This is a genomic window from Acaryochloris sp. IP29b_bin.148 (genome assembly GCF_028285565.1).
Taxonomy (GTDB): Bacteria; Cyanobacteriota; Cyanobacteriia; order Thermosynechococcales; family Thermosynechococcaceae; genus Acaryochloris.
Map to the genome: position 1 here is coordinate 1 of NZ_JANQOY010000208.1, position 57,671 is coordinate 57,671.

At 47.9% G+C, this 57,671-nt stretch carries 52 protein-coding genes and 1 pseudogene (1 of these 53 running past the window's edge); 31 read left to right on the top strand and 22 right to left on the bottom strand.

Annotated elements, in window-relative coordinates; genetic code table 11:
• Positions 1-73: 73 nt before the first annotated feature.
• Positions 74-280, bottom strand: a complete 207-nt coding sequence (locus Q0986_RS23040; protein WP_366918628.1) for a DUF1830 domain-containing protein — start codon at positions 278-280, stop codon at positions 74-76.
• A gap of 232 nt (positions 281-512) precedes the next feature.
• Between Q0986_RS23040 and Q0986_RS18595 the strand changes: the two genes are divergently transcribed.
• Positions 513-692 carry a hypothetical protein gene (locus Q0986_RS18595; RefSeq protein WP_299414134.1) on the top strand — a complete coding sequence of 60 codons (180 nt, stop codon included), beginning with the start codon at positions 513-515 and terminating at the stop codon, positions 690-692.
• A 264-nt stretch (positions 693-956) separates the two neighbouring features.
• Here the strand turns inward: Q0986_RS18595 and Q0986_RS18600 are convergent, their stop codons facing one another.
• The 4 genes from Q0986_RS18600 to fghA all read right to left on the bottom strand — a co-directional run bounded on the left by Q0986_RS18600 (position 957) and on the right by fghA (position 4,112).
• Positions 957-1,166, bottom strand: coding sequence for a hypothetical protein (locus Q0986_RS18600; RefSeq protein ID WP_299414137.1), 210 nt, complete (start codon positions 1,164-1,166; stop codon positions 957-959).
• 520 nt (positions 1,167-1,686) lie between these two features.
• Positions 1,687-1,926, bottom strand: coding sequence for a hypothetical protein (locus Q0986_RS18605; protein ID WP_299414140.1), 240 nt, complete (start codon positions 1,924-1,926; stop codon positions 1,687-1,689).
• Positions 1,927-2,184: 258 nt separating this feature from the next.
• Complete coding sequence (locus tag Q0986_RS18610) at positions 2,185-2,856, bottom strand: hypothetical protein (protein WP_299414143.1); 672 nt, start codon at positions 2,854-2,856, stop codon at positions 2,185-2,187.
• A gap of 410 nt (positions 2,857-3,266) precedes the next feature.
• Entirely contained in the window at positions 3,267-4,112 is an 846-nt protein-coding gene (gene fghA, locus Q0986_RS18615) for an S-formylglutathione hydrolase (protein ID WP_299414146.1), read from the bottom strand.
• A gap of 414 nt (positions 4,113-4,526) precedes the next feature.
• Between fghA and Q0986_RS18620 the strand changes: the two genes are divergently transcribed.
• The 4 genes from Q0986_RS18620 to Q0986_RS18635 all read left to right on the top strand — a co-directional run bounded on the left by Q0986_RS18620 (position 4,527) and on the right by Q0986_RS18635 (position 8,423).
• Positions 4,527-5,417 (top strand): AraC family transcriptional regulator, encoded by an 891-nt coding sequence (locus Q0986_RS18620; RefSeq protein ID WP_299414149.1) that lies wholly within the window; start codon positions 4,527-4,529, stop codon positions 5,415-5,417.
• A gap of 480 nt (positions 5,418-5,897) precedes the next feature.
• Complete coding sequence (locus Q0986_RS18625; RefSeq protein WP_299414151.1) at positions 5,898-6,419, top strand: hypothetical protein; 522 nt, start codon at positions 5,898-5,900, stop codon at positions 6,417-6,419.
• A gap of 81 nt (positions 6,420-6,500) precedes the next feature.
• The gene (locus Q0986_RS18630; protein WP_299414154.1) at positions 6,501-7,385 is read left to right on the top strand and encodes a DUF3050 domain-containing protein; all 885 of its coding nucleotides are present in this window, start codon (positions 6,501-6,503) and stop codon (positions 7,383-7,385) included.
• Positions 7,386-7,463: 78 nt separating this feature from the next.
• A complete protein-coding gene (locus Q0986_RS18635) occupies positions 7,464-8,423 on the top strand; it encodes a glycosyltransferase (RefSeq protein ID WP_299414157.1) in 960 nt (319 codons plus the stop codon).
• 166 nt (positions 8,424-8,589) lie between these two features.
• Here Q0986_RS18635 and Q0986_RS18640 read toward each other — a convergent pair whose 3' ends face one another.
• On the bottom strand, positions 8,590-9,132 hold the full coding sequence (locus tag Q0986_RS18640) for a DUF4334 domain-containing protein (RefSeq protein ID WP_299414160.1): 543 nt from the start codon (positions 9,130-9,132) through the stop codon (positions 8,590-8,592).
• Positions 9,133-9,594: 462 nt separating this feature from the next.
• Here Q0986_RS18640 and Q0986_RS18645 point away from each other — a divergent pair, with 462 nt between their 5' ends.
• The 7 genes and pseudogenes from Q0986_RS18645 to recJ all read left to right on the top strand — a co-directional run bounded on the left by Q0986_RS18645 (position 9,595) and on the right by recJ (position 17,022).
• Positions 9,595-10,335, top strand: coding sequence for a glycosyltransferase (locus Q0986_RS18645; RefSeq protein WP_299414163.1), 741 nt, complete (start codon positions 9,595-9,597; stop codon positions 10,333-10,335).
• A 286-nt stretch (positions 10,336-10,621) separates the two neighbouring features.
• Positions 10,622-11,923, top strand: a complete 1,302-nt coding sequence (locus Q0986_RS18650) for a cytochrome P450 (RefSeq protein WP_299414166.1) — start codon at positions 10,622-10,624, stop codon at positions 11,921-11,923.
• A 72-nt stretch (positions 11,924-11,995) separates the two neighbouring features.
• A pseudogene (locus tag Q0986_RS23045) lies at positions 11,996-12,421 on the top strand (VanZ family protein); the annotation flags it as partial.
• A 48-nt stretch (positions 12,422-12,469) separates the two neighbouring features.
• Complete coding sequence (locus Q0986_RS18655; RefSeq protein ID WP_299414167.1) at positions 12,470-13,552, top strand: hypothetical protein; 1,083 nt, start codon at positions 12,470-12,472, stop codon at positions 13,550-13,552.
• A 77-nt stretch (positions 13,553-13,629) separates the two neighbouring features.
• Positions 13,630-14,370 carry a helix-turn-helix transcriptional regulator gene (locus Q0986_RS18660; protein WP_299414170.1) on the top strand — a complete coding sequence of 247 codons (741 nt, stop codon included), beginning with the start codon at positions 13,630-13,632 and terminating at the stop codon, positions 14,368-14,370.
• A 188-nt stretch (positions 14,371-14,558) separates the two neighbouring features.
• Positions 14,559-14,726, top strand: coding sequence for a hypothetical protein (locus Q0986_RS18665; protein WP_299414173.1), 168 nt, complete (start codon positions 14,559-14,561; stop codon positions 14,724-14,726).
• Positions 14,716-17,022: a single-stranded-DNA-specific exonuclease RecJ gene (recJ, locus tag Q0986_RS18670; RefSeq protein ID WP_299414176.1), complete on the top strand. Its 2,307-nt coding sequence runs from the start codon at positions 14,716-14,718 to the stop codon at positions 17,020-17,022. Before Q0986_RS18665 ends, recJ begins: the two co-directional genes overlap by 11 nt.
• 331 nt (positions 17,023-17,353) lie before the next feature.
• Here recJ and Q0986_RS18675 read toward each other — a convergent pair whose 3' ends face one another.
• The 5 genes from Q0986_RS18675 to Q0986_RS18695 all read right to left on the bottom strand — a co-directional run bounded on the left by Q0986_RS18675 (position 17,354) and on the right by Q0986_RS18695 (position 22,038).
• Positions 17,354-17,650: a hypothetical protein gene (locus Q0986_RS18675; RefSeq protein ID WP_299414179.1), complete on the bottom strand. Its 297-nt coding sequence runs from the start codon at positions 17,648-17,650 to the stop codon at positions 17,354-17,356.
• Between the two features lie 11 nt (positions 17,651-17,661).
• Entirely contained in the window at positions 17,662-17,901 is a 240-nt protein-coding gene (locus tag Q0986_RS18680) for a hypothetical protein (protein ID WP_299414182.1), read from the bottom strand.
• A gap of 264 nt (positions 17,902-18,165) precedes the next feature.
• Positions 18,166-20,175 (bottom strand): molecular chaperone HtpG, encoded by a 2,010-nt coding sequence (gene htpG / locus Q0986_RS18685; RefSeq protein ID WP_299414185.1) that lies wholly within the window; start codon positions 20,173-20,175, stop codon positions 18,166-18,168.
• Between the two features lie 484 nt (positions 20,176-20,659).
• On the bottom strand, positions 20,660-21,346 hold the full coding sequence (locus Q0986_RS18690; RefSeq protein ID WP_299414187.1) for a hypothetical protein: 687 nt from the start codon (positions 21,344-21,346) through the stop codon (positions 20,660-20,662).
• A 5-nt stretch (positions 21,347-21,351) separates the two neighbouring features.
• Positions 21,352-22,038: a hypothetical protein gene (locus Q0986_RS18695; RefSeq protein WP_299414190.1), complete on the bottom strand. Its 687-nt coding sequence runs from the start codon at positions 22,036-22,038 to the stop codon at positions 21,352-21,354.
• 518 nt (positions 22,039-22,556) lie between these two features.
• On the opposite strand from Q0986_RS18695, the gene Q0986_RS18700 reads away from it, so the two are divergent.
• The 10 genes from Q0986_RS18700 to Q0986_RS18745 all read left to right on the top strand — a co-directional run bounded on the left by Q0986_RS18700 (position 22,557) and on the right by Q0986_RS18745 (position 33,260).
• Positions 22,557-22,886 carry a PadR family transcriptional regulator gene (locus tag Q0986_RS18700; RefSeq protein WP_299414193.1) on the top strand — a complete coding sequence of 110 codons (330 nt, stop codon included), beginning with the start codon at positions 22,557-22,559 and terminating at the stop codon, positions 22,884-22,886.
• Positions 22,887-22,888: 2 nt separating this feature from the next.
• Positions 22,889-23,791: a cytochrome b N-terminal domain-containing protein gene (locus Q0986_RS18705; protein WP_299414195.1), complete on the top strand. Its 903-nt coding sequence runs from the start codon at positions 22,889-22,891 to the stop codon at positions 23,789-23,791.
• A 294-nt stretch (positions 23,792-24,085) separates the two neighbouring features.
• Positions 24,086-24,829: a cysteine dioxygenase family protein gene (locus tag Q0986_RS18710; protein ID WP_299414198.1), complete on the top strand. Its 744-nt coding sequence runs from the start codon at positions 24,086-24,088 to the stop codon at positions 24,827-24,829.
• A 54-nt stretch (positions 24,830-24,883) separates the two neighbouring features.
• A complete protein-coding gene (locus tag Q0986_RS18715) occupies positions 24,884-25,837 on the top strand; it encodes a DMT family transporter (RefSeq protein WP_299414201.1) in 954 nt (317 codons plus the stop codon).
• Positions 25,838-25,852: 15 nt separating this feature from the next.
• Positions 25,853-26,857, top strand: a complete 1,005-nt coding sequence (locus Q0986_RS18720; RefSeq protein ID WP_299414205.1) for a YheC/YheD family protein — start codon at positions 25,853-25,855, stop codon at positions 26,855-26,857.
• A 500-nt stretch (positions 26,858-27,357) separates the two neighbouring features.
• On the top strand, positions 27,358-28,971 hold the full coding sequence (pntA, locus tag Q0986_RS18725) for a Re/Si-specific NAD(P)(+) transhydrogenase subunit alpha (protein WP_299414209.1): 1,614 nt from the start codon (positions 27,358-27,360) through the stop codon (positions 28,969-28,971).
• 73 nt (positions 28,972-29,044) lie between these two features.
• Positions 29,045-30,469, top strand: coding sequence for a Re/Si-specific NAD(P)(+) transhydrogenase subunit beta (gene pntB / locus Q0986_RS18730; protein ID WP_299414211.1), 1,425 nt, complete (start codon positions 29,045-29,047; stop codon positions 30,467-30,469).
• A 310-nt stretch (positions 30,470-30,779) separates the two neighbouring features.
• Positions 30,780-31,334: a neutral zinc metallopeptidase gene (locus Q0986_RS18735; protein ID WP_299414310.1), complete on the top strand. Its 555-nt coding sequence runs from the start codon at positions 30,780-30,782 to the stop codon at positions 31,332-31,334.
• Positions 31,335-31,369: 35 nt separating this feature from the next.
• The gene (gene larB / locus Q0986_RS18740; RefSeq protein WP_299414214.1) at positions 31,370-32,155 is read left to right on the top strand and encodes a nickel pincer cofactor biosynthesis protein LarB; all 786 of its coding nucleotides are present in this window, start codon (positions 31,370-31,372) and stop codon (positions 32,153-32,155) included.
• Between the two features lie 283 nt (positions 32,156-32,438).
• Positions 32,439-33,260, top strand: a complete 822-nt coding sequence (locus Q0986_RS18745) for a hypothetical protein (protein ID WP_299414217.1) — start codon at positions 32,439-32,441, stop codon at positions 33,258-33,260.
• Positions 33,261-33,320: 60 nt separating this feature from the next.
• Here the strand turns inward: Q0986_RS18745 and queF are convergent, their stop codons facing one another.
• Positions 33,321-33,719, bottom strand: coding sequence for a preQ(1) synthase (gene queF / locus Q0986_RS18750; protein WP_299414314.1), 399 nt, complete (start codon positions 33,717-33,719; stop codon positions 33,321-33,323).
• A 153-nt stretch (positions 33,720-33,872) separates the two neighbouring features.
• Between queF and Q0986_RS18755 the strand changes: the two genes are divergently transcribed.
• Positions 33,873-35,093, top strand: a complete 1,221-nt coding sequence (locus tag Q0986_RS18755) for an HhoA/HhoB/HtrA family serine endopeptidase (protein ID WP_299414318.1) — start codon at positions 33,873-33,875, stop codon at positions 35,091-35,093.
• Positions 35,083-36,483: a phospholipid carrier-dependent glycosyltransferase gene (locus Q0986_RS18760; RefSeq protein WP_299414220.1), complete on the top strand. Its 1,401-nt coding sequence runs from the start codon at positions 35,083-35,085 to the stop codon at positions 36,481-36,483. Before Q0986_RS18755 ends, Q0986_RS18760 begins: the two co-directional genes overlap by 11 nt.
• Positions 36,484-36,515: 32 nt before the next feature.
• On the opposite strand, the gene Q0986_RS18765 is transcribed toward Q0986_RS18760, so the two are convergent.
• From Q0986_RS18765 to Q0986_RS18780, 4 genes are all read right to left on the bottom strand, one after another.
• The gene (locus tag Q0986_RS18765; RefSeq protein ID WP_299414223.1) at positions 36,516-37,331 is read right to left on the bottom strand and encodes a helix-turn-helix domain-containing protein; all 816 of its coding nucleotides are present in this window, start codon (positions 37,329-37,331) and stop codon (positions 36,516-36,518) included.
• Positions 37,312-38,121 carry a pseudouridine synthase gene (locus Q0986_RS18770; protein WP_299414227.1) on the bottom strand — a complete coding sequence of 270 codons (810 nt, stop codon included), beginning with the start codon at positions 38,119-38,121 and terminating at the stop codon, positions 37,312-37,314. The genes Q0986_RS18765 and Q0986_RS18770 overlap by 20 nt, the downstream gene beginning before the upstream one ends.
• Before the next feature lie 140 nt (positions 38,122-38,261).
• Positions 38,262-38,945, bottom strand: coding sequence for a phosphoribosylglycinamide formyltransferase (gene purN, locus Q0986_RS18775; protein ID WP_299414229.1), 684 nt, complete (start codon positions 38,943-38,945; stop codon positions 38,262-38,264).
• Between the two features lie 200 nt (positions 38,946-39,145).
• Positions 39,146-39,709, bottom strand: coding sequence for a hypothetical protein (locus Q0986_RS18780; RefSeq protein WP_299414232.1), 564 nt, complete (start codon positions 39,707-39,709; stop codon positions 39,146-39,148).
• Between the two features lie 794 nt (positions 39,710-40,503).
• On the opposite strand from Q0986_RS18780, the gene Q0986_RS18785 reads away from it, so the two are divergent.
• Positions 40,504-43,173, top strand: coding sequence for a DUF2272 domain-containing protein (locus Q0986_RS18785; protein ID WP_299414237.1), 2,670 nt, complete (start codon positions 40,504-40,506; stop codon positions 43,171-43,173).
• A 124-nt stretch (positions 43,174-43,297) separates the two neighbouring features.
• On the opposite strand, the gene ylqF is transcribed toward Q0986_RS18785, so the two are convergent.
• Positions 43,298-44,161, bottom strand: a complete 864-nt coding sequence (gene ylqF, locus Q0986_RS18790; RefSeq protein ID WP_299414239.1) for a ribosome biogenesis GTPase YlqF — start codon at positions 44,159-44,161, stop codon at positions 43,298-43,300.
• Positions 44,161-47,505, bottom strand: coding sequence for a valine--tRNA ligase (locus tag Q0986_RS18800; RefSeq protein WP_366918629.1), 3,345 nt, complete (start codon positions 47,503-47,505; stop codon positions 44,161-44,163). Before Q0986_RS18800 ends, ylqF begins: the two co-directional genes overlap by 1 nt.
• A 285-nt stretch (positions 47,506-47,790) precedes the next feature.
• Between Q0986_RS18800 and Q0986_RS18805 the strand changes: the two genes are divergently transcribed.
• The 3 genes from Q0986_RS18805 to Q0986_RS18815 all read left to right on the top strand — a co-directional run bounded on the left by Q0986_RS18805 (position 47,791) and on the right by Q0986_RS18815 (position 50,418).
• Positions 47,791-48,066 carry an RNA-binding protein gene (locus Q0986_RS18805; protein ID WP_299414242.1) on the top strand — a complete coding sequence of 92 codons (276 nt, stop codon included), beginning with the start codon at positions 47,791-47,793 and terminating at the stop codon, positions 48,064-48,066.
• Between the two features lie 170 nt (positions 48,067-48,236).
• Positions 48,237-48,431 (top strand): 30S ribosomal protein S21, encoded by a 195-nt coding sequence (gene rpsU, locus Q0986_RS18810; protein WP_299414245.1) that lies wholly within the window; start codon positions 48,237-48,239, stop codon positions 48,429-48,431.
• 388 nt (positions 48,432-48,819) lie between these two features.
• Positions 48,820-50,418 (top strand): Hsp70 family protein, encoded by a 1,599-nt coding sequence (locus Q0986_RS18815; RefSeq protein ID WP_299414248.1) that lies wholly within the window; start codon positions 48,820-48,822, stop codon positions 50,416-50,418.
• 574 nt (positions 50,419-50,992) lie between these two features.
• Here the strand turns inward: Q0986_RS18815 and Q0986_RS18820 are convergent.
• A complete protein-coding gene (locus Q0986_RS18820) occupies positions 50,993-52,783 on the bottom strand; it encodes a M61 family metallopeptidase (protein ID WP_366918630.1) in 1,791 nt (596 codons plus the stop codon).
• Positions 52,784-53,457: 674 nt separating this feature from the next.
• On the opposite strand from Q0986_RS18820, the gene Q0986_RS18825 reads away from it, so the two are divergent.
• Complete coding sequence (locus Q0986_RS18825; protein WP_299414253.1) at positions 53,458-53,685, top strand: DUF2949 domain-containing protein; 228 nt, start codon at positions 53,458-53,460, stop codon at positions 53,683-53,685.
• 51 nt (positions 53,686-53,736) lie between these two features.
• Here the strand turns inward: Q0986_RS18825 and Q0986_RS18830 are convergent, their stop codons facing one another.
• The 3 genes from Q0986_RS18830 to Q0986_RS18840 are packed head-to-tail and all read right to left on the bottom strand — an operon-like array spanning position 53,737 to position 56,397.
• Entirely contained in the window at positions 53,737-54,894 is a 1,158-nt protein-coding gene (locus tag Q0986_RS18830; RefSeq protein ID WP_299414256.1) for an alanine--glyoxylate aminotransferase family protein, read from the bottom strand.
• Between the two features lie 18 nt (positions 54,895-54,912).
• Positions 54,913-56,091: an N-acetylglucosamine-6-phosphate deacetylase gene (gene nagA / locus Q0986_RS18835; RefSeq protein ID WP_299414260.1), complete on the bottom strand. Its 1,179-nt coding sequence runs from the start codon at positions 56,089-56,091 to the stop codon at positions 54,913-54,915.
• Positions 56,092-56,103: 12 nt separating this feature from the next.
• Positions 56,104-56,397: a hypothetical protein gene (locus Q0986_RS18840; RefSeq protein ID WP_299414263.1), complete on the bottom strand. Its 294-nt coding sequence runs from the start codon at positions 56,395-56,397 to the stop codon at positions 56,104-56,106.
• Between the two features lie 250 nt (positions 56,398-56,647).
• On the opposite strand from Q0986_RS18840, the gene purE reads away from it, so the two are divergent.
• Complete coding sequence (purE, locus tag Q0986_RS18845; protein WP_299414326.1) at positions 56,648-57,142, top strand: 5-(carboxyamino)imidazole ribonucleotide mutase; 495 nt, start codon at positions 56,648-56,650, stop codon at positions 57,140-57,142.
• Positions 57,143-57,205: 63 nt separating this feature from the next.
• Positions 57,206-57,671: the beginning of an alanine racemase gene (gene alr, locus Q0986_RS18850; RefSeq protein ID WP_299414266.1), read on the top strand. The gene runs 695 nt beyond the window's last position; 466 of the gene's 1,161 nt are visible here — the first part of the coding sequence; it begins with the start codon at positions 57,206-57,208; its stop codon lies beyond the right edge, outside the window.

The window sequence follows — 57,671 nt, forward strand, 5'->3', positions numbered from 1 at the left end:
TAAGCTGATAGACATGGCTGAGGTAAAGCGGTACGACATACTGCAAATATATGCCCCAGCCTTTTCTCATGCTCTATTTCTTCGTCGAACTCACGTTAAATAATAAATGCTCCTGGGGAAATACGACTCGCTCATAGGACCAATTCGGAATATTGGTAATCCGAGCAATCTGCAACTGCTTAGAGCAATTGTGATAGCTGCAGAAAACATGTTCTGATTGTCTAGATTCAAGAATAGGATTCATATAGTTATGCCTCAAACCAGCCTCTAAACAGAACATCTAAAGGCTGGCGGGAGAAAGTATTAAAAATAGATTTTAAAGACTGGCCAGCAGTTTCTATGAGTAAAGAGAGCTAACCCTTTACTGAGAGCATCTAGTCAACACCTAGATGCAGCTCCTAAACATAAAGACAATGTTAACTTATTTATACTTTCTTAACTAAATATTTATAATATTTTTAGGTTTGGTGATCTACTGATATCGACTCCACAACCATCTAAACGAGGGCATCATGAATTCTTCTGGCCTTTCACCTGAAGCAGCCACAGCCGTTTTTAAGATCCACTTAGATGAACTTCGCCGAGCGATGGATCTGGGTGAGCTTCCAGTGCAGTGGAATTGCGGCTATCCTTTGCTGTCTTATACTGACTTGCTGAATTATCAATTAAGGAAAGGATTGAAGACCGCTTAACCCCTTCCATCCTGATTGTGGGAATCTTTATCTTTCTCACTGTAGAACCATTGGACCTCTTGACATGCAGGCTAAACCTATTGCGCCGTTCTCTAATTTGGCTTTGCTCTACTGGATAGTTCTGACTAGCATTCCAAGATTGTTGATCAGCTTTTATTCGCCAGCGCTGTTACCCAGAGGAGGTATTGTGTCACTTCTTTGTGCCAGCCCTGCGCCTTCTTGGAGCGAATGCTCCTAAGATTCAAAGCGACCCAGCTTTAATAGTTAGCTGGCAACGGCCATATCGCGAATCAGAGTTAAGCGGCTTTGAATGTAAGCTTTAACCGTTTCTAGTTCATCATGGGTTAGTTCTTGGCGCTCCGCTAACCGTTGACTTAGCCAATCAACCAGGGCAGAATCGCTTAATCCTAACAGTTGATGATGTGGAATGGTATCAACCAACTTCCAAACTTGATTTAGAAGAGCTGGAGACATTGTTCTTAGCTTGGTGTGTTAAGGGGTGAATTGAATCTTGTGAGCAACATTTTTATAGTGAGTGTACTTTCTCATGGGCAATGAAGTGAAGGCTCCATTGTCCGGAGCAAAATACTTCTCTTGATCCAGCCTAGAGGTTTTAAGAGAACTCTCAAGTAGTTGTCATATTTATTTCGAAATGCCAGGGTTCTAAGCTCAGATTTCTAGATTGACAAGCTATAGTCTCAAAGATACAAGCAGGTCAAAGCTATTGCTATATAGAGGATTCAGCTTTCCCTGGCTAGTACCATGAGCGAGTCAAGCTTTACCTTCTCTTCTCAGAAATGAAACACAAGTTTTCAAGAAGACAGCTAGTGAAACATTTCAACTCAAGACTTTTATGTAAACCGCGTTCTTTATCTCTATGTTGAGAGCATGCCTTTTGGGCCAATGACGCAGGTATATCGTTTTCCCTCTGAAGATAAAAAACTTTTGGACATCTCCCCATCATCATTAGAGATGTCCAAAAGGAGCGTTTCACTCATACCGCTAAAGAACAAGATGGGGGCTGGCTTGATTCAGTCATTTCTCGAATCAGCAGCAGGTGGGATTCAAGGTATCGCTCAATGCCTTTGCGGTCTTCTTTCTTTAATCGAAAACGATGCTCTAATTGTTCTAGCAACCATGAAACTAAACGAACATCATCCCATCTCATCAGAGCATGGGTAGGAAGTTCTTCAATTAATTGCCAGAGGCCGTGGAGCAGGGAAGGAGACAACACAATGAAATACCAAACGAGCTACATATGCATAAATTCATTCATTCGAAGATTGCTTAATTTTTTCTTTAGATTTATGCCAACTTGATCCTACCCCTGGCTATGGTGACTAGTGGTTAAAGACACACATCTTTACACAGTTCAGGAATGTACTGCATGAAAACTAACCGTCTCATGGAAATAGGACGGCGCAGCTTTACCTAGAAAGCTGCAGAGCCTCTGCATTGTTGGTGACTATAAACACCTCTAGACGTTTGACATCTATGAGTTCTGCTTTGAGGGAGTCACAATAGCCTGGGGAAGACTGTAGGCACTCGGCCATAGCACCAAACGGCACCAGACGTTTCGTTCCGGATCATACAATCGAGAACCGACATCTTCTAGATCATCTTCATCTCGATAGTCCTCTTCATATTCATCTTCTGTGATGGACCAGTGAGCATAAACATAGTCTTCATCCAGCCTGTCTAAAGATCCCAAATACACTCTGATGCGATAGGTATCAGGTGCAATATAGATGGGCTTCGCACTGTCATGATCCATCAGGCCGTGAATATATAATTCACCGTGCGATAAATCAAAACTAACTTCGGCAACGTAAAACCAGTCGTTCAATCGATTCGGATCTACATCCTGAGGCGGGGTATCCCAGAGTTCTAGACAAACTGGAAAGTCAACTTCATCACAGGCCACATACAAACCAATCGCCTGCTTGGCAATACTCATCCCTTTAGGGGTATCAGGCGAAAACTTCTGACGTCCAACCATTCCTGGCAATACTTCAGGAACTGCTCTGAGGGACTCTCCTTCCTGAATATCTGCAATATCATAAAAATTCGGTATAGGCGGTAATTCAGCTCCACGGTGACTGGAGAGATAGATAATATAATGCTCAGAGTCAATCTTTAAAAACTCTTTCTTAAGTTGCACCATACTCCTATGACGTAAGCGTTAATCCCTCCAACACTTCTCCGATGTGCTTTTTAGAAGAAAAGCAACAACAAACACAGAGATATAGTGTTAGAATAGCCCATTTCTTGTACCAAATTATGGATTTACTTTTTTCTATAAACCTACCTTGAGACAAGCCAATCATATCAAATTCTATTGAATTAAGACGAGGTGAATCCAGCAAAGTCGGCCTAGTTCAGTTTATAATAGCCTTACTATTTATCAAGATTACATATGATAATTGTCACCTAGTCAGTCAAAAACTGAGGGTTAAATATTAGAAAGATTGCTAGGTCTAAATTTCATATAAATTTAGACACGAAAGGATCACGACAGTGGCTCCACTTTACTCATGCTGATAGCCGAATGAGTTAAATACATTTTGGTCATCCCTAAGTCGTCAAATAATCAGCATGGAAACGCAGATGATCACCCATAAAGGTGGCAATGAAATAATAGCTATGGTCATAGCCGGACTGCATTCGTAATGTCAGAGAACGACCCGTTTGATCGCATGCGTCTTGCAATCGATGGGAGAGTAACTGTTCTTCTAGAAATGAGTCTGCGGAGCCTTGGTCAACTAAGAGAGGGCGATCATCTGAATATTGATGGACAAGCGCACAGGCATCATATTGTTGCCAGGTGGCTTGATCCGATCCTAAATAGTGGGAAAAAATTTTTTGTCCCCAAGGACAGTGAGTTGGCGCCACAATGGGAGCAAAGGCTGAGATGGAACGATAGCGATCGCGATTCCGTAACCCACACACTAAGGCCCCATGTCCGCCCATTGAATGCCCACAAATACTCTGTCTATCGGACTGTGCAGGAAAATATTCCCCAATCAACTGGGGCAGTTCATCCACGACGTAGTCATACATCTGGTAATGCTTTGCCCAAGGATCAGCTGTCGCATTCACATAAAAGCCAGCCCCAGTTCCTAAGTCCCAATCCTCTTCAGCACCCGGTGTTTCACCATCCCGAGGACTGGTATCTGGAGCCACTAGCATCACCCCTAATTCAGCAGCATACCGCTGTGCCCCCGCTTTAGCCATAAAGTTCTCCTCCGTACAGGTCAGGCCCGATAAGAAGTAGAGCACCGGAACTGGACCTGCTTGCGCTTGGGGAGGCTGATACACCGCAAATTTCATGGGGGTTCGGCAAACTTGAGAGGGATAGCTGTAAAATCCCATGGTGCCGCCAAAGCAGGTGGTTTCTTGCAGACAAGTGAGTGATGACATAGGCGCACCCTAAAGCAACTCCGCCATTATCAGGGATGGGGTTGAGATCGCACCCACTCTCACTAGATTCTTAAACTCAGGCAACGGAGCTCTTGCCGTTAGTGCACCACATCAAACCATCCCTTCAACAAAAACAGTGCCCCATGCTTGAATTCGCCGCATCGTAAAAACACAGAGGCTAGAGTTCGCATTACTCACTATCTTTCCTGACTAGGAGAACATCTTCTTGCTAAACAACTAAAAATAGAGAAGTTATATGGTTTTATCTCGACAGCTCAAAACTATTCTTTAAGATAAAAATTCATGTATGTAAAAGATTGCATAAATAGATAATTAGTGCCTGAGAAATAATTAGCAGCCAAACAAAAGCATATTTAGCAAGAACTATAAATAGGTTACTTGCTGTGATGTGAGATGAAACAAGATGCACTAATCGTCAATGGATTAAAAGACAATAGTATTCGTGATTGTCTTTCAATTGAACCCGTCTTTTCAAGCTATAAGTATTTATGGAATGATATCAGCCTGGTTTATACTGAAACAGAGCCAACAGAATGCCCAGCGCATTATTGTCCGCATCATGTCATTGCCATTATTACGAAACGGACTGAGGTAGAAGTCTTCGATAATGGGAAGATGTATCCCAGAATCTATGAGGTTGGTGACATTTGTTTTCATCCAGCTTACGCGCTTCGCAAGACTTATTTTAGGTCAGGTACGGCTGCTATTAATATTTCCCTAGACCCATTATTTGTGAGTAAGGTTGATCCTGAGTTTATCAACCCAGATACTGTTGAACTTGCTGTCAGAAGCCACATTCAAGATCCTCTAATTTGCCAATTAGGATGTGCCCTCAAGAATGAAGTTGCTTCAGGTTATCCTTCAAAGGTCTATGTTGATTCTTTAGCAACCTGTCTATCGGCTCACTTACTTCAAAAATATTCTGCTCAAGAGCATATTTTACCTCACGGTGAGGGAGGACTAGCAGCCAATAAACTCAAATTGGTTACTGACTATATCAATGATCATTTACCAGAAGAAATTTCTTTGAAGATGTTGGCTGGATTGACTGGCATGAGCCAGTATCACTTTGGTCGTCTTTTCAAACAGTCTATAGGTCTTAGCCCTTATAAATACATTCTTCAACAACGCATTAATCTAGCGAAACAACTATTAACTCTAGACAATATTGGCATTGCTGAAGTGGCTTTAAATTGTGGTTTTACCCATCAGAGCCATCTAAATAGACACTTCAAAAACTTTGTTGGAACCACACCAAAAAAGTATAGAAATTCTTTCAATTAGTAAAACTTGAATTAACCAAAATAGAATACAGCCAGATTCTTCGAAGTCAATATTTATTTGCTCTTTAACTTGCTCAGTTATATTTATTGCCTTGCTACAAAAAAATCACTAAAAACAATAAAGGATTGTAGACAATGTATCCAGATCTAAAGCTAGCTAAATCAGTGAATCTATATGATTCGATTTTTTCACAATAGAAGCCGTTCTTATAGATAATCAACTCTAGTTTGAGTTGCTTTATTTTATTTATTGCCAACCTATCCTTGACTACTACAGCAAGATCATGCAATCGCAGCATGATCTTGCAAGATTATTCATCATTTCAATGTCAGAGTATTTGTATAGCTTTCAAAACTGAACCTATCTCAAAAATGAGATATTGAAATTTCTTGATCAACGTTATCCCCATTCAGACAACCGTACAACCATCAATATCTGAGTAGGCCAACCGCAATGTTGATAAATTTAGATCGGCCATTAATGAGGCACTGTGATCAGGTAGCTATTGCTGATCTCAAGGATTTCCAGCTGATTATTCCAACCACCACTCAAGTCTTTCCCAAAGCTATTTTCTCGACTTGGGTGGATATTCCCAAACGGCTGTACGCAGAGGAAGGATGGATGGTAACGAACGGGGGAGACATTGCCGCCCTGCACGGTTTGGCCTTTGATACCCATATTGCAACCAGCACACCCTTTCAGTTGTCCCAACGATTGGGACCGGGTGTTCCCATTAGCTTTGAGAGTCGCAGCATGCGATCGCTACCCGCCCCGCTTTTAGCGCAAGCAATCCTTTCTTGCTGTTTTCCAGAAACATCCATCCCCTTTTATGCAGTCTTTCGTGGGTTCACACCTCGATTTGTCCGGGTTTATCCTTGGACAAGGCGTGACTCGTTAGCTGAAATGGCTGACATGATGTTGGCCGATGAACAACAATTTATTGCAACCAACTATACTCGGCTGCGGACAATTCCCTTTTATCAAGAGCAGTTTGGCCTCTAGCTCTCTGTTGATCAAGCCCTACTCTGCTGTCATAACATCAGGTTCCCCAAAGCATATCGCCCTTTGGAGATCATATGACCCATGAATCACTCAACCCGACCGAACGAACACCCTGTCCGATCCACGACCGATCTGAACCCCCATCCACCTTTTTCTACATCTACAACTTCAACCCCGCTTGAACAGCAGATTGAAGCTTGCACCCAATTAAAAGCATTAAAAGTTGCGATCGCACCCTTCCGACAACAGCTGCTGATGCATCCGGTATATCAACGGCTGCAGAATCAAACAGCCCTACAGATATTTATGGAGCATCATGTGTTTGCAGTCTGGGATTTTATGTGTTTACTCAAGCGACTACAACAGCAGCTGACCTGCACTGAGGTGATTTGGACTGAACCCGCCAATTTAAATGCGGCCCGCATGATTAACGAAATTGTGGTGGCAGAAGAAACCGATGCAACCCCCGATGGTTGCTATGCTAGCCACTTTCAACTTTACCTAGCAGCGATGGAGGAAGTGGAAGCCAACACCACGGCCATCTTACATTTGGAGGAGTTACTGAAACAGCAGGTGTCTGCTGACAAGGCATTACAGCTAGCCAAAATGCCCCAAGCTGCAAGGCAATTTGTAGCGGAAACATTAGATGTCTGTCATACCCATGACACGGTTGAGGTTGCCTCTTACTTCCTCTTTGGTCGCGAAAATCTTATTCCCGATCTGTTTTTGCAAGTGGTTCAGAGCCTTGCCATATCCGAAAATTTCAACACTCAGGGTTTGGTTTACTATTTGAATCGCCATATTGAGCTGGATGCCCAAGAACATGGCCCTGCTAGTGAGCAGCTCATGATCAGTCTTTGTGGCAATAGTCATGACGCTTGGCAGCGAGCCCAAACAGCTGCTAGGGAAGCCCTTCAATCAAGACTAAAACTCTGGAATAGCATTGCAGCAGCAATTGAAACTTGAACCAATTGACTGCCCTTATAACTCAACAGAATTTTTGCTGATCACCCAAGTATAGCGCTCGCCACATAGGAAAACAGGATGAATATCGCTTTAGTTGCGGCAGGATATATTCCTAAACCGCCCATGTCTAATTCTATTTACAACCTCATATGGAAATATAAATTATGTTTAGAAGCTTTTGGGCATACTGTTGATTTTTATAATGAGAAGGATTTAAATCGGGTTATAGATTGCCTTAATACGATCAAGTATGACTTTATTCATTTACATGCATTTGATTTTGTCAAATACTTCAATCAGCACCTCAATAAAAAATATTGTTTTACCTGTCATTATGGGTATTTATTAAAAGAGAGCCAATGGAATCTCAAGTTTCAACAGGCATTTAATTCATGCATGGATACACCTGGTATCATTGCTCTATCTTCATCAGCAAAAAGCTTTTTTATCGGTAAAGGGTATTCTAAGTTTCTTCGAGTTCAACCTAATGGGATTGATACTAGTCAAGTTAGTTTTCGTGAGTCAGGGAACCATAAGGCTATTTGTCTAGGTTGGATTCAACCCAGAAAACAGCAAAAACTATTAGCTAATAGGATCGATGGCGCACTACCATTAGATTTTATTGGTCCTTTAGATGATCCTGATTTTACTGAAGGAAGCACCACAAAATATTTAGGTATCTGGAGTCAAAAACAAGTCTATGCCAATCTCACAAACTATAGTTGTTTAGTGTTAATGAGTGATGGTGAAGTAGCACCGCTTGTGGTGATTGAGGCTCTAGCGGCAGGCTTATGCCTCGTGGTTTCTGAATCAGCGAGTGCCAACTTACATACCAAGGATTTCATTACGATATTGCCTGACAATATATTGAGTGATTCGAAGAACAAGAAGATTGTTGCCGAATCAATCACGAAGATGATTGATATCAATAAGTACCACCGAAAAGAAATTGTTAGATATGCCGTAGAGAATTTTGACTTAAATAACTTGACTAGAAACTATATCAAAATTATCAACGAATCATTGTTTTCAATATAGATCTATATGAGATCCAAAAACGTTCAGCAAAAAGCAGAGCCTAATCTTATTCTTGCACTTCTGACATGCCTAAAAATAAGATGATTATCAGCTTTATCTAAATACAAGGTATTGAGAAAAATTTTGATATTACAGATTCGAGACGGAATCTTATCTATGTCTCTATTTACTTGTCTCTTTTTAAGATAAAAAAGAATGGGTTAGGTACACCTTTCTGATCCATTAACCCCAGAACTGTATCCTCATCAATTTTCCTAAAAATGTCATTAATGGGCAAGTTATCGTAGATCATAGTTGCACTCACTTTATGCCGATATTCCATCATTCGAATTCTGGCATGGCTAACCTCTGTCTTGGATAATACAGTCACTAATTTAAACATCGGTTGAAGATGCTTGCTCTTGAGAATTGGGAAGCGAAGTGCGAATTTTGTTGCGGTTGGGTTAGGAGCAACTTTAAATATATTGTTATTGCCATTAGTGAAGAGTAATGGATGAACCTGGTCAGCTGATACAAATTCTTTTCCATACCAATTTGTGGCTTCTAAAAAGCCATTGAGTGGATGATGGGTCTGGACCTCAGCCCCTCGCCACCTAGAGATCATAAACTCCAAATCTACAGGCTCCAACTCATCAAAAGTATTCAAGACCTCATCAGTACTTAATACTTCTTTTATTAGTTTTGTATAGACTTTTTCAGTAGAGATCATATATTTAGCCTTTTATTATGACTTGTTTTATTTAAGAGATATAGAAACCCAATAAAAATAGGTTCACCTAAACACAAAAAAGCAAGTATAGCTAGACTTTTTTGGTGTTGAAGTCTAGGCTTCTAGAGATTAATATCTATTGTGACATAGAAACTTCATTATACTAAAGCACTCGCAACATTTGTGTACTCATTCCGTAGCAACAACGTGCTATTTCAGCACGAACTTGCAAGAAAATTAAATAGTGGAATGTCAAGATTATCTGTAGCTCTTGTGAGTCTAACTACTTTTTGAGAGAAAAATAGATTTTTAAGACTCTATACATTCAAAACAGAACCTGCAACAAATATTTCTGACTGAGAGCCTTCCCCAATTTCATGTTGGGAATGAGCCCTATCGATGGTTCCATATCCCGGATATAGCTTGTGCTAGCCATGACGTTAATGTTTTGAGGTTCGCTCTATGGCAAAACATGCTGTTATTACCCTTTGTGTTGGTAACCTCAGCTACTGGACTGTAACTATTCCAATTATTCGGAACTATTCGTCAAAAATTGGAGCTGATTTTTACAACATCACCCATAGCAAAGTTACCAAAGAGAATCTACATCACCCCAAGCTAGAGAAATTTCAAATCTATGAATTTCTCAACCACTACGATCGCATCCTATACCTCGACAGCGATATGGTTATCCATCCCGACTGTCCCAATTTATTTAACTTGGTTGATGCCAATCAGTTAGGCGTTGTTTGTGAGTCTTCTCCTTATTTCAATCGAGATCAGGTGTTTGAAGAGGCTTGCCGCTATGGTGGCGTTTCCTATCCTGGGCATTCGAATGATTGGTTTAACTCAGGCATGATGGTGATTTCTCAAACCCATCAACCCTTATTTACTTGGCCAGACAAGATCAAATCTTTTCCTGCCAGAAATCTAGATGGTTCGATTGCGCCGCCCCGCTTTAGATGGTGGGATATGCCTTACTTAAATAGTGAACGGCTGCGCCTCAAGTTTGACATTCATAATCTGGGGTATCGCTATAACTACCTCCAGCCTTTAACGTCATTGAAAAATATCTCCTTGCGCCCCCAAGAGTCTTTTATCTTTCACGGTTGTGGAGAAGATAAAAGTGGGCTTTACCAGATGATCGAAACTTGGTACAGCTATCCGGTTAGTCAGTTATTCTCCGTGCGTAAAGATCCTTAGACGGGCCGATAGATCTATATAGATCTATACAGAGGAAATAAAGGCCTACGCAAAGGATCTGGCTATGTGGGTCACTGGTCTTCCCAAGCTTTTCTGCCAATATTTGCCATAGACATAAGCCGATAAGCACTTGAGACAAATGATGATTGGACTAGCTGTTATCACGGCGAAATCTACCTATTTTTAACAAGCTCAGGCTCTCCTACAACAATTTTGAACAGCAGGGCATGAGGAGGCACCATTGGTATCTATACCTAAATCTAGACAGCCGAGGCTTTTACAAACCGTGCAGTGGGTTCTCGATCCCGTGGGCTACATGCATGCGCACCACAGGCGTTATGGGGATATTTTTCAAACGGGCTTAAGTTGGGGTAGCTCCAATGCCTTCGTTATGGTCAGCGACCCCAAAGCAGTGCAATACCTCCTCACTCACGATACTGGATCAGAATTCTCGGCACCGGGTGAAGTCAATGAGCGATTGGCTCCCTTTTTTGGTCGACAAAATCTGATGCTGCTCAGCGGAGCTGACCACCAACGTCGCCGACCGTTGATCATGCCTGCTTTTCATGGTGATCGCCTCCATGTCTATGGGCAGCTGATTCATAAGATTTGTAGCACTGCGATCGCACAGTGGCCTCTACACCAACCCCTGAATGTTCGCAGTCTGATGGCAGACATTACCCAGGAGATTATCCTCCAAGTCGTCTTTGGTCCACATCAAGGCGAACGCTATGCCCAACTAGCGCAGCTAATTCGCATTATCCTTGAGAGAACCAGCGCCCCTTCCGCCGCTGCCATCATTCTCTTCCCTTGGCTCCAGAATGATTTTGGTCCGTGGAGTCCCGGACATCGTCTGCTCCAAGTGATCGCAAAAATAGATAAACTGGTCTTTGCCGAAATCCAGGAACGACGCGCCAACCCTGATCCAGAGCGTACCGATATTCTCTCCCTGCTGATGATGGCTCAGGATGAGGACGGCAAGGGCCTGAGTGACCAAGCACTACGCGATGAACTGCTAACTTTACTGGTTGCCGGACATGATACAACGGCGACCACGTTAACTTGGGCCATGTACTGGATCTATTCGTTGCCTCATGTGCAACAACACCTTCTCAAAGCCCTAGAAACAATTTCCGACGCCACGAATCCTGCGGAATATCTCAAGCTTCCCTATCTCACTGCGGTCTGTAATGAGACACTACGGATCTATCCGGCCACCATCTCCACATTTCTTCGCCGAGTTGAAGTTCCCCTTGAACTGTGTGGTTATTTGCTTGAACCAGGCTTGTGGGTCACAGGCTGTATCTATTTGATCCACCAACGCAAGGACCTCTATCCCCAGCCTGACCAGTTTAAGCCTGAGCGATTTTTAGAAAAACCGTTTTCTCCCTACGAGTTTATGCCCTTTGGCGGAGGGGTACGTCGTTGCGTAGGAGCCGCATTAGCTCAATATGAACTGAAAATTATCTTAGGGACCATTCTGACTCAAGTGCGTTTAGTGCTGCTGAATAAACATCCCGTCTACCCAGGACGACGAGCTGTTAACTTAGGCCCACAAAAAACGATTCGGGTTCAAAGAATAGCCTAAACATTGAGTTAACGGAGGCTAGCTTGTTTTGCTGATAGCATAATAATCTAACCATCTAGATAAGCTTGATATATGAGTGATGAATTCAACAAAGAATCCTCGAAAAAACCTCATCCAAAGTCAACTTATTCTCACAAGCAAAGAATAGCATTGATCGCAGCAGTATCGAGCTTGCTATTTATACTGTTGATGACGCTATATCCATTTAAATTTACCGATCCGAATACATTCTCTCTTGTTGCTATTCATACCTATTTCAATAATCCATCTAATATTTATGACGTCACTTTAAATATCATTTTATTTATGCCCTTGGGCCTCAGTACCACCTATCTCTTCTCTACGAAAAAATTACAGTGGAAACCCTTAATAATAATCTTATTGGCGAGTTTAAGCTTATCGCTGCTTGTTGAGCTTATCCAGATATTCTTGCCCTCACGGGCTAGTACGTGGAGCGACATTGTTGCCAATAGCTTAGGCGGGTTATTGGGAGCCCTTTGCTTTTATCTGCCCCAGTTTAAGCAATTTATTTCTCTTAGGAGGCTGATGGCTTGTCTTGTTTTATACATGACCTTAACATTCTTATTCTCTATCCCTCTACCAAGGGGGTCCCATTTAAAAAGTTGGGACCCTAACTTCTCACTCATATTAGGTAATGAGCAAACACAAGATCGGCCTTGGCAGGGCACTATTTCTGACCTATATATTGCAAACCAAGTCCTGGCAAAAAGTGAACTCATCCAAGCATTTGCATCGCCGGATGACCTCAGACTGCTGCGTCAAAAGGCTGTGGCCTTCTATTCGTTATCTGGTCAAGACAGCTATCCAGATCAGATCGGGGAATCGCCCCGCCTAGTTTGGCAAGGAGACCGACCAGAATGTCAGGGAAATTGCCAGCCAATACTGAACTCTCAGCACTGGCTGGCAACGGAACGCTCGGCTAACTGGATAACAGAAAAGATTCGTGAAACGTCTCAGTTCACATTAATCACAACAGTCTCTACTTCGAAGGTTAATCAGACTGGCCCCGCTCGCATTATTTCACTCTCAGGCAGTCCTTACCACAGAAATTTTACCTTAGGTCAAGAAGGGCCAAATTTAGCTTTTCGCATTCGTACACCTATCACCGGTGAGAATGGACTGCGACCTGAGCTGATTGTCCCTGATATTTTCTCAGATACAACCCCTCACCTGATCGCTATTACCTATGCCAATTCACTCCTACAGGTTTTTATTGATAGCGTAGAGCATTCCTTTTACTTGGAGCTTATCCCTGGGAAATCTGCTCTGCTGAACATCTTCCCTGGTGAAATTGATGACAACTTATTGATTTATGCCCTTGTTTACTACAGTCTTATTTTTGTGCCGTTAGGCTTAATCCTGTCTCTGATGACGATGTTCTATCAGGGAAATGTAGGGTTTGTGATTCTATGGAGTTTTATGGGAGGCTTGGCACCCGTTTTGCTGCTGGAAGTCATCTTAGCCACTGGTACTGGCAGGGCAATCAGTCTTAGTAATATCCTTCTAGGTGCTGCCATTATGACGTTTACTCTGTTGCTAGTCAGTGGCGGTATCCGATTTTGGTCTTGGCTAACCCTGAGCAGAGGCATCAGAAAAGCGCATCCGTAACGCCCAGGCGACGTCTCCATCAAACGATTGAGAGAGTTAAATGGTATGTTTGACTCTGGTTTTGGGTTGGTTTATTGATGTCAGGCAAATCATCATTTACCCCGGATTACACCCCCCAGTTAAAACAGTTGATGCAACAAGTAGGCATCCCTAGCTTTGCGTCACTGTCGCGGGCCACTCACCTATCACGGACCCAGATTAATGGGGTGAGACAAGGACGTATTCAAAATCTCCGGGTCGGTCAAGTATTGCAGCTCAGCCAAACCCTACAAGTGCCTAATGACGTCCTCATAGAAACGTTTTCACCCTCTACAGAAATACCAGCGCTGGAAGAGCAGTCTTGTTCTACTCCATCATTCTCAGTAAATTTACGGAAAAAGTCTGAACCGTCCTCGGCCGCTCCCCACCTTTTCCAACTCCAACAAGAGCTAGAAACCCTTAAAAACGAGTATCGACGGTTACAAACTCAACTCCAAAACCAGAAGGCGCAACTGCGGCAGGAGGCTCAACAATCAACCTTGCAAATGCTAGAACCTTTATTGCTGCAATGGCCGACGGCTGCCTATGTTGCCCGTAAAAAACCGGATGCGCCCGCGGTTAAACTGTTACCGTTGCTACGGCCACTAGAGCAATTATTGACCGCTTGGGGCATTGTTCCCATTGGTGAAGTCGGCATTGAGACGACCTACGATCCACAGTGGCACCAGCTTATGCCTGATGGCAAGCAACCTCAATTGGGAGAACAAGTCAGAGTCCGCTATGTGGGCTACCGTCAGGGCGAGCAGCTTTTATACCGGGCAAAAGTCTCACCCCTATAGGGATAAAAAGCTTCAAAGCCTCTATTTATAAGCACTCTAGCTCTCTCCGAAAACTTTCGTTGGGGTACTTCTAAATAATCCGTATTTTTCCGGATTTGTTTGGTATTTGAACTCTGTATTGTTGAGTTAATTCGAAAATAAGTCTGCGTTGACTTAACTGAAACTATTCACAAAGGGATCGATATATCATGACTACGACTACATTATCAGCCCCTCACAACCAGACCCTGATGCAAGCGATTGCCGAGGTCTATCAGCGCTATCTTAAAGGAGAAATTGGTATCCGCCATTATTCATCTTTGGTGGACGAGTTAATTGAGCAAAACGCTGCCAACGCGATTGCGAATGCCCACTGATCTCCAATGGCATCTTGTTCAAACCGTCACGCCACCTGAGTGGCTTATTGCTGATATTCAGCAGATAGCACCAGAGATTTCCGGTCAGTATCTGGCACAACTTCTTTGGCAACGGGGCTTTCATGACCCCCAGGCTATCCCTAGTTTTTTAGATCCCAATCACTACCCACCGATGCCTCCTTCTGCCTTTGGAGTGGAAATGGCACAGGCGATTCAACGACTGATTCAGGCGTGCGATCGCAACCAAAAAGTAGCGATTTGGGGTGACTTCGATGCCGACGGCATCACCTCTACCGCCGTTCTCTGGGACGGACTCGGACAGTTTTTTCCTCAGAATCACTCCCTCACCTACACCATTCCCAATCGCATTACTGAATCCCATGGTCTCCATCGACCGGGTATTGAGCGTTTAGCGGCTCAAGGTTATCAGCTGATCGTGACCTGCGATACGGGCAGTACCAATCTTGCCGAAATTGAATATGCCAACGATCTGGGCCTAGAGGTGATCATCACAGACCATCACACGCTTCCCCCAGAACGGCCACCGGTGGTCGCTATCATTAACCCCCGCTCATTACCATCGGATCATCCCTTAGCCCATCTGTCTGGAGTGGCCGTGGCATATAAGCTAGTGGAAGCTCTCTATTCTGCTTTGCCAAAGGTTCCTGAGCAGCCCCTAGACCATTTATTAGATCTGGTGGCGATTGGCCTAATTGCCGATCTGGTAGACCTGAAAGGGGACTGCCGTTACTTGGCCCAGCGAGGAATTCAGCAATTGCAACGACAGCTGACGCAACGAACCCGACCGGGCGTTGCCAAGCTTTTGGAACTGTGTAAACGCAATGGCGATCGGCCCACTGATATTTCCTTTGGTCTCGGTCCCCGCATCAATGCCGTCAGCCGGATTCATGGTGAGGCAAGCTTTTGCGTTGAGCTATTAACCAGTAAAGACCCAGCCCGTTGCCAACAGTTGGCGGAAGAGACTGAACTGGCGAATACTCGCCGCAAATCCTTACAAAAAGATGTCCTGAAACAGGTCACTCGCCAACTCGATCAGCTCGATCTATCCACAACGTCCGTGATTGTCTTGAGCAATCCGCAATGGCCCATTGGCGTATTAGGGTTAGTGGCCGGTCAGATTGCCCAAACCTATGGTCGGCCCACGATTCTCTTGTGTGAGGAAACGGTCGCTGAAGATGGCAGCGTTAGACTGGCCCGTGGATCGGCCCGGTCGGTCAATCAGATTGATCTATATCAGCTGGTTCACAGTCAGGCCAGTTTACTGACAAGTTTTGGCGGCCATCCCTTTGCCGCAGGATTGAGTTTACCCGTGGCCAATCTTCCGTTGTTAGTCGCAGGGATTAATCAGCAAGCTCGGCAGCAGCAGACCACCGCTCCTGCAGCCGTGATCCAGGCCGATTTAGTGCTGACGCTAGCCGAAATCGCTGCCGATGGGGGGCGTTCGCTCTTTAAGGAGCTGAAGTGGTTAGAACCTTGTGGAATGGGAAATCCAGTGCCGAAGATATTGATTCGCAACTGCTGGTTTGAACAGGTGTGGAATGAAAATATTCGCGATCGCAAGGGCAACAAAGTTCAATACATCAAAACCACTTTCAAGATCTGTGATGCTTCCTTGACGGCAGGGTTTTCTGGACTGTGGTGGGGCCATTACAAAGAAGAGATTCCGACTGATGCCTGTGATGCCATTGTGGAGTTAGATTTCAATGCCTACAAAAAGCGATACGAGGTGCGTTTAGCAGCCGTTCGCCCAGCGGCAGACAACCTCACCCAGGCGGCTTACCCCATTCTGGATTGGCGGCAGGGGCAAACACAGGCTGACCAGGCGCTGGTGGTCCATCAGTGCCCTCATTCTTGGTCAACGGTCCAAGATTGGATTACACAGGCCCAAATGGTTGGAAAACCTCTAGCCATCGCCTACGAAGAACCGGATGTAGCCGATACAGCAACCGTCTGGCAGCGATTAGTGGGGTTGGCAAAGTTTTTAGCTCGTACCGAGGAAAGCGTCAGTCTGGCGCTGCTGCAATCGAGGTTAAACATTGGTCCTCAGGCGCTGCAAGTGGGCTTAGACAGTTTGCAAGTCTTTGGGTTTGTGGTGCAGGGGCAGCCTCAGGCGGTGCAGTTGGGTTTTAACCCAACTGCTGACGTGTTGGCACCTGCAGAACGTCAGCAGGCTATTCTGAAATTTCTAGATGCGGTGCGAGAAGAGCAATTTCAGCAGCGATACTTTCAAACCATCTCGGTGGATGTGATCGGAGCCTATGCTGATCCTACCTGAAATCCACAAGGCTTCAGGGCGCAATCGATAAGCTTGCCTGATCAATGGTCAGAAGTCTGTGTCCACCTGTAAATTTTTCCGGGTTTTCTTATCCTGCATTGGTTTGAGAGAACCACAGCTGCTGCCATTGACCATTAAGCTCCACGGTTTTCAGTACAGCTAAAGCTCGACTTCCTCGTTCAGATCAACTCATCCCTTTTTATTCTTCTGACGGTGCCCGATGACAACATCCACTCCCTTTTCAACTCGACCACTGCCAACTGTCTTCCCAACCTGCTGGCGACGACGGTGTTTAAAGGCTTGTCAGAGCGACCCTCTCCATAGGTGTCAATCAGCTTCGCTTTGACCACCAACTCCAGGTTTCATCAGCAATCTGCTGGCTGACCTCGACGGATTTTGCGATCACCCCGTGCCAGCTCCATTGATCGCTGAGTGACCGTCTCCTGGTCATTCTTTCAACCAGTTTTTCTACTTCTTCATAGCTCATGCGATGGGCGTAATAAGCGCTCAACTTTTGTAAACCACTGCTGAAGTGGCCTTCAAGACACTGATTTGCCAATTCAAAGTAGGTCCGTTCTTGACCATCCAACTTGAATCGTTGTTGAGTGAAGCTAAATTCACCGTGCAAGGTCTTGACCGTTATTCGTTGATTGCCGTTGAGGGTGATTCGTCCTGTTTTTTAAAATCTTCTGAATGCTGCTGTTGAGCTGATTTGAGTAACTCTGACTCCAGCTCTGGAAGAGCCTGACGACGAAACTGCTCAACCGCTTGTTCGATCTCGTTTAGGGTTTGATTACCCAGTTCAAAGGAATGAGCGGTTGAAGAGGAGTCCGACAGAATATTGCCTTCGTCATCGCAGAGGACGATTTTGGCTTTCATTCAACAAGGTACCTTGTGATTTGAGTGGCATTAGACCATTGTAAAACCCATAAAACTCAGGCTGGGTAGGAAAACCCGGGAAAATTTACAGGTGGACTCAATCTATATGGCTAGGGCATCTCGAAGAACAGGGAGATTTCCATGACAGATGATTCAACTATCTTACTTTTCATGTTGAGTCTGAAAGACTTGCATACACATAACACAAAACCAGTGCTGCTTTAGAAGTAGAACAGCACTGGTTTTACTTTTGGAATGGGTAATCTACTTAGCCGCTAATTCAGTTAGACGAGTCAGCACCTGATTAGACCGCTCCGTAAAGGATTGCATTCCTTCCGCATCAAAGCCTTTCTGAGCCATTAAAGCCAAGTCATAGACATGGTGGCAAATCTGATTGGCGAGTTCGGCTGAAGGAGATTGACCCTCTGCCTGCACAACGCCACCCTGGCTGAGCGTTAACAGATTTTGAATCAGAGGGTGAGCAGTATTCACCAACAACGTATATTCAGTGGGGAACTGCATGGTCTGTTGCTGCATCATTGCCATCATCTCCTGCATCCGGCGAGCGGATTCGGGTAATAGCACCATTGCCGGTGGCGCGCCTTGGGGCGTATCCGACTTCAGGGCTTCTGTACGGATCGTTAGATTGGGTTTGTCCAGAGACTTCTCGAACAACGCCTTGATAATTTCACTCCGCGTTTGATTGGTGGTGGGATCGACAATTTCCGCCGCTTGATCTTGATCAATTAGGGTTTCATCTAAATCCGCGTCTACCCGAGCAAACTTGACGTCTGTATATTCTCGCTCTAGAAACGGCACAAAGTGGGTATCAATAAACGTATCCAAAAACAGAACTTCTAAGCCTTGATTTTTTAGCAAAGAAACATATGTGGCCTGGTTCACTTCATCGGTACAGTAGTAAACCTGGTTCTCATGACGGTCCTGATTGCGCGCCAGATATTCTTTTAAGGTTGTATGGGGTGGTTCGGATGGGGCCGTAGGGGTATCAGATGCGTCAGCGGTATCAGATGGAGCATCTGCCCAGGCATCATCAGTTTCTTCAGAACTTTCGGCGGTCGGTTCAGTCGCAGGCTCGGCGGCTGCAGCTAGTTCAGCGGTGGTGCGATAAATCAGAATATCTTCGATCTGCTTTTTGAACTTATCGTTGTTGATAGAGCCGAACTTGACGAAGGTGCCGACATCTTGCCAGCAGCGGATATAGGCATCTCGATCATCGCGATAGAGAGCTTTGAGACGGTCGCCCACTTTTTTGGCAATGTAATCTGCAATCCGGCGAACCGTGCGATCGTTTTGCAAAAAGCTACGGGAGACATTCAGCGGAATATCGCTGCTATCAATGACGCCCTGGAGGGGCATTAAGAACTGAGGAATGACCTCTTCGCAGTTGTCGCTGACAAATACCTGGTTGCAGAACAGCTTAATTTGCCCTTTGGTGACATCAATATCGGGTTTGAGCTTTGGGAAATAGAGAATGCCATTGACGATAAAGGGATAGTCCGTGTTCAGATGCACCCACAGTAGTGGATCCTCCTGAAAGGGATAGAGATATCGATAGAACTCTAGATAGTCTTCGTCGGTAAGATTGCTGGGCGACTCTTTCCAAGGCGCTTTCTGCCGATTGATTTGCTCATCTCCTAACTGAATGGGGATGGGCATAAAATCGCAGTAGGTCTTGACCAAAGACTTGATCCGAGCCTCTTCTAGATACTCTTCCTCCTCCTCCATCAGAGTGAGGGTGATTTTGGTGCCGCGCTGATTCCACTCAGAGGCTTCGAGTTGATAGTCGGTATTGCCTTCACAGGACCAATGAACAGCTTCAGCCCCTTCTTTGTAGGACAGGGTATCGATTTCAACTTTTTGGGCCACCATAAAAGATGAATAAAAGCCCAGACCAAAATGGCCAATAATAGCCTGATCACCGCTGGCTTTATATTTCTCGACAAATTCTTCAGCGCTGGAGAAGGCGACCTGGGTGATGTATTGCTTTACTTCATCAGCCGTCATGCCAATACCGTTATCGGTAATGGACAATTGCTTTTTGTCCTTGTCAATGGCAATAACAACTTCAGGTTCCCCCACTTCACCCGAATATTCTCCAGCCATCGACACCATCTTCATTTTCTGCATGGCGTCTACAGCGTTGGAGACTAATTCCCGCAAGAAAATCTCATGGTCTGAATAGAGCCACTTTTTGATAATCGGGAAAATATTCTCGGTATGTATCGAAATCGTGCCTTGTTCCAGCATAGTCATTGATATCCGTTCAGGCGATCTACAGTAATTCCATAGTTTCAATTAAAATATCGCATTATCTTTGGCCCTTTAGATACGGTGAGATGGGGAGAGATCTCCGATAGTTCGGGATTCGGATATCCCTACCTGTTGGGTTTGTTTGTTATCCACAAGCCATGAATCAGCGATTTCTGTTCTTGAATGAAGTTGTATTGGATCGAATGTACGACGTTAACCGGATCACAATGGTGGCTGTTGCAGCCTTAAGTCTTATATTAGCGACTTTCGGTATTTGAGGCGTTTTTATAGAGTTTTCTGCTTATTTTACTCTCCCTGCCGTGATCGATGGTCTACCTTTGCTGGCTGGGGCATCCTGATCGCGGTGAAAAGGACTGGGTTTTTTGAAGAACCAAAAGCTTGATGATGTTAGAAGCTTGCATTGCAGCTCTCTACCCAAGCATCAAGGTAAGCGATTGCTGGGTAGGAACCTTTTAAGGGTTGGGGATTAGGGGTGCGATCGCAACTGCGATACCCGAGTCACTTCATCCTGCACTCGAATACTAATCTCCACTGCCTGATCCAAAATATCCCGATAATCCTGGGCCTGATGTTGCAGCTCCAGCGATTGCAGCGTCATTAGGTTATGCTCAATATTCTCCAGTAGCGCTTGACGGCGAGACAGCAGCCCCCGATTCTGTCGCAGAATTTTCTCCGTCATCAACCCCGCAATTAAGCTGTCACGGGCCTGACTTAAGGCTTCCAGAACAGCGGTTTGGGGCTGCTCCGTGGCTCCCAGTTTGCCAAACAGTTCTACTGCCTGGAGAACCTGATGATAGCGATCCACCTCGTCGAACAGGCGCATAAAACTGCGCAATTGTCGGGCTTTGTAGCGCATTCTTAGCTGGCGTAGGGTCCAGATACCGGCTGCGATCGCACCAATCGCCATGATCACAACCTGATCCGACGCCGCACTGCGGGCAGCCGCCAAGCCCAGGGGCGTCGCTAAAATCACAATCAACCCCAACACTAAGGGTTCTGTCGTGATCACCACTGCGAGACGACCCGGCGCGCGGAGCGGCAGCCGATAGGTTCCCCACAGAAAACCATCTAATGTATGGTCGCTCACTTCTAAACCGCTTAGACGCTCGATTTCATAAAGCGTAATCTGTAAGTCTTCCAACTCTGGCGTCATCTGCTCTATCCAGCATTGCCCAGCAGATGGGTTAGGGCATTCCAAACCCCCGATAAGAAGTTACCTTCCCGTACCCGGAACCATTCAAACTGTCCCGGAGATCCAAAAAAGGGCCTCAGAATCCACCCCAATTGACTCCCGACCACACCATATAGCCCCAACCATAACCGCAAGATAGTCAATCTGAGCTGATAGTTTGCACTGTCCTCATCGGCAGGCCGCATGGCCTGATAGAGAAAAGTGACGCCAAAAATTCCCGTCAGAGCAAAGATCAAAACGTTCAGGATTTGGTAAAACGCATAGTCTTTGATCGGTGAAATCGTAATCACAAAAAATAGTGTGACGGGCGCAAATCCACAAAGAAGGATGGAGATCACCGAGGCCGCACTGAGAACGTAGGTGAAATGTTGGGCCAAGGTTTTCTTGGAGCCAAATAAGGCATTGAAAATATAGAGGGCGGGCAAGCACACCACCAGCGTAATCAAGTACAGCGCGGGAAGTTTAATGGCAGAGGACAGAGCCTGCATGGGGCTATGAAAGGAGCCCACAATCCCACCATAAATGGCGAAGCAGCAAAAACTACAGAGTAATAAAGCGGAAATTTTACTGCGCAAACGTTTGCCATCATGAATTTCTTGGAGGAAATTTTGGCGATCTTGCAGCAGACTAAGAAAGGTGGCAGAAAAGTTCATATCCAGTATTTTGAATGGGTTGAGATAGGTCGTTGTTCAGAGTAGGACTGTCAACTGCAGCCCGGCTTGATGGACGCTGCTCAGGCTGATAGCCTATATCCCCCGGCGTTTTCCAGCATGAAGGACCGAGGCGTTGCGTTGTGAAGGCCTGTTCCTTGCTGATGGCTCAGTTGAATGGTGTCGATGGGGTATTTTCATCCTAGGGGGCGCGTTACAGCAAACCGATGACCGAGATCATCGCTGCCGATGATCTGTCTCACATGCGTTTGCAAGGATGAACACTTGCTCAGCAAGTTGCACACCAGAATTCTTGCGACCGTTGTTGTGCAAAGAGGCTATTCTCTGTGGCAGGCGGTTAGGAGTGGTTGAATTGGCCCTGGTGGGAGTATGGCGCATCATCCAGGTCGATGACGCCAGGCACACTTCTGAACCGTCATTGGTGAGATCCTATATATCCAATTATTAGATATAGTGTTATCTTTTAGATATATTCTTTGAGACAATCTGCTTAACCTGGCATGAGTCAGCAAGACTTGCATTTGACCCCTAATCAAGAAGTTATTCTAGCGGCCCTACGAGTACACCGACGCTATGGTCTAGAGATTCTAACCGCGATCGAGAAGAGCGGAGGCAAGCAGATTGGCTTTAACTCTCTCTATCCCAATTTGAAAAAGCTGGAGCAAAAGGGCTTTGTGCAATCGGAGTGGGGGGATGAACCGCCAGAAGAACATAGTGGCGCGAGGCGCAAATACTATCGAATTACCGCCACAGGATTACAAGCACTGGATTTCAAACAACAACTGTTAACAGGCGTAGCCACCTGGATACCTAAAACCGAGGGGGTATGATTGTGACCGACAAGGATCTTGAACTGGCTGCCAAACTGGGGCGGTTTGTTCGTCGCTTTCCACCAGAATGGCAAGTCTATCAGGACTGGTTGAGAGCCATTCTGTCTTCCCGTGCTGAGTTGCAGGAACGATACTCAGTGGGGTTAGCCCGCCTGATTTTTCGGTGGCGGTTGGTTTACTTTGGCCTTTATGTGTCAGGTATCATTGCCCGCAACAGAGTAGTGCAGGTCTTAAGAACAGGGTTCGGAATGCTAGAGAAAGGGGACAATACGCCCGCATTAGAACAAGGCGAGATTACCCCGCAAGCCCTGTCCATCAATCGAACCTCGTTTATCCTGAAGCGAATGGCAACACTGCTGGCGATGGCAGAGTTGACGCTCTGTGGTTTAGCGGCGATCACAGGAGTGATGCTGGCCTTCTATTATCAGCCAACGGCGGCGGGCGCGTATGCTTCCTTACAGACCATCGCCCATCAAGTCGCCAATGGCGATCTAATTCTCAGTTTGCACAATATTGCTGGTAATGGTCTGATTGTGTTGGCATTGGTGCAGATTGTTGTGATGTTTTTAGGTCGGCAGTTTATGCTGTCCTGGCTAACGGCCTGGATTAGCGGGATTTGCCTGACCCTAGCTGCCATTGGTTTAAGTTGGACGGCGATTATTCTCAACTGGGATCAGGTGGGGTTTTGGCGGTTCAAAATCGAACTGAACATTATTGAGACGCTACCCGCTGGGTCTTGGCTGAGCAATGTGTTAGCCGGAGGCAGTGCCATTAACACCGTCACGCTTCAGCATATGTATGCCCTCCATAGCTATGTGCTTGCGATCGCAGCGCTGTTGCTGTCTAGTATTCATCTCGTCGCCTTAATTTTCCAGGACAGTGAACGTCTCAAGTCACTTACCTGAGTTCAGGATCAGCTGAATCTCGGCCCTGGTGACGAGTGCATCTTCCCAGATCCAACAGATATGAACAGGCCCAACCCTTTTTCTGTCCTAAAAGCGCTGTAAGAGCTGAACCCTAATTGGGGAATATGCCAAGAATTCTTAGAACCATGCCGAAAACCTTTTAAGAGCGTTTAACTGACCTCTCAGGAACCGCTCAGTTCTCAATCTTAGGTTACAGATGGAACGAGTTTTAGCCCTCTACCTCTTAAGGGATCAAGGTGGGCAGACTGGATCCAGTGCTGTTTCTTACTCTGCATGATGCTTGATCAGATTGATGCTGCGGTTTCCCTCAGCCTTCCTCCTCGTTTGCAATCCCTGATTCAGACGCTTCGCCGTCAACAGGACTTCAGCCCTGAAGTGGCCTGCCATTGTGTGCAAAGCGCCAACCTTCAGGCGGAAGATCTGAGGTTTTGGGCAGACTTTGATCATCCCCTCGCGGATAGCTATGGCCGGCATTTAGTCTACGACGGTGGCACCTTTGAAATTATGGTGATGTCCTGGTCACCGGGAGATTTTAGTGCCGTCCATGATCATGGTTCAGCCCAGTGGGGTGCCGTCCAATCCTTTGGCCCAGCCGAACATAGCGTCTATCGGCTACAGCATCATCAGCTCTCCACTGAGGCCATTATGCCCTTCAGCGCCGGAACAGTTATTCCGGTCGATCATACTTTGATTCACCAGATGGGCAATCCGAGTCAGGAGCCTTTTCTCAGTTTGCATGTCTATGGCAGTGATGCCCAAGGCCCCATTACGGGGAGTGCCCGTATTTTTGATCTGTTTGCAGGTAGCGTTCAGTTTACCGATGGCGGCGTCTTCTTCTGTTTACCGCAGGATCAAGTCACCCGTGAACTGCCAGGGTTGTCTGGCGATCGTCCCACTACACTGCGCCACCATCAGCAGATGCTGGATCGCATCCAGCGAATGCCCGCACCGCTATCGGTCTCCTTGCAGCATATGGCTCAAGATCTAGCCCTGCAAATTCAGGCATTGCAGGGCTAGATCCGTTGTTTTTGTATGGATGCCTTTCAGCAAAGATTGCCCCTATCGATCCTTATGCTCAATCCCACATTTCTATTAGTCCTGTCTCGGGCATTGCGATCGCTCGGTACTCCCCTGATTGCTTTTTTGCTGGCCAATGCGCCCACCTTAGCGGGCCAAGTGATGAATCCGATCTCTTTTTGTAATGTTTTATTTTTAGGTAATCTTTGCGCCGCGCTGGTGGTGTTGGCTCGGTTTGGCTGGCAGCCCATTTGGCAAGATTGGCAACACCTGCCCCCCCGCGTTCGCCTAGGGTTGGGCATTAATGGCTGTTTAGCGGTGGTCGTTTCAGCATTGATTTTCCTTGCCCTGATGGATACGAGTGTGACCAATACCGTATTACTCGGGCGACTCGGTCCTGTGATTTACGCCTTGGCAGGGTCCCTCTGGTTTCGGCAGCGGATTACGCGGGCTGAATGGATCGGTTTTTCCTTGATCGCGGCTGGAGTCGTTGCCTTGGCATTACAGCACAATCAGTTTCAGTTCTCACGCGGCGATGGGCTGATTATTGCCTCCGCGTTTGTGTATGCGATTTCAGCGATGGTGAGTAAGGTGCTGTTGGCAAAGTCTTCTAGTCTGCGGGTGGTGGTGTTTACGCGGAATGCCGTTGCGGCGGTGGTCTTTTTTGCGATCGCAATCCACTTATTCGGACCCGCTCATTTTATCGATATCTTTTCTGGGCAGCTATGGCTAATTATGCTGATTTATGCCCTATTCGTAATCGTTATCTCTCAATTTGCCTGGTTTGCGGCCTTAAAACAGCTTGATTCCCGAACCGTGGCCCGTTGGACCGTCTTGTCCCCCATCTTTGGCATTGTTTATGCCTTTATCCTCAATGGCGAACGCCCCTCCCAAATTCAAGGCATGGCCCTGATCATCATTATGGTGGGTGTCCTGATTTCTAACGTCAGGAAAAGCCAGCCGAAGGGGCTGCCAGAGAGTGGAGAAAACAGTTTATCCGCCGCTTAACTTGGAGTGTACCCCGTGAAACTTCTGTGTATTTGTGATCCATCGATCTATACCTCGCCTCAGCAGGATGTGCCGACCACCTACCAGCATTTTGCTCAGCACCCCCAGATTGAGTTATTTCATGCCCCCGCAGAAGGGGTAAACGATCCACAACTGGTGCAAGCGGTTCCCGTGCCGAGATCGCTCACCTATCCGCAATTTTTACGGCTCGATACACTCCCTCGCTCTACCTATTCCCCCTCCGAGTTTGATTTGGTCTTTTGCCGTCGATTGAAGCCTTTTCCCACAGGTTATTTAGAGATTCTGGGTCAGTGGTCGCAACAGACCCTCTTTTTGAATGATCCCATCAGCAAGCAAGAACAAATGCAGCCTGATTTTCTCGCTAAAATTGCGGAACCCTTTATGCCTGATACGTTAGTGACCAGCCAAATTGAGCAAGCTTATGATTTCTTTCAGCAGCATCAAACCATTGTGGCCAAACGCACTAATAGCTGTGGGGGTAGAGGCGTATTTAAAATCTGGCGAGAGGCGGATCAGTTTTGGGTTGATAATTCTCTCACGGGAACCCATGGGTTTTCAGCCTTTGAGCAGGTGATGGGTTACTTGTGGGGTAATGTCCCTGAACCGTTGCAACTGGTTCGCTATTTAAATAACGTCACCGCTGGCGATAAGCGGGTGGTGGTGGTTGATGGTGAAATCTATGGGGCCTATCTGCGCCGATCTCGCACCGGCTACTGGGTCAACAATGTCAGCGTGGATGGCGACTGTGCCTTGGCAACGGTCACGCCGGAGGAGCAAGCCGCAATTGCCAAGACCGTGGGCGCGTTTCAAGAACGCAACCTCCATACGCTGGGGTATGACTTTTTGCTCGATGATGGGACTTGGAAAATCAGTGAAATCAATGTGGGGAATATTGGTGGCTTTGCGCGTTTACAAACTTTAACGGGGCAACCGATCTGCGATCGCTTAACCCATTGGATGCTGGACTATGCCCGAACGCCATATTTATCAGAACGTTAGAGCGACAGGCAATGCCCCCTTTAGCAGAGTGTGTCGAAAGATGCGGGTTAATCAAAAGCGTCAGCTCACAACGACACAACACTGTACAAAGCAGATCAAAGAATTGATAAGACAAGTTAAAGAATGTCCCCCAAATTTGGGGATCAAGATTAGGATCCGGTTAGCTTGTCCTTTTTGTAGGTGAGCCAATCTAACTTGTTGCGTTCAGTCCATTTTACTGGGGCTTTTTACTCTCCCATTCCTTTGCGAACGATCCACAATTTATTGCTAGCGTCTTACGCCCGTTTCATCTTTCGATCATTCTTGTTTATCCGTCTATTGCTGTAGCGACTGAGCTGCCTCCCTTCTCAGCAATTTGAAAACATTGATCATTGCCGTGAGTCGTTAACCCTCATCAATCTTTGAAAATTTCATATTCTACGCCTCTCAATTTGCCAAGGAGGTTAGACCGACTTTAATTTTTTGTTTCCGTTAAAGACTTACCACCGCAAGGAGCATTCATGACAGTTGCCGATAAGACATTAGCGAACGCTGATAGCCCCAAACCCCAAACAGGTCTCAAGATCGGTATCCCCAAAGAAGTCTTTCCGGGAGAACGCCGGGTTGCCGCTACCCCTGACACTGCCAAAACGCTGCAAAAAATGGGATTTGAGGTCTTAATCGAATCTAAAGCAGGTGCTGATGCCACATTTTCCGATCAGGTCTATGAACAGGCTGGCTGCCAAGTGGTATCAGATGCCGCTCAACTCTGGGAAACCGCCGATATTATTCTCAAGGTGCGGGCACCCCAAATGCACCCCACCCTTAACCGCCATGAGTCAGAACTGCTCCACGAAGGCAAAACCCTAATTAGTTTTATTTGGCCGGCTCAAAACGAAGACTTACTCAAGCAGCTGGCTGAACGGAAAGCTAATGTCCTAGCAATGGATGCGATCCCTCGGATTAGCCGTGCCCAGAAAATGGATGCCCTAAGCTCCATGGCCAATATTGCGGGCTACCGGGCTGTAGTGGAATCGGCGAATAACTTTGGTCGCTTTTTCACCGGACAAATTACCGCTGCGGGTAAAGTTCCTCCTGCGAAAGTTCTCGTGATTGGGGCTGGCGTTGCTGGTCTGGCGGCGATTGGTGCAGCCCGAGGTTTAGGGGCTGTGGTTCGCTCCTTCGATACTCGACCTGTGGTCAAAGAACAGGTGCAAAGTATGGGGGCTGAATTCCTAGAGCTGGAATTTGAGGAAGATGGCACTGGCGCAGGGGGCTATGCCAAAACCATGAGCCCTGAATTTATCGCGGCTGAAATGGAGCTGTTCGCTCAGCAAGCTGCGGAAGTGGATATCATCATCACCACTGCCTTGATCCCAGGCAAAAAAGCGCCGTTGCTAATCACCAAAGATATGGTGGAGAGCATGAAGGAAGGCTCTGTCGTCGTCGATATGGCAGCCGAACAGGGGGGCAACTGCGAAGTCACCCGACCCAACGAAGTCTATCAACATCATGGTGTGACGATTGTGGGGCTGACGGATTTGCCCAGTCGGATGGCCAACCAATCTAGCCAACTCTATGGCAATAACCTCTGCCATCTGCTTAAGGATATGGGGGGAGCCGAAGACTACAAGATTGACTTTGAAGATGAAGTGGTGCGCGGCGCAACCGTTCTGCAAGAGGGCAAAATTACTTGGCCTCCACCTCAAGTCAGTCAGCCTTCTCCGCCCAAGCCTGCTGCCGAGGCTAAGCAACCCGCAATGCCCGCTGAGCCGGAAGTAAAAGAAAAATCTGTGATTGGCCAGTGGCTGCCCTTGATTGCAGTGGGTGCAGCCTTATTTGGAATTGGCTTAACGGCTCCTCCTTCTTTCCTGACTCACTTCACTGTGTTTGTGTTGGCCTGTTTTGTGGGTTGGCAGGTGATTTGGAATGTGGCCCCTGCGCTGCATACGCCTTTGATGAGTGTCACCAATGCCATTAGCGGCATCATTATTCTGGGGGGCATGCTGCAAATCTCGGGTCCTTTGGGGTCACCGACGACTGTATTGGGTGAGATCGCAATCCTAGTGGGCACCATCAACATCGCCGGGGGATTCCTCGTTACTCAACGGATGCTGCAAATGTTCCGTCGCTAGTCTATTTCCCTACACCCTTTCCGCTGCCCTCAACTGGCTAGGGCAGCGACTATCCCTTTTTTAGGAGTCCACTATGACCAATAGCCTTGTCACCGTGGCGTACATCGCGGCAAGTGCCTTATTTATCCTCAGTTTGGCGGGTTTATCCAATCAAGAAACCGCTCGCAAGGGCAACGTTTACGGCATTCTGGGCATGATCATTGCCCTCGGGGCTACTGCCCTCAGTGCCGAAGTCACCAGCTATAGCACCCTAGCCGCTGTGGTGATTCCAGGCGGTATTATTGGGGCTATCTTGGCCTCTCGCGTGGCGATGACCTCCATGCCGGAACTGGTGGCTATCTTACATAGCTTTGTCGGGTTAGCTGCGGTTCTAGTGGGCATTGCCAACTATCTGCAGCCAGAATCTGGATTGTCCGGAGGTGAAGAAGCCATTCACCATATTGAAATCTACCTGGGCGTCTTTATTGGCGCGGTTACCTTTACCGGGTCGATTATTGCCTTTGCCAAACTGCGCGCCATTCTAGGTAGTAAGCCCTTGATGTTGCCTGCTCGTCATTTGCTCAATATTGGCATGCTGGTGGCCTCGGTCATTTTAGGGGTTCAGTTTATGGGTGCAGCTGGCATGGATGGACTACAGCCCTTGCTGATTATGACTGCGATCGCAAGTCTGTTGGGCATCCATTTGGTGGCAGCTATCGGTGGTGCTGATATGCCGGTGGTGATCTCTATGCTTAACAGCTATTCTGGCTGGGCCGCAGCAGCAGCAGGCTTTATGCTCGGTAACGACCTGCTGATTATCACGGGTGCTCTAGTGGGCAGTAGCGGGGCCATCCTCAGCTACATTATGTGCAAAGCCATGAACCGAGGGTTCTTTAGCGTGATTCTCGGTGGGTTTGGGGCAGCACCGAAAGGCGGTTCCAAGTCAGCCGACGGTCCCGTGGGTGAAGCCACCTCCACGACTGTGGCAGACACCGTAGAATTGCTCAAAAATGCCAAAAACGTGATTATTGCTCCCGGCTATGGCATGGCCGTGGCCCAAGCTCAGCATCCCGTTGCCCAAATCACTAAGATTTTGCGGGATCGGGGCACCAACGTTCGATTTGGAATTCACCCCGTCGCGGGTCGGTTACCGGGACATATGAATGTGCTGCTGGCAGAAGCGAACGTTCCCTACGATATCGTTCTAGAAATGGACGAGATCAACGAAGACTTTGCCGAAACCGATCTGGTGTTGGTGATTGGCGCTAATGATACGGTAAATCCCAGTGCCCTGAGCGATCCAGAAAGTCCGATTGCTGGCATGCCCGTACTGGAAGTCTGGAATGCTGAAAACGTCGTCGTTATGAAGCGGGGCATGTCCAGTGGATATGCAGGGGTTGACAATCCTTTGTTCTACAATGACAACACTGAAATGCTGTTTGGCGATGCCCGGCAAAACGTGGATGCCATTCTAGGACAACTCGCCGCTGCAAATACCAAGACCGCTGTGGCCGCTTAATGGTCCTCCGTTAATTTTTACTTGAAAAGCAGAGAATTTCTGAGACTAAATCAGCATTCTCTGCTTTTTTTTGCGAAAATCCTCTGATTAGAGTCAAAAGCCTGTAACCATAGAGAGATGAACTTGCCGGCCAAAAATAACGTCTACACTGTTATCTAAACCCTCTGAATCTCTCGCCAGTCCTATGCTTTCCAGAATTTTCCCGGATCATTGGCCTTGCACACGACGCAGGTCTGTTGCTTCGCTGTGCTTCTCAGTCGGTTTAGTAACGAGTCTGTGCTTAAATACACCCCCAGCTGCGAGCCAAACGCTGCGTCAAAAAGTCAACTTTGCGAATTCAGATATCAATTCTTTCTGGGAGAAAGCGTTTCGGCAAATGGGCCGTAAATGGTATCGCCCCAAATCCTACACTTACTATCGGGCAGTACGCACAGCCTGTGGCATCTCTGGTCCCTTTAATGCCATCTACTGCCCTCGCGATCATGGCATTTATCTCAATATTCCGTTTCTGGTGCGTGCCGATCAGCGCTGGGGAGACTTTGCTGCGATTACGATCATGGCCCATGAGTATGGTCATGCGGTTCAGCGGCAGCTGGGGCTCAGTCGGTTAAATCGCTATATGTATCAAGAAGAACTGCAGGCGGACTGTTTTGCTGGAGTCTATGCCCAATATGCCAGTCGTAAAGGCTTGCTTGATCCCAACGATGCCAAGGAAGGGTACTATCAGTCCTACTCCAGTGGTCATACTCGATTTAATCCCAATACCCACGGCACTCGTGCTCAGCGGGCTCAAGCCTTTCGTACTGGCTATAGAAACGGGTTCAGGAGTTGCTTAAAATATACCATGGTGAAGTTTAGACGTTAGTCTGTGCTTCTCTTTCCTTCTTAGTGACTGCGCTCGTGACCCAACCTGATACTCTCGCTCAATTACTAACGGCTGTTGCAACGGGTGAGGTCAGTCCAGAACTGGCCTTGCAAAATCTGAAATATCTGACCTACGAACCCGTTGGTGATTTTGCCAAAATTGATCACCACCGTACGCTGCGTACGGGCTTTCCCGAAGTGATTTGGGGGCCAGGCAAAACTCCTGAGCAAATAATTGAAATCTTTAAAACGATGCAGGCCCAGGCCGATTGCGTGATCGCCACGCGGATAGAACCTGAGATCTTTGCCCAGCTGCAGCCAGCCTTGCCCCATCTCCAGTACTTTGATAAAGCCAGAATTTGCTCCACGACCCCATTACCCAAAACCTCAAAACATCCGGGTCAGATGGGAATTGTATCTGCGGGGACTGCCGATCAAGCTGTTGCCGAAGAAGCGGCTGTTGTGGCCTCTCTCTGGGGATATGCGGTGACCGGATTTTGGGATGTGGGAGTGGCGGGTATTCATCGATTGTTGAGTTGCCGAGATGCGATCGCATCCATGGATGTCCTGATCGTCGTGGCAGGCATGGAAGGGGCCTTAGCCAGTGTTGTTGCTGGGTTGGTCGATTGTCCAGTTATCGCTGTTCCCACTAGTATTGGCTATGGCGCTAGCTTTAACGGTCTTGCGCCTCTGCTAACGATGCTTAATTCCTGCGCCCCTGGTATTGGCGTCGTCAATATCGATAATGGATTTGGCGCAGCGATGTTAGCTGGCCAGATTCTGAGGACAGCCCTTAAGCTGCAGGTTTCACGTTCTGAGTAGACGGATGCCCCTGACATAATAATTGATGGCTTGGCCCCCCTGAGGTTTTCTCCTGTGGATCCTGGGTAGTTGAGGGGGCACAGGGCAATCTGGATATCGAGCCAAGCATTATTCTTTTTGAAGATTAATTTTTCTGTATCTCATATTGATCCTGATGGTTTTCATCAGGCTTTTGGGAAAACTGAGCGTAGTGGTCCATCAGAGCTAGTGTATCCACGGAATCTTCATATGAACCCAAGACCTAGCTGTGATCAGGAGATGCAACTGACTCAAGGGAAACGCAGTGTCCATTTTTCAATCAGAAGTATTAGAAGCACAAGGATGCTTGAATGATCAATCGACTTCTGTAGAGATCCAAGGGGAATGGTTCAATCCGGGTCCTGCATTTAACAAATCCCTACGTCAATTGGCTCTAGAGTTTTGCGAAGAGGCTGCTTCTAGAGGCTTGCAGTATATCTTGATTGAGTTCCCTTCCTATTTGATGGCGTGGCGATGTATTCGCTCAACCAAGCCTGAGCCTCCATCAGCCCCTTCTGAGACTGAGACGGTAGAAAACATATCATCAACCGTCCTGGATACTATTGAGATAACACCCGTGACCCAAGCGTCACATTACAGGAATGCGCTGCCTCCACCGTCTGATATCGTTAGTCCCCCAGCGTTGGGAATCGCAAACTTTAATCATGAGTTTACTAGCAGACACAAGGAGGAGCTGGTATTTGAGACTCAGAGAAGTGTGCTACCTCCACCACCTGACATCGTCAGCCAACCAGCGTTGGGAATTGCAACCCATGATGATGAGTGGACAAGCAAGCACAAGGAAGAGCTAACATTTGAGACTCAGAGGCGTGTTTTGCCTCCACCGCCTGACATCGTCAATCACCCAGCGTTGGGAATCGCCAATCTTGATGAGTTTACACGTCAGTGCAAAGAGGAGCTGGCACTTTATATTGGTCCTATGGCCGAATTTATGACCCAGCAAACCTTAAGTCAGTCGGATGAACTCACTCCCCAGGATCTGATTGAGTCACTGGCTAAACATATATCTGATGCTAAGGCAGCCCTCTCGTTTCGCAAAGCATGTTACTCACATATCGAAACCTAATTGCTGTAAGTGGCGCGGGAAAAAGGTGTGGTCTTGGCGATGACACCCAGATATAAATCCCTATTTTTGATGCTGCACTTCAATCACGGTATGGACGTTCCCTCTAGGCAAGAAGTCACCCTTTACCATGATGGATAAGGGATCGCAGGCGGCAACAAAATCATCCAAAATTTGGTTTACCGATTCCTCGTGGGAAATATAGCGATCGCGGTAGCTATTGATATAGAGCTTCAGCGCTTTCAGTTCCACCACCCGCTGATCAGGAACGTAGGTGAGATGAATCGTGGCGAAGTCAGGATATCCAGAAAAAGGACATTTGCAGGTAAACTCTGGCAGGGTAATGTGAATGTCGTAACGACGGCCCACGCGAGGGTTCGGAAACGTAATCAGTTCTCCTTCGGCAATTTGACGTTCCCCATATTTGGGTTCTGGTGTCTCTTGTACAGACGGTTGAAGCATTTCGGGCGTAGGATTTTGAGGGGGAGATTGGTTCATGAGATGTAGTAGCAAGTGTGGGTCACCCCACCACTAGTTCAAGAAGGTTAATGGTAGAAACGACTAAACTTGTTATAGCGTAGACGGTGGCAGCAAAGCAGCAAGAACCCCATGAAAATGCTTTTCTCTCAGTTTTTTCAAGTCTTATTCTCCCTCGCTCGGCCAATGCAGCGGTCTGCTTGGCTACAAAGAGGGCTAGCCACCGTGTTGATGGTGGGTTTCACTGTAGGGTCCGTTGTGCCTGTCCAGGCAGAGGTGGCCCCCGCCAGTCCTGCTGCCAAAATTCTCACCAGCGCCACCACCGGAGCCCCTCACAACTTTATCTCAGACGTGGTCCAAAAGGTCGGGGATACGGTGGTTAGAATTGATACCGAGCGCACGGTGGTTCGTCCTGCTGCAGATCCCTTTTTCGATGATCCCTTTTTACGGGACTTCTTTGGCCCCGAGGGCTATCCCCGTGGCCCCCGAGAAGATCGGCTCCGGGGTCAGGGCTCTGGATTTATTATTGAAAGCTCTGGCATTATTCTCACCAATGCCCATGTCGTCAGTAAAGCCGATACCGTTTCCGTCACCCTGAAAGATGGTCGAATCTTTGAAGGGGATGTCCGAGGCGTTGATGAAGTCTCTGACTTAGCGGTGGTCAAGCTCAAAGGAGTGGACGCGCCGCTACCCGTTGCCGCGTTAGGTAATTCCGATCAAGCCCAGGTTGGGGATTGGGCGATTGCGGTCGGCAATCCCGTTGGTTTAGATAACACCGTCACCCTTGGCATTATTAGTACCTTGCATCGAACCAGTGCAGAGGTGGGCATCCCCGGTAAACGCTTGGATTTTATCCAAACAGATGCGGCCATTAATCCGGGTAATTCCGGCGGTCCTTTGCTGAGCGATGCTGGTGAGGTGATTGGGATTAACACCGCCATTCGCGCTGATGCTATGGGCATTGGCTTTGCGATTCCGATCAACAAAGCCAAAAGCCTCAAGGACCAACTCGTCCGAGGTGAAAAGATTGCTTATCCCTACGTGGGTGTGCAAATGACTACCCTGACACCCCAGCAGGCCCAAGAAAATAACAAAGATCCCAACTCTCCCTTTATCCTGCCTGAAATCGATGGTGCCCTGGTGATGAAGGTCTTTCCCAATACCCCCGCCGCGAAAGCAGGGATTCGCTGGGGGGATGTGATTGTGTCGGTCGATGGTCAACCGATTAAGAGTGCCAACGACATGCAGTCCTTTGTGGAAAAGACTACCGTGGGCCAAAATCTGCAGCTCATCTTAAAACGGGGTGAACGAACGCAGCAGGTTGCTGTACAGACGGCAGCCTTAGAAAATGCGGCTTAGCGCCTCTCCCTCTCGTCCTCCGCTGTGGTTTTGGATTGGGCTCGGCTGCGTTTGGGTCTTTGCTTTAGCCTTCCGGTTTTGGCAGCTAGAGCGGTTTAATGCCTTAGTCTTTGATGAGGTCTATTTTGCCAATTTTGGCTATAAGTACACCACACAAACGCAGTTTTTTGATGCCCATCCTCCCTTGGGTAAATATTTAATTGCCCTAGGAATTGCCCTCAAGGGATTCAATACTTGGGGATTTCGGTGGGTGAATGCCTTGGTTGGCGCTACCCTGCCGCTGATTTTGTCGGGGATTGCTTATCAACTCTGCAAACGACCCAGCTATGCCTTGGTCGCTGCCGCTCTGGCCAGTCTAGATGGTTTGCTGCTGGTGGAATCGCGGTATGCTCTGCTGAATGTCCATATTTTGTTTTTTGGCTTGTTGGCTCACTGGTTGGTTTTAGTCGCCCTTAACCATAAGGGCTATCAGCGCAATCTTTGGTTAGGGTTTGCTGGGGCTAGTTTTGGCGCCACGATCGCCGTCAAGTGGAATGGCTTAGGGTTTTTGTTGGGCCTCTATCTCCTGTGGTTCGCGGCCAAAGTGGGTCAAGCATGGTTTGGCACTCAGAAGACTCAACAACGACGGTTGCCGATCCAGCGACTGTCGGAGTTGTCGTGGCTACAGATAGGGGTGTACTTGCCTGCGATCGCACTCCTGATCTACAGCCTTTTGTGGATTCCCCACCTGGTGCTCAATCCTGAATTTAACTTTTGGCAAGTTCACACCGAAATCTTCAGCTATCATCGTTACCGGGTCGGCGGGGCTGAAGTCCATCCCTATTGCTCTGCTTGGTACACCTGGCCCTTGTTACTCAAGCCCATTAGTTATTTTTATCAACTCACCCAAAGTACCGTTGAATCCTTACCTGTCATCGGCCCACCCCTGCCTCAAAATGCAGCCAACTGGATCTATAGCGTCTATGCCACAGGCAACCCTATTCTCTGGTGGGCGAGTACGCTTGCAATCTTCTGGGTGTTGGCATGGGGCGGGCAACAACTTTGGCAGAGTTGCACTCGACGTCGCTCAGAGTATTCTTTTACCCACCTCTCAGCGGAACAGGTTTGGATCTCTGGCTATGTCGGTGTGAACTATTTAGCCAACTTTCTACCTTGGGTTGGCGTCAGTCGCTGCACCTTTTTATATCACTATATGCCTGCATCTATGTTTAGTAGCTTAGCGCTAGCCTGGTTTATCGAAGATTGGCTACAATCCTCTGATAGACGGCTACAAGGGCTGGCAGGAGGACTACTCTTGTTTAGTCTACTCAGCTTTATGGTCTGCTTGCCGCTCTTTTTGGGATTGCCCCTCTCTCCTCGGCAATGGCAACTGCTCACGGGTCGCTTTTAGGGATACGATTCAATGCTGAGGCAGACTAACGCTTAGGTGGATTGACTCGCCAATGCTTCGGGTTCTAACTTGAGTTCCTCTACCGAGCCAGGTGACCCCATCAGTTTGGCAGGCTTTTTGTTGACCGCTAGCATAACGCCTCCAGCATTACCTGCTCGAATCACAAGCTGCTTCTTGGCGACCACCGTTTTATTGGTGCCTGGCGATAAGATGCCTTCGTAACTGACTTCGCCATCCACGACAATCTCCAGCCAAGAAGATTCCTTGATGGTCAGGTCCACGCGAACGGTCTTGGGATTGGCGGCCTGAGTGGTCGGTGGTTGGGTTGAGAGGGTCTCTTGGGCCTCAGGGTTGGTTGGCGATGGTGCGGGTTGGGGGTCGATTGCGCCTGAATTCGCAGGTGAATCGCCCGCTGAGGTCAAAGCTGAGGGATTGGTGATGTAAGCCAACCCTAAACCTGCTGAACAAATCACGGCAATATAGAGTACGTATAAATGGACCGGACGCAAGCCTCCCCGAACCCTACTCAATGGTTTTTTGCGTTTCTTCGTCTTGGTTTCCGCATCTAATTGGTCGTGGCTCAGTTGCCCAGAAAAAACATCAGCTAGGTTGGCACCATTGAGGCCGACACTATCGCCAAACCGGCGAATAAACCCTCGGGTATAGATCGCCTCTGGCAAGCTATCAATCCGGCCTTCTTCAATGGCGGCTAGCAATCGCATCGGAATCATTGTCTTGGCAGAAATTTCTTCCAAGGAAGTGTCCTGAGCCTGTCGAGCTTCACGCAAGTGAGCACCAATTTCTGTGAGTTTTTGGGTTAAATCAGGCTCAGTTTCGAGCGGATTCATATGAGGTACTCCTTCTTGGGCTGATACTGCTCCTAACTTTGATCAAGTGCCGTAAACTATCTATTTCAGTAGATGTTAGCGACCGATAGCGTCCCTGGGGTAATAGTTTACCTGATGGTGAGCGCAAGGATATTGAACCAATCTGGGTCCGATGCAAGCGACGCACAGGATAGCCCAGTTGCTCAGCGATACGACGAATTTGACGATTCCTACCTTCCTGTAGAATAACCTCCAGACAAATAGAATTGGTGTGATTTTGGTAAGGTTTTAGAATTTGAATGCGAGCGGGCAAGGTTTTCTGATGGTCTAACCAGACTCCTCGTCGCCATTGTGTCAATACAGAGGCAGGTGGACAACCTTCGAGCCAGACCTGATAGGTTTTGGCAATATGATGGCGAGGATGTGTGAGGGCAAAGGTCAAAGCGCCATCATTCGTTAATAACAACGCTCCGGTGGAGTCAAAATCTAAGCGACCCACCGGATGGAGCCCTTGTCCCTGGCCATAGGTGCTGGGTAGCAAATTCAATACTGTTTGCCTGTGCTGTGGGTCTTTGCAGGTGGAAACGACCCCTTTGGGTTTGTGCAGCAACAAATAAAGCGGTTGAGGGCGGTCAGTCGGTTTCAGGAGACGGCCATTAAGGGTAATTTGATCGAGGGCTGGATCTGCTTTTTGGCCCAGTGTCGCCGTCTGTCCGTTGAGCTGGACTTGTCCTGTTTTGATTAACCGTTCTGCCTGACGGCGGGAGGCAATGCCCCATTGGGATAACAATTTTTGTAGCCGTACTTCCATGAATTGGCATGTGTTATGCACCTCTCAATTCTAACGACTCGTAGAACAGCTAGCCATCTTTTAAAAGCAAAAAGAAACAGAAGCTTTCTGAGAATTAAGGGTGTTGATGGACTGAAAAAAAAGTAAGGCTTATTTATTTTTTAGGGTATTAAAAGATTCTGTAGACGGTGATGCTCAGCAATTTGGGCAATCGCTTGGATAATGATGCGGTGCTCTTGTGTCTGAATACGGCGGTGTAAGCGGGCGGGAGTATCATCAGGATAGACCGGAACCGCTGCTTGGATCAGAATCGGGCCACTATCCACTTCTAAACGGACGAGATGCACGGTACAGCCCGATATTTTAACGCCATGGTCTAGGGCTTGTTCAATAGCTCGAATGCCGGGAAAGCTAGGCAAAAGACTGGGATGAATATTAATAATGCGATCAGGGAAGGCATCAATCAAGACGGGGGTCACTCGCCGCATCCAACCCACCATCACCACCCACTCCACGTCTGCTGCTTGTAGCAACGTCACAATTTCCTGATCAAAGGTTTCTCGCTGGGAAAAGTGACGGTGGTTTAAGAGATGGGCTGGGATGTTGCGCTCTTGGGCGTGCTCCACCACAGGTGCTTCGGGATTGTTGTAGATCAGCAGTTGAATTTGGGCAGCTAAGCGATGTTGGGCAATCGCATCTGCGATCGCAACAAAGTTACTGCCCGTGCCCGACGCCATTAATCCCAACTTCAAGGGAGAGCGCTCATCCAGCGTGATTTGAGCGTGCTCTATGGGTGATACTAGAGCGAGATCCATTGCAGATGCTTCTGGGGCAGGAATACTCATATCTTTACACTAGACCTCTTAAAAGATCAGCCTATGCTGGATCATAACGAGCCAAGAATTAGACCAAGATCCACACATTATAGAGATTGCCCGCACGGTCAGCTATCATCTGGCATATCTCGAGATTGGGGGAGTGGGTTTGGAATGCCTCTAAGTCCCTCACCCCCAACGGTGGGATGCGCGAGACGTTTTAGTCTTAGTTAGGACTGATCGGTAATTTTGAAGGAGGTCAGAAATTTCTTGGAATTCGTATCAAAGGTTTTGCTCGTTTTGTCACTTTTGGCAAGGATCTGATACATCCGTTGGTCTGCCAGACAAATGCGACCTGCGAGATTCACCTCTTTTGACTTCTCTTTACCCGTTGCTCGAAACGCTCGACAAGGAAAGCCACTGATCTGAAGTTCTTCCTCCTGGCTAATTTTGCCACCTTGCAACTGGTTGCCTAAGCCTTTAATCATGGTCGCTAGGATCAGCTTAGACTGCTCTGCAGGCACTTGCACTTCGCTGGGGAAGTCCACGAAAGCGACGACATACTCTTCATCCTTCACCTTCAGTTGAACGCCTTCTAGGTCAAGGTTTTTTCCGTTGCCTAAAGGGAAAGATTTGGTCTCTTTTTCAGGTGTTCCAGGCATAGACACTGAATAGTTCCCTTCTTTGGAAGAATGATCCTTCCAAGTTGGAGCACTGCTACAAGCGCTAATGGTTACCACCGTCATGCCGCCCAAGATGGAGAGGGCGGCTAGGGAAGTCCCTTTATGTCTCATTAATCAAATTCTCCCAAAATTTGGAGCATGGGCTCGTTGCCTGTTAGTATGACCCGCTTGCCCAGCATTCTTAACAGATGGCGGTCATAAACAAAATTTGTGTAGAGCAACGAAGGATCGGGAGAGCTGCTGATCGGCTGTGCCAATGATGGCTCGTTTACTAGCCGACGATGCACTGCATCGATAGGGCAGAGAACTAAAAGTTCTCGCGTAGACTGCCTGAAATCAGTGAAGAGGCTCAAGCAATAAATGTCTAGAATTCGCACAGCAATAAACAAACAGTAAAACGTGAGTTTTTAGAGTTTATAGCTCAATACTGATATGGCTTTCGGTGGGTGTTAATCGTATATTTTTAGCGTTAAGGCTGGGGTTAGCTTTTGGCCTATCTTTGCTAAGTCTCTAGTTTTAAACCATTGCGTCGAAATGCTAAAACGACCTTGGGTTAGATGCTTCTAGCCAATATATAACGAGTGCTAGAGGCAAAAATAGGACATAAAGCCCTATGAATTCTAGTTGCTAGCCCCCATCTATCGAGAAAATAGGTGGATTGCCCTGAATTATAAAGATTTTCTGAATTTCCTTGTTTGAGGAATAAATGATTTTAGAGTGTTCTTGAGTAATTTCTTGCTGCTCTAAGTAATGTATTTTTGAATACAAATAGTGCTTAAAATAGGTGGCTTCAAATAAGAAAACTCATTCGTTAACCACTAGAAAAACTTCCAAATTTTTATCATAGATCTTGTTGGTTAAAAGTGTGTTTTTTTGGAAAAATTGTTTAACATAGGAGTTAAGCTGTGCTTGAAAATCGTTCTACCTATCAGATTCAAGCTGGTGATACCTTATCTGCGATCGCTGAACGTGAGTTAGGTGATGCCAGCCGCTGGCGTGAAATCCAGAAGGAAGACGGTTCTACCTTTACGGAAGAAGAAGCGACCACACTCCAAGTTGATCAGATTGTTTATATTTCTGAAAGTAGCCAACCTCCTGTCGATAATAGTCCTTCGGATGCCCCCACCACGGACTCAATCAAAACAGAAATTGTAGATATTGCCCGCCAAGAACTCGCATTTTTTCAAGATGGTGGTTTAAAGGAAAATCAAAGCGGTGCTATAGAACGGGTTAATGAGTATTGGCAAACCGTTGGTCGTGATGATCTGGATGGGACAGACCGAGACTGGCCTTGGTCAGCAGCCTTTATCTCATGGGTGATGCAGGAAGCGGGCGCTGGCGATCGCTTTGAATACTCAGCCAGCCACTCAACGTATATTGCCGATGCCGTTGCCAGCCGCAAGAATGGCGATAATGATGCCGCTTTTGTTGCCTATCGGTTAGATGAATATTCACCTCAAGTCGGAGATTTAGTCGGCTTCTCAAGGCAGTCTGGCGTCACCTTTGACAGTCCGCCTCCCTATAAATCTCATACCGATATCGTAGTGGCCGTACGAGAGGGGGAGATTGATGTCATTGGTGGGAACACCAGTGATTCCGTTACCCTAAGAACCTTCAAGACGGATGCTCAAGGTCGCTTGATTGACTCCTCCCGAGACTGGTTTGTGGTTCTGAGTAATCAGTTAGGAGAGGAGGTTGCTGAAGTCCCTGTACCACCCCCAAGTTCTCCGCCAGCAGACCCCTCAGAGCCGACTGAGAATAGTCCATTGCAAGTTGGTGATAGCGGTCCCTCCGTACAAGCGTTGCAAGAACAGCTTCTTGAACTGGGCTACGAGTTGCCTCAGTTTGGAGCGGACGGAGACTTTGGTAGCGAAACAAAATCCGCTTTGCAAGCCTTTCAGCTCGAACATGGTTTGGCGTCTGCTGGTGTACTAGATGAGGCAACAGCAGCAGCCTTGGAGTGGGAACATGTCGGTGAGTATGAAAGCGCTTTAGGAACAATTAACGATGGTATTAGTGTAAGAGGTAGCATTGGTGCAGAGGATGACTATAACCCCACCATTTCTAGGCCAGAGAAAGATGTAGTAGACTCATTTAGCTTCTCAATTGATAGGGACCAAGCGGTCAAAATCCACTTAGGTGGTTTGCGCGACAATGCCGGATTAACGCTGCTGGACAGTAATAATCAGCAAATTGCGGCTGCCGATGGTTTGATCAGCAATACGATTGTCGAGGACCTAGAGGCAGGAAGTTACCTGATTCGCATCAGCGATCTCGGTGAAACAGACTACCTGCTCAGTGTATCTGAGGCATCAGACCCCGTTACCCCTCCACCCTCTTCGCCTCCATCTCAGCCCCCTTCATCTCCACCCAGTAACAATACAGTGGTCAACCTTGATCTAGATTTTGAGACCAAGGGACAAAGTATGTGGAGTCGTGGTCAGGCGATTGACATTGAACAGAATGATTTCCTCGGCGTCGAGTGGGATGAATCAGGTACCGTTGAAAAGGCTGGATTGGGGCTCACGGGCTATACGAACGGCAAAGTTGGCTTACAGTCAGAACTATCCCTGACCAGTGGTAAAGTCAACGCTATTCTGCCGATTGATTTTCAATTTTCGCTTCCCGATCAGGTGAGTCCAGGTCAAACCGTTACCATTGGGTCAAGCTATAGCGTCGATGAAGGGGCCTTGTTTGAAACGTTGAGTCCTAGAGCAGACGTCGCGCTTGATTTGATTTTCGAACTCAAGGCTGGTTTAGACGCCAGCATTCCAGGTAAGGATTTTCAGCTCGCTGGAGACGTGAATATTAAAGAATCGATTGACTTACTCAAAGTCCTTCTAGATCCCCAGGAAGAAGAGGAAGAGCAGGAAAAAGAAGAAGAAAACTCAGATAATTCTGAATCAGACTCTTCAGAAGATAAGAAACAAGGGTTTTTTGATAAGTTTGGTAGTCTAGATTTGAATTTTCCTAAGATAGATACTTCAGGAGAATTCGAGGGAACGAAGGCATCCTCTAAGGGAGATGATGATTTAATAACGGCAAAACTAGACCTAGATGGCATTGCTTCAGCGCTGATCCCTCAACTCCCCCCCTTAGAAGTTGAGTTTGATAAATTTGGTTTGGAAGGCAGCTACAACTTACTAGATGTTCAGATTGCAGCGAACTTGCTGGCTAGACAAGATTTTGCGCTATCCCTGGATAATATTCCGGGTCAACTGACGCTAGAAAATGGAGACGTCATCGATTTCGTAGCGGGTGAAGATATTCAGTACACTATCCCTGATGATTTTGAGTTTGGCGACGCTTTAGACATTGAAGCCGATTTTAAGGTTGATACCACATTCCGGAATACAACCGGTTTATCCTACGACGTTGGTCTAGAATTAGAGGCTCTCAGTGCAAGTGGTAAAGCGCCTGTCCCCGTGCTACCAGACGTAAACTTTAACTTTGGGCCAGTGTTGGATCAAGATTTCAACCTATTTGGTGGAGATTTGATTACCTTGTACGATCAACAATTTGATCTGGGGGGATGGAACACTGAATCAGAATCTTTCCAAATTTCCCTGGTGTAGGCTGGCTTTTTTCTGAATCCAATCACCTGGCAGCAGCAGCTCCTGTACGCATGGCCCTCAGGGACCGCTTTCTGGAGTATTGGCTGGACGTAAACCCATTCGACAATTTTTTAAAGGGGGAGTGTTAGGGGAGTTCCAGCGTGATTTTTCCCAATAATCCTTTGCGAAAATCATGGAGCAGTTGCTGAGCCATCCGTTCTAGATTGCCTTGATGACGATGCTCTGCTAAAGCGGTTAGGTAGTCCGCGGCAGTCATAGCGTCTGAGTTCAGCTGATAGCGATTTTGTAAACTATTTTCAGGCAGGAACCCCGGGGGTCTCTCACCACTATCTAGAGTGTGCAATAACTCAATTAGGGTTGTGGCTACTAACTGAGATTCATAGGCCGCAGTCCCAATGTCATCGCAAATTGCCAGTTTATAGGCTGCTTGTTGGTCCTCCAATTTCGCCGGTAAGACACCAGGCGTGTCTAAGAGTTCCAACGCTTGAGATACACGCACCCAACGGAGCTGTCGAGTCACCCCTGGACGACGCGCACTGGCAACAATTTTCCGCTTTAGTAGACGATTGATCAGCGCAGATTTACCGACATTGGGAAATCCTAAAACGACTGCTCGCACAGGGCGAGGCCGCATACCGCGATCGCAACGTCGTTGATTAATGCTAACGCCCACTTTTTCCGCCGCTTTAATCACGGCCTTAATGCCTTTACCATGCTGGGCATCGGTGAAGTAAGGGTCCTGGCCTTCTGTCTTGAGTGTGTCTAACCAGAGCTGGTGGGAGACAGGGGTGACCAAATCGATTCGATTCAGCACCAATACATGGGGCTTTTCGCCAATCCACTTTTGAATCTGGGGATGATGGCTGGACCGGGGGATGCGGGCATCTCGCACTTCCAGAACCACATCTACCTTTTTGAGTTGCTCAACCAGGGCCTTTTCGGCTTTGGCGATATGGCCGGGATACCACTGAATTGGAGGCGTAGACATTAGAGTCGCTCTAGACGATTGCGCAAAATCTCAGCCTGCTTTTCGGCTTCAGCCAGGGTATCGCGCGCCCCCTGAACCACGGCAGGCGGGGCCTGTTCCACAAAATTGGCGTTGTTTAATCGACCACTACAGGACCGGATTTCTGCCTCGGCTTTGCTGAGATCTTTATTGAGTTTGGCTTTCAGGATGTCCACATTCACCACCCCACTGAGAGGGAGGAGGACTTGAACCGTACCCACCACACCGATGATGGTTTGTTTGACTTCCCCTTCTACGGTCGGGGTAATACTCAAGGACTCAACCCTGGCCAGGTCCTGGAGATAGGTTTGACCTGCAGTGAGGATTTGTCGTTCGCGATCGCTCTCGCTTTGCAGAATCACTTTAATCGGTTGCTTAGGCTTAATGCTGGCTTCTGCCCGCAGGTTGCGAATGGTGCGAATGGTGTCAATCACTAGCTCAAACTGTTCTTCGAGTCCTGGATCGACCCAGGCTGTGAACTCCTCTGAGCTTGTACCTAAAATTTCCGTTGGCTGCGAATTTTCAGGTGTAAAGTCATTCGAGGGAGCGGTATGGCCTGGCTCAACTGCGATCACAGGTTCCGCGAGGGCCAAATCTCCACCTAGGGCTTCAGCCGTCGTTTCCAGCGTCTTAGAATCACTTAGCAGCGGTAAAATCTCCTCCGTTTTCTTTTGTAGAGATTCAACCCAAGCTTTGCGATCGTCGTACCAAAGCAGGCGGCGATAGGCATAGTTGAGGGAATATCCCAAACCAATTAACTCAAAAATACTGCCCAACAGGGGAACGCGGTTAATCGCCCCTAACACAGCCGCAACCATCGCCAGACTGATAATACCCAGGAAGAAGGCACAGACCCAGAGCAAAACCGTTTGATTCACATCCAGAAAACGCCCCAGATACGCGGGTAACTCGCCAAAGGTATGAATAGCATCCCGCCAGCTAAAGTCATGAATTTCAGGTTCAGTCTCTGATGCCTCTTCCGCTTGAGCAGTCGATTCTGGCTCCACCGTCTCGGGTTCGGGTGCCGCCTCTTCAATAGGTGCATCAGCACTATCTGCCGTCAGTGGTGTCGCTTCAGTCACCAATTGAATATCGGCAGCTTCTGGGTAGGGCTGGCTGGCCAAATACTGCTCTGACGTTGGTTGAGTCAGGGTCTGCCAAATCTCCTCCGTAATATGGGGCATAAAGGGATGGAACAGCTTCAGGGTTCCTTCCAACACATAGGCGAGGGTTTGCTGAGCGACTCGCTGGGAGGTCGTCCCCTCCTGGCGCAGCCGAGGCTTGACCAGTTCAATATACCAGTCACAGAAATCACCCCAAATAAACTCATACAGACCTTTAGCGGCTTCACCTAAACCATAGGCATCTACTTGATTGCGGGTCTGCTGCACCAGGCGATGATACCGAGACAAAATCCAGCGATCGGCCAGTTCTAGATCAGCGATCGCAGGTTGCCCGAGCTGCTCTGGCGTTTGTCCTTTTAGGTTCATCAACACAAACCGTGAGGCATTCCACAACTTATTGGCAAAGTTACGAGACGCTTCTACAGAGGTGGATTCATCGGTTTTGCGGTTGTATTCCAGGCGAATATCTTGTCCTGCACCGGCCACTTCTCGAATCAGGGTATAGCGGAGAGCGTCCGTGCCATATTTATCGATCAAGATCAGCGGATCGATGCCGTTATTCGACGACTTGGACATTTTTTTATTGTTTTCGTCCCGCACCAAGCCGTGAATATAGACATCCTTAAAGGGCATTTCTCCCGTGAAGTGCCCTGCCATCAGGGTCATGCGGGCCACCCAGAAGAAAATGATGTCAAAGCCGGTCACCAAAGTGGCCGTAGGATAGTAGGTGGATAAATCCGCCGTTTCCTCGGGCCAGCCCAAGGTGGAAAAGGGCCACAAGCCGGATGAGAACCAAGTATCTAAGACATCTGGATCCTGAAGGAGCTGCACCTCCGGTCCAAATTGCTCTACGGCTTTTTGCTGGGCTGATTCTGCATTCTCAGCCACCACAAACGGCGTATCTTCGCGAATTTCGCCCTCGGTTTCACTAATGGCATACCACGCCGGGATTTGGTGCCCCCACCAAAGCTGGCGAGAAATACACCAGTCCCGCAGATTCACCAGCCAATCGCGATAGACCTTCGTCCACCGTTCAGGGATAAACTCAGGTGAACTTTGGTCATCTAAAAACGCTAACGTCCGTTTGGCGAGCGGCTCTGTTTTGACAAACCATTGAGTGGAGATTAAGGGTTCAACGGGGACCTTGCCGCGATCACTATAGGGAACGCTATGGCGATACGCTTCTGTTTTCACCAGACAGCCCTCTTCTTCCAGACGAGCCACTACCCGTTTACGGGCTTCAAACCGATCTAATCCGGCAAAAATATGACCGTGTTCATTTAAAGAGCCATCTTTATTCAAGATATTAATGAAGGGCAAATGATGTCGCTGGCCCATGGCAAAGTCATTGGGGTCATGGGCAGGCGTGACTTTAACACAGCCCGTTCCAAATTCTGGGTCGACCAACTCATCGGCAATCACCGGAATTTCCCGTTCTGTAATCGGTAGCTTAATGGTTTTACCAATCAGGTCCTGATAACGCTCATCCTTGGGATTCACCGCTACCGCTGTGTCGCCCAACATCGTTTCTGGGCGGGTGGTGGCGACTTCTACAGTACCGGAACCGTCGCTGAGGGGATAGCGGAAGTGCCAGAGATGACCATCCACTTCTTTATTTTCTACTTCTTGATCGGAGACCGCCGATTGACTGGCCGGGCACCAATTCACCATATAGTTGCCGCGATAGATCAGCCCCTCTTCATGCATCTGCACAAAAGCTTTGTTGACCGCTTTGGACAGGCCCTCATCCATCGTGAACCGCTCACGGGTCCAGTCCACCGAAACGCCTAATCGCCGCTGCTGGTGGACAATTTTGCCCCCCGATTCAGCTTTCCAGCGTTTAGCCCGTTCTAAAAATTCATCTCGGCCAATGTCATAGCGGGTTTTGCCTTCCGCCTGTAGCTGCTTCTCCAAAATCGTATGTACGGCAATGCTGGCATGGTCCGTCCCCGGTAGCCACAAGGTATTGTCACCAATCATGCGATGGTAGCGAATCAGCACATCAATCAGTGCCGCCTCAAAGGCATGGCCCATATGCAGGCTGCCCGTCACATTCGGTGGGGGGATAACGATGCAGTAGGGGGCACCCCCATGGTTCGGATCGGCTTTAAAGACGTTGTTCGCTTCCCAAGTCTCTTGCCATTTGGCTTCGGTTGCCGCGGGATCATATTGGCTAGATAGGGATGGAGCGGTGGCAATCATAACTTAAAACACTCTGAAGAGGAGAAGAAAAGCCTATTAACTGAGGCAGCATTTAGATTAAATTCTGCCATATTTACCTGTGCCTGTCGGTCTTTCTCAAGATTGATCGATAAACTTCCCCTTTGAACTAAGCAGTAGTGACGCTAGAATAACCAAAGAGACCAAACGTCGGTAGGCCAAGTTTTGGCTAGATTCAAGAAGAGTTATCCTTTCGTCCTGAGTTAGTTGACTTACCTCCGCATTCCAATCTCGATACGTTGTTTATTTGATTTTTGAAGGTAAGGTATGACAGTTTACATCGGTAACCTATCCTATGAGGTTACAGAGGATGACTTAACCGCAGTTTTTGCGGAATACGGAGAAGTCAAGCAAGTTAAGCTTCCTGTGGATCGTGAGTCAGGTCGCAAACGTGGTTTTGGCTTTGTAGAGATGGAAGACGAAGCTAACGAAGATAAAGCCATTGAAGAACTAGATGGTGCTGAATGGATTGGGCGGACGTTGAAAGTCAATAAAGCCAAGCCCCGTACCCCCCGACCTGCTAACAGTTGGGGCGGCAACTAAGAGATATTGAACTCAACATATCTTTTGTGAGGTTAGGTTATGTCTTAACCTCGGCAGCAACTGTATCAGGTAAGGGTAGCGACCCCATCCTCCCTTACCTGCTTTTTATGTTTGGATAACAGTATCCCCTGTCATCCAGACGTCCAGCCCCATTACTTGGAGAATATTGAATGGCTCAAGTGGTCCTTGGAGACGATGAGCAATTAGAATCCGCCCTGCGTCGATTTAAACGAAAAGTATCGAGAGCCGGCATCTTTGCCGATATGAAAAAAAATCGCCACTTTGAGACGCCTGCTCAAAAGCGACAGCGAAAAACGACTGCCAGACTGCGAGAACGACGTAGAATGCGGAGTCGCCGTCGGTAGATAACGGCGCTGGTTCCATCGTTGGTAACTCACGCATGGAGCCACTGAATATTTCCCGCTCACCTCAAGGCAACAAACCCTATCGATTGCTGACATAAAGCGGCGATCTTTGGCCCCAGATCCATCTAGGGTCGTTGGTGGATGTATGACTCGCTCCCGAATCATGTCAATGGATGGGTAAGACTAAAAATAAGCGACTTTGTCCTAGGGATTCTGCTCTCTTTTGTATACTTAAGTGAAGATAGGATGCTCCTTGCCCAAGGGTATTTGGCTTGACCCGATGCTTTGGCTGCTATCCAGTCGAGATTGAGCTCCTGTTGATCCCTTGCTCACTTCTCTGCTCAAGGGTATTTTAAGTGTCTAAAGCATTTGGTGAGAACGAAGTCTCTTGAGTTACGCAATCGATTTTGGCACCAGTAATACGGTTATTGCTCGTTGGAACCCCGTTGCCGAGCAATCTGAAGTCATTAATCTACCTGGTTTGAGCCTTCAGGTCGCACAAAACCCTGATTTGATTCCTAGCCTGCTCTATGTTGAGCAAGCAGCCGAAAATAAGGTATTGGTGGGGCAGCAAGTTCGCGATCGCGGCCTTGATGTCCAAGCCGATCCACGGTTTTTTCGCGGCTTCAAGCGGGGAATTGGGTCTCCAGTGCAGGGGTTCTTGCCTGACTTGGATGGTCAGACCCTTCAGTTTGAACAGGTAGGACGCTGGTTCTTGCAGGCCATTATGCAGCAATTGCAAACCACCTATCCCGATGTTAAAGACTCGTTAGTCCTCACCGTACCGGTTGATAGCTTTGAGACCTATCGGCATTGGTTAGGTCAAGTCTGCGAAGACTTGCAGGTCGAACAAGTTCGCATGATCGACGAACCGACGGCAGCTGCTTTGGGGTATGGCAAGGCCGATCAAGATATTTTACTGGTGGTTGATTTTGGCGGCGGCACCTTTGATCTATCCCTGGTACAGCTGAATCCCTCCCAGCAAAAGACCCAGCCTCTGGGATTTATTTTGAAATGGGGAGACAAAAACTTAGCGGAATCCTCTAAACAGCGTCCTCAGTCTGCTCGAGTGCTTGCCAAAGCGGGACAAAACATCGGGGGCACAGATATCGACCATTGGTTAGTGGATTACTTTGCCAAAACCCAAAGCTTAGCAGTCACTCCCTTAACAACCCGGTTAGCGGAGCGTCTGAAGATCCAGTTATCGCTACAGCCTCAGGCCACAGAAGTGTACTTTAACGAGGAAACCTTCGATAGCTATGAGTTGACGTTGGGGCGAGAGCAATTTGAGCAAATTCTACAGGAGCATCAATTTTTTGATCGCCTAGATGACAGCATGACTCAGGTGCTGCAGCAGGCTCGTCGTCAGGGCTTAACGGTTGAAGATATTAAAGCAGTGCTACTGGTGGGCGGTACCAGCCAAATTCCTGCGGTACAAACCTGGGTACAACAGTATTTTGACGCCAGCCGTATTCATAGCAGTCGGCCATTTACGGCCATTGCCCAAGGCGCTTTACAAGTGGCTCGCGGGTTGGAAGTCAAAGATTTTTTGTATCACAGTTACGGCATTCGCTACTGGGACCGGCGCCAAAATGCCCATAGCTGGCATCCGATTATCCCGGCTGGCTTGCCCTATCCCATGAATGAACCGATTGAGCTGACGCTGGGCGCCTCCACGGATGCACAACCTAGTATTGAGTTGATTCTAGGAGAATTGGGGAACACCAATAGCGGCACAGAGGTGTTTTTTGATGGCGATCGCTTAGTCACACGACCACTTTCCGATCCGCAAACCCTTGTCCAGCCGCTCAACGATCGTGATGGTTCCAGGAAGGTGGCACAGCTCAAGCCGCCTGGGTATCCTGGTAGCGATCGCATTAAAGTCCAATTTTGGGTTGATCAACAGCGTACCCTGCGCATCAGCGTAGAAGATCTATTAACCCAAGACACATTGCTAAAAAATCAAATTGTCGCTCAGCTCAGTTAACGCTTGGCAATGTTATGCCCCAGGGGGGGTGATAACTCCGAAGAGTTCCCCTGAGGCAATTTCATCCTAACTTTCAGTCTCTGCAAAACACCTGAGTGGCATCACGGAATATATCGCAGTGATCTCCATCACCGCGTCAGTATAAATAAGCACATAGAATTCTTCCTCAAGGGGATAAGTTTTGTTCGAGATGCACGCATCAGGGGATGATGACCCGTATGCGAAAGCCAGGTGTAAAGAGTTTGCTTATCTCTGTTATTTTATCGGTCTAGACAATTAAATAAAAAGCCCCCTTACGGGGGCAAGTTTGTTGGAATGCACGTATATGGTGATGACAACCCATACGCGCTAGTGAGGTTTAAAGGGTTTGCTTATCTCTGAGATAATATTAACAACCAAAGGTGAAGATGGCGTGAAAACTTTTGCCCTCACCTTTCGGAAAGTTTGCAAATAAAATACCCCCCAGTCCACACCAGGTAACTAAGGGGTAAAGGAGACGCAAGTTTTCGTTCATATGCCTTTAGCATTCCCAAGAATGACTGGTATTGAACACTCAACGGATTAGGCGATTAATCTACATCAAGTCCGCAAATCCCATCCCTAACCACTGTTGAAAACACTGTTTTTGCTGAGCCGTGGGGGTTGGCATGGGTCGTATCGCGTAGGACTTTGGCAACGGTTCGGCCAATGTGACTGGATGGGTCTCCAATTGATCCTCATGAAAGACGGTGATGGCGATAGAATCACCGGCTTGATAATCCTGTAAGCGTTGATTGAGCTGATCGGGCTGCACCCGAAAACCATCGATGGCCAACAGCTGATCGCCGGGCTTTAAGCCTGCCTGCTGAGCGGGCGAGTTCACGTCTACAGACTGCAATTGTCCTGATTCGGATTGTTTTCGTAAGTTAAACCCCAGATAGGGAATAGGCGCCTCCCCCCACTCAGGCACCACTTCTAGGCCAAAGGGGGCCAAAAACTCGGCATAGGGAAGTTCGACGGTGCCCTCAATATAGTCCTGCCAAAAAGACGTTAAATCTAACTCCGTCACCGCTTCAATCTCAGCCTGTAGTTGTTGACTGGTATAGCCTTGCTGAGTTTTGCCATAGGTTTGCCAAAGCTGCAACATCACATCATCTAAGGAGCGTTGGTTCTGGTGCTGGTGGCGAATTCGCAAATCCAGGAGTAAAGCCACAATTTCTCCCTTCAGATAGTAGGAGACTTGGCAGTTGCGAGAGTTGGCATCGGGGCGATACAGTTTAATCCAGGTATCAAAACTGGACTCGGTGAGCGATTGTACCTGTCGCCCAGGAAGAGCCTGTAGGCGTGAAATTGAGTCTGAGATCAGCTTCAAATAGACTTTAGCGTCGTAGATGCCCGCCCGATAGGGAATCACTAAATCATAAAAACTGGTGACACCTTCACAGAACCACAGCAGATCCGTATAGTTTTCCTGGTCATAGTTAAAGGGCGATAACGCTTGAGGGCAAATCCGCTTCACATTCCACAAGTGGAAAAATTCATGGGCCACCAAGCACATAAAGCGATGGTAGGAATTGGGTTGACGGAACCCAAAGCGAGCGTATAGCAATGAGCAACAGTTGTGGTGTTCTAAACCGCCATATCCTCGTGCCGATAGATGTAAGAGAAAAATATAGCGATCATAGGGTAAACCGCCAAATATCTCAGCTTCCACCTCGATAATTTTTTGAGTGTCAGACACTATTTGGGAGAGGTTGTAATTGCCAGCCCCCCAAATCGCCAACTGATGGGGTTTATCCAGCACTTCAAAATGCTCGATATGATGGGTGCCTATTTCAAAGGGGCTATCAACGAGAGCATCAAAGTTCTGGGCCACAAAGGTATACGGATCATCAGGGAGAGGGTTTAAGGCTGTGGTGACCTGCCAGCTTGGCTCAGGAGGGTGAATCGTAATGGCAATTTCTCTGTCTACTTGTCCTGGTACATACAAGCACATTGCACCTGGATTAAAGTAGCCATGGGTGGCATCTAAATGATTAGTTCGTACTGTCAATTCATGGGCAAAGATGCGGTAGTGAATAATAGCGATTGAGGTATCCGACGTTTGGACCTGCCAGTGATTTTTACTGATTTTTTGCCAGGACAAGGAATGGCCTTGATTATCGGTGGCAGAGAAGTCTTGTAAATGCTTCGCGTACTCTCGAATTAAATAGGACCCTGGTGTCCACACCGGTAGTTTTAAGTCTAGGGTTGATATCGCTGCGAGTGAGCAGTGCAGAGTAATTTCAAACAAGTGCGAGGCTGGATCAGGCATCGCTACTTCATATCGAAACATGGGTGTTGATGAGGAAGCCATAGCCTGCTCAGAAGCAAGAACATCAGTCATAGGATTGAGATACTGGCATTGATTTTATTTAGTGTATCGATCAATGCTAAGCAGGTTGAGGGAACGGAATAAATATTTGTTGCCCCACCTAACCATTCTTCTCTTTTGTGACATTTGTTAAAAGAAATATTTAAGTTGAGCCATTCTTCAAAGAGTGTGTTACACTCTTACTCCAATACGACTGAATAGGTTTGCTGTTTTGCCTGTTTTGCTATTTGGTAGCAACAGTCAAATTATGCTTGTAGGTTTGGGGGAAGCCTAATCATCGTTGCGAAAATCTTGATGTGGTTATGTTGATTAACTAACCGTCTTTAATTCAAAGCCTGTTCTTTAATTATCAATAGGCTAGAGTTTGAATAATCTGCTGTATCGCTTTTATTTTGCGGTGAGAGCTTTGTTCTGGCATCAAGTTGGTTATTCTTCCTGATACATGATCTAACATCTAGTCATCGCTGACCTGGCAAAAGTTTGCTCTTATCGAAGGAATTGTTATCAATCCTGAGGCTTGAAAAACCGATTACCGTTTCTAAACTTATCGTTAGGTAATCAGTAATACTTGAGTTTTTCTTGGCATTCGGTGTCCTGGTTGAATACAAATTCAGTCCACTCAGTTTTAAACGCTAACTTTTAAGCAATTTTTTCTTGGGTCACCACGCAATCTTTTTAGAAAAATAATGGCAGTATCTCGGTTTACCAAAGAGTCTTCTCCACCGACCCTAGCGTCGCAAAAACGACTGCTAACGTTTTTGCAGGAAGAGCTAGCACTACCGAATGATTCGATTGGCCTGGCACTTCGTCATTTGGAGCAGGATCCGGGACCTTTACCAATTGTGTTATGGCAGTACGGGCTGATCACTTTAGACCAGCTGAATCAGATATACGACTGGTTGGAAAACACTTAAGGATGAAGGGTGCAGATTCCCCATATCTCCTTCGCTTTTACACAAGGACCACTAGCTCGGTTGGGCAAAGCAACGCGCAGCGGCCTGGCTGCCGATGCCGGGCTGGAATGGATATCCTAGATCACTGAGCGTTGCCTCAAGGGCAGCGATGGTGGTCAGAATATTGCGATCGCACATATACCCCAAGTGTCCAATGCGGATGAGCTTCCCTCGCATATGATCTTGGCCTGCGGCAATCACCACACCATACTGGTCCCGTAAGTGTGAGCGCAGCAGTTCTGGATCGATCTGTGCAGGTGCGATAGCGGTCACGGCAGGGCTGGCGATGGCATCATCAGATACCCATAGCGGCAAATCAAGGGCGCGCAAAGCTGCTCGGGTCGCCTGCATCAAGCCTTGTTGATGGGCAAACAGTCTGGTGAGTCCCTCGGCTTTCATCATCGCGAGACTGGCCTGCAAGGCAAAAAATAGATTAACCGGAGGCGTAAAAGGCGTTGTGTTCGCTGCTGCATCGATGCGATATTTGCCCAAATCGAAGTAAAAACGGGGGAACCGAGCAGTGGCATGGGCTTGCCAGGCAAAGGGGCTGACCGCGACAAAGCCCAATCCCGGTGGCATTCGGTATCCCTTTTGAGACGCTGAAATAACGACATCAAGACGCCACTCATCCATGGGGACGGGACATACCCCTAAGCTAGTGACGGCATCAACAATGATCAAGGCTGAGCTATGGGCTTTGATATGGTGGCTGATGGTTTCTAAATCATTCAGGACCCCCGTAGAGGTCTCGCTATGGGTGATGATGACGGCTTTGATCGGCGGATTTGGCTGGGCTTGCAAGTGTAGGCGAAACGCCTCTGGATCGAGTGCTTTGCCCCAGGGAGCCGTCATCCGTTCGGTGGCCAGACCAAATTGGTCGCACAGGTTCGCCCAGCGATCGCCAAACTTGCCGTTACAGCCCACCAGGACGCGATCACCTGGACTGAGAAAATTGAGGATGCCTGCTTCCATGGCACCAGTGCCGCTGCTGGCTAAGATTAAGACATCATTTTGAGTTTGATGCAGCCATTTGAGATCAGCGGTGAGGTCGGCCATCAGGTTCCGAAATTCTGGACTGCGATGGCTAATGGGTGGCTGGGCAGAGGCCAATAAGACCTGTTGGGGGACAGGGGTAGGTCCCGGAATCATTAACATGAGTGGATTATCCATGCAGTCAGCCCTTGCAGATCAAGCAGAAGTCCATAAACGCTGCCAGGTGAGGTGTTGCCTGTGGGGATGATGGCTCCATCGCAGCAGATGGCTAGCAGGCTGACCAGGCCCCAATCCTGGAAGCCCTATGGCTTGGCGAGGGGCTTCCGTTGCTAAGGTGATGGCCCGTCCCACCGAACAGATCTGCCACTTCACAAGATTTTGCACTCCTGCTAGCAGGGGCAGCGTCGTGCCTGACAGGGTGCCATCTGCTAGGCGAGCGGTGCCGTCTGTGACCTTGATTTGGCGAGTATCCCAAGGATAGACACCATCGGGCAACCCCAATGGTGCTAAGGCGTCACTGACCAAAAACAGACCCCGTCGAGGACTGGCCTTGAGCAAGAGTTGTAGCATTAAGGGGTCAACATGGTGGCCATCGGCAATAAAGCCACACCAGACTTGAGGGTGCATCAGCGCTGCTGCCAGCAATCCGGGTTGGCGGTGGTGAAGGCTAGGCATGGCGTTGAAGGCATGGGTAACCATCGTTGCCCCTTGTTCAAAAGCGGTTTGGGCTTGCGCTGCTGTTGCCAGAGAATGGCCGAGGCTGACGAGGATCTGTTGCGATCTCAACCAAGCCACGGCGGCCCCAGATGGATCGAGTTCTGGTGCCAGCGTCATCACCTTGACGGCCTGTAGGTAAGGACCGATCACCTGCTGCAAAACTTCAACGGTCAAGGGCTGGAGAAACTCCTGCGGATGAGCACCGCGTTTAGAGGGATTGAGACAGGGCCCTTCCAAATGGACCCCCAAGATCTGAGCTTGGGGAGCTGCCTCTGACGGTTGATAAGTCGGGAGAACGGACAATGCTTGCTGAAATTTAGCAATGGATGTGGTCACTAAAGTGGGTAAAAACCCATCTACCCCCTGCTGCCAGAGAAACTCACCAATCTCCTGTAGTTGAGGCCGATGGGCGGGCAGTAAATCGGGAAACGCAAGTCCGAGTGCGCCATTGATTTGGAGATCTACGCCACCCAGCGAGAGCCAGTCGCCCGCTAAGTCCACCCTCTGGGCAGGCTGCCCCTGAGCAGGGGCAGCCATCGCTTCGATCCGTTGGACAAGCCCATCTTCAATACAGACCCGTTGGTGACCGGCTCGACCTGGAATCCTTGCATTATCCAGCTGATATCGGCCCGATGTGAGCGTTGGCACCGTTGACATTAAGCGGCCGACTTAACTCGTCTGGACGGCATTTGAGGGATCCACTGAGGTGCCTGCGGCTTGAGTGTCGTCCATGGGGGTTAGCTCAATGTGGTTGAGGAGAGTGGTTACAAAGGCAAAGAGCAAAAAAGGCAGTGATAAGACTAGGATCAAACCGCCCGTTAAAAAGGCATACATGGGATTTTGATAGAGGGCAACTGAGGAGGCCAAGGCAATGAAAATCACAATTAGCCAAATAATCACCTGGGCATAGATATCTCCAAAGGTGAGGGTGCAGGTAAATCGATACCCTTGTAACGGATTCATCGAAGCGTCCTCAAAAATTAAAATTTTTCAGTTATTCATGTTGCACGGGGGGCAGGATGTTGATAAATAGGAACGTGCAGATTTCCAGAAGTGATTAAATTCTAGGCAAAACTTGATGTTTTGGAACAAAAAGAAAAGCTTAAGTTTAGGATATGGATCCGTATTGTAACGTGTTGGATTGTTCTGCTGAAATAGCAAAAAAGAGGGTCCCTTGAATCATCCTGCGAATTCTCCCGAGATTGCCATCATTATGGGTAGTGATTCTGATTTACCGACGATGCAGGCTGCGATCGCAGTCTGCGAGAACTTTAGTATTGCTGCCCATGTCGAAATTATTTCTGCCCACCGGACGCCGCAACGGATGGTGGAATTTGCCCAACAGGCGCATACCTTAGGGATTAAAGTCATTATTGCGGGTGCCGGGGGAGCCGCCCATCTCCCCGGCATGGTGGCTGCGCTGACCCCTTTACCCGTCATTGGTGTACCGGTAGCCAGTCGTCATTTGCGAGGGGTGGATTCTCTCTACTCCATCGTTCAGATGCCCGGTGGGATTCCAGTTGCCACCGTTGCCATTGGGAATGCTAAAAATGCCGGGCTGTTAGCGGTGCAAATGCTGGCCCCCCATGATCCTCAACTGTTAGCCCAAGTTCTGGCCTACCGTCAGTCCCTCACAGAAATGGTGCAAGAGAAGCAAGAGCAGTTAACCGCTAAGGGCTATCAAAAATACTTAGAAGACTTTACCTAGAAGACTTTCAGAGCTACCCCTAACCAAGCTAAGATTTGGGTAGTTGGCGGGAGCAGTTCAGGAATGGTCGGGCATGCATCCATGCAAGGTACCTTAGCTTGTGAACGAGCTTGGGTCACAATTGATTTAAATGCGTTAGCCAGCAATATTCGCCAGCTCAAGCAGCAGATCCTGCCCCAAACGGCTCTTATGGCAGTGGTCAAGGCAGATGGGTATGGGCATGGGGCAGTGACCGTTGCCCGTACCGCCCTAGAGCATGGGGCGACTTGGTTAGGCGTTGCGACCATCATTGAAGGCATTGAACTCCGCCAAGCCAATATTGATGCGCCTATTTTGGTGCTGGGTGCGACCCACACGGTCCAAGAAATCGAAGCAATCGTCCGTTGGCAGCTACAGCCGACCCTGTGTAGCCCTGAGCAAGCACTGACCTTTTCTCGGCACCTCCAGCATGCCTTGCCCGTCCATTTAATGATTGACACGGGGATGTCTCGTCTCGGCCCCATCTGGCAGCAGGGCGCCACCTTTATTG

Bases quoted from the DNA above. Each gene is read 5' to 3' on its own strand.
- Q0986_RS23040 (WP_366918628.1), bottom strand. From the start codon at position 280: ATGTTCTGTTTAGAGGCTGGTTTGAGGCATAACTATATGAATCCTATT.
- Q0986_RS18595 (WP_299414134.1), top strand. From the start codon at position 513: ATGAATTCTTCTGGCCTTTCACCTGAAGCAGCCACAGCCGTTTTTAAG.
- Q0986_RS18600 (WP_299414137.1), bottom strand. From the start codon at position 1,166: ATGTCTCCAGCTCTTCTAAATCAAGTTTGGAAGTTGGTTGATACCATT.
- Q0986_RS18610 (WP_299414143.1), bottom strand. From the start codon at position 2,856: ATGGTGCAACTTAAGAAAGAGTTTTTAAAGATTGACTCTGAGCATTAT.
- fghA (WP_299414146.1), bottom strand. From the start codon at position 4,112: ATGTCATCACTCACTTGTCTGCAAGAAACCACCTGCTTTGGCGGCACC.
- Q0986_RS18620 (WP_299414149.1), top strand. From the start codon at position 4,527: ATGAAACAAGATGCACTAATCGTCAATGGATTAAAAGACAATAGTATT.
- Q0986_RS18625 (WP_299414151.1), top strand. From the start codon at position 5,898: ATGAGGCACTGTGATCAGGTAGCTATTGCTGATCTCAAGGATTTCCAG.
- Q0986_RS18630 (WP_299414154.1), top strand. From the start codon at position 6,501: ATGAATCACTCAACCCGACCGAACGAACACCCTGTCCGATCCACGACC.
- Q0986_RS18635 (WP_299414157.1), top strand. From the start codon at position 7,464: ATGAATATCGCTTTAGTTGCGGCAGGATATATTCCTAAACCGCCCATG.
- Q0986_RS18640 (WP_299414160.1), bottom strand. From the start codon at position 9,132: ATGATCTCTACTGAAAAAGTCTATACAAAACTAATAAAAGAAGTATTA.
- Q0986_RS18645 (WP_299414163.1), top strand. From the start codon at position 9,595: ATGGCAAAACATGCTGTTATTACCCTTTGTGTTGGTAACCTCAGCTAC.
- Q0986_RS18655 (WP_299414167.1), top strand. From the start codon at position 12,470: ATGGCTTGTCTTGTTTTATACATGACCTTAACATTCTTATTCTCTATC.
- Q0986_RS18660 (WP_299414170.1), top strand. From the start codon at position 13,630: ATGTCAGGCAAATCATCATTTACCCCGGATTACACCCCCCAGTTAAAA.
- Q0986_RS18665 (WP_299414173.1), top strand. From the start codon at position 14,559: ATGACTACGACTACATTATCAGCCCCTCACAACCAGACCCTGATGCAA.
- recJ (WP_299414176.1), top strand. From the start codon at position 14,716: ATGCCCACTGATCTCCAATGGCATCTTGTTCAAACCGTCACGCCACCT.
- Q0986_RS18680 (WP_299414182.1), bottom strand. From the start codon at position 17,901: ATGAAAGCCAAAATCGTCCTCTGCGATGACGAAGGCAATATTCTGTCG.
- htpG (WP_299414185.1), bottom strand. From the start codon at position 20,175: ATGACTATGCTGGAACAAGGCACGATTTCGATACATACCGAGAATATT.
- Q0986_RS18690 (WP_299414187.1), bottom strand. From the start codon at position 21,346: ATGACGCCAGAGTTGGAAGACTTACAGATTACGCTTTATGAAATCGAG.
- Q0986_RS18695 (WP_299414190.1), bottom strand. From the start codon at position 22,038: ATGAACTTTTCTGCCACCTTTCTTAGTCTGCTGCAAGATCGCCAAAAT.
- Q0986_RS18700 (WP_299414193.1), top strand. From the start codon at position 22,557: ATGAGTCAGCAAGACTTGCATTTGACCCCTAATCAAGAAGTTATTCTA.
- Q0986_RS18710 (WP_299414198.1), top strand. From the start codon at position 24,086: ATGATGCTTGATCAGATTGATGCTGCGGTTTCCCTCAGCCTTCCTCCT.
- Q0986_RS18715 (WP_299414201.1), top strand. From the start codon at position 24,884: ATGCTCAATCCCACATTTCTATTAGTCCTGTCTCGGGCATTGCGATCG.
- pntA (WP_299414209.1), top strand. From the start codon at position 27,358: ATGACAGTTGCCGATAAGACATTAGCGAACGCTGATAGCCCCAAACCC.
- pntB (WP_299414211.1), top strand. From the start codon at position 29,045: ATGACCAATAGCCTTGTCACCGTGGCGTACATCGCGGCAAGTGCCTTA.
- queF (WP_299414314.1), bottom strand. From the start codon at position 33,719: ATGCTTCAACCGTCTGTACAAGAGACACCAGAACCCAAATATGGGGAA.
- Q0986_RS18755 (WP_299414318.1), top strand. From the start codon at position 33,873: ATGCTTTTCTCTCAGTTTTTTCAAGTCTTATTCTCCCTCGCTCGGCCA.
- Q0986_RS18760 (WP_299414220.1), top strand. From the start codon at position 35,083: ATGCGGCTTAGCGCCTCTCCCTCTCGTCCTCCGCTGTGGTTTTGGATT.
- Q0986_RS18765 (WP_299414223.1), bottom strand. From the start codon at position 37,331: ATGAATCCGCTCGAAACTGAGCCTGATTTAACCCAAAAACTCACAGAA.
- Q0986_RS18770 (WP_299414227.1), bottom strand. From the start codon at position 38,121: ATGGAAGTACGGCTACAAAAATTGTTATCCCAATGGGGCATTGCCTCC.
- purN (WP_299414229.1), bottom strand. From the start codon at position 38,945: ATGAGTATTCCTGCCCCAGAAGCATCTGCAATGGATCTCGCTCTAGTA.
- Q0986_RS18780 (WP_299414232.1), bottom strand. From the start codon at position 39,709: ATGAGACATAAAGGGACTTCCCTAGCCGCCCTCTCCATCTTGGGCGGC.
- ylqF (WP_299414239.1), bottom strand. From the start codon at position 44,161: ATGTCTACGCCTCCAATTCAGTGGTATCCCGGCCATATCGCCAAAGCC.
- Q0986_RS18800 (WP_366918629.1), bottom strand. From the start codon at position 47,505: ATGATTGCCACCGCTCCATCCCTATCTAGCCAATATGATCCCGCGGCA.
- Q0986_RS18805 (WP_299414242.1), top strand. From the start codon at position 47,791: ATGACAGTTTACATCGGTAACCTATCCTATGAGGTTACAGAGGATGAC.
- rpsU (WP_299414245.1), top strand. From the start codon at position 48,237: ATGGCTCAAGTGGTCCTTGGAGACGATGAGCAATTAGAATCCGCCCTG.
- Q0986_RS18820 (WP_366918630.1), bottom strand. From the start codon at position 52,783: ATGACTGATGTTCTTGCTTCTGAGCAGGCTATGGCTTCCTCATCAACA.
- Q0986_RS18825 (WP_299414253.1), top strand. From the start codon at position 53,458: ATGGCAGTATCTCGGTTTACCAAAGAGTCTTCTCCACCGACCCTAGCG.
- Q0986_RS18830 (WP_299414256.1), bottom strand. From the start codon at position 54,894: ATGGATAATCCACTCATGTTAATGATTCCGGGACCTACCCCTGTCCCC.
- nagA (WP_299414260.1), bottom strand. From the start codon at position 56,091: ATGTCAACGGTGCCAACGCTCACATCGGGCCGATATCAGCTGGATAAT.
- Q0986_RS18840 (WP_299414263.1), bottom strand. From the start codon at position 56,397: ATGAATCCGTTACAAGGGTATCGATTTACCTGCACCCTCACCTTTGGA.
- purE (WP_299414326.1), top strand. From the start codon at position 56,648: ATGGGTAGTGATTCTGATTTACCGACGATGCAGGCTGCGATCGCAGTC.